The following is a 55,540-nucleotide window of genomic DNA, read 5'->3' as shown; positions in this document are numbered from 1 at the left end:
CGATCGCCGTGTCCGGCACCTCGATGCCGAGATCCTTCTGGGCACGGAGGACGGCCAGCCAGAGCTGCCGCTCCAGCCGTACCTTCTGCTCGGGGGACCACAGCGCGGCCAGCTCCACCGAGGCATAGCGGCCGGCCAGGACATTGGGGATACGGGGCTTCGCCGTCACAGCAGTCACATGGCCAGATTCTACTGGCGGTTCGTGCAGGCCAGCGCCCCGGTCCCCTTGGTGCTTTGCTACGAGAGCCCACCGGCCGCCGCCGTGGGTCCCGGAGGCGTCCGGACGGCGGGCCCGGCCCCGCTAAACCAGGCCGCCCGGCCCCTCCCGCAGATCACCCGGCCGGTGCGCCGGGGACGAGGACGGGAACGGGGACGAGGACGGGGACGCGGACGGGGGCGGGGACGCGGACGGGGGCGGGAGCGGCACCGCGTCGTACGGCAGCAGCTCGGGCCGCTTGGGCACCAGGCCGTCCCCCGAGGAGCGGCCCGTGAGGCGGCGTCCGACCCAGGGGCCCAGATGCCGCCGGGCGAACCACAGGTCACCGGCGCGGCGCGTGGCCCAGCCGGGCACCGCCGCCGGCGGCAGAGCGGCCGTCCAGTCCTCCTGGGCCGGGAAGCCGAGTGTCTGCCAGACGGCCTCCGCGACCCGCCGGTGCCCCTCGGGGGTCAGATGCAGCCGGTCCACGTCCCACAGCCGGGGGTCGCCGAGCACCCCGGAGCCGTACAGATCCACGACCAGCGCGCCGTGCCGGGCGGCCAACGCGTCCACATGGGCGAACAGCTCCTCCATCCGGGGGCGGAACCGGTCCATCACCGGACCGTTCCGCCCCGGGCTGCGCATCAGCACCAGCGTGCGGCAGGACGGGGCCAGCAGCTCCACCGCCCGCGTCAGCCGACCGCGCACCCGGTCCATGTCGCAGCGGGGCCGCAGAGTGTCGTTGAGCCCGCCCACCAGGGTCACCAGGTCGGCCCGCATGGCCGCCGCCGGCTCCGCCTGCTCGTCGGTGATCTGGCCGATGAGCTTGCCCCGGACGGCGAGGTTCGCGTACCGGAATCCGGGGGTACGGGCGGCCAGCCGGGCGGCGAGGAGGTCCGCCCAGCCCCGGTACGAGCCGTCCGGCAGCCGGTCGGACATGCCCTCGGTGAAGGAATCGCCCACCGCGACAAAACTGGTGTAGTCGGCATTCATCTGCATGGCGAGCCGATCGTACCGCGCGGTACGTGCCTCTCCGGGACCACCCGGACCGCCCGGACCACCCGGACCGCCCGGACCGGCACGGCGGCGACCGGGGACCCGGGCCGCCCGGACGCGCGACGGCCCGCTCCCCCTCCCGGCCGTACGACGGTGGTACGTCAGTCGTACGTCGGGGAGGGGCGCGGGCCGCCGGCGGGGGCGCGGGTCAGTCGGTCCGGCCGACCAGCTCCCGCAGCACGTCCTCCATGGAGACCAGGCCCACCGGGGCGCCCTCCTCGTCGACGACCGCCGCCAGATGGGTCCGGCTGCGGCGCATCGCGGTGAGGACGTCGTCCAGGGGCGTCACGGCCCGTACCCGGGCGATCGGCCGCAGCGCCGACACGGGGAAGGGCACATCGCGCGGAGTCGCGTCGAGCGCGTCCTTCACATGCAGGTACCCGACGATGCCGCGCGCGGCGTCCCGCACGGGGAACCGGGAGAACCCGGACTCCGCGGACAGCTGCTCCAGCTGCTCCGGCGTGGTGCCCACCTGCGCGTACACCACCCGCTCGACCGGCACCACGACATCGCGCACCGGGCGTCGGCCCAGCTCCAGCGCGTCGCGCAGCCGCTCCGCCGCGCGGTCGTCCAGCAGCCCCGCGTCACCCGCGTCGGCCACCATCCGGGCCAGCTCGTCGTCCGAGAAGGTCGCGGCGACCTCGTCCTTCGTCTCCACCCGCAGCAGCCTCAGCAGCGTGTTGGCGAAGGCGTTGATCGTGAAGATCACCGGGCGCAGCGCGCGGGCGACCGTCACCAGCGGCGGGCCGAGGACCAGCGCGGTCCGCGTCGGCTCGGCCAGCGCGATGTTCTTCGGCACCATCTCGCCCAGCAGCATGTGCAGATAGGTCGCCAGGGACAGCGCGATCACGAAGGAGATCGGGTGGATGGCGCCCTCGGGCACACCCAGCGAGTGGAACACCGGCTCCAGCAGATGGGCGATGGCGGGCTCGGCGACGATACCGAGCACCAGGGTGCACAGGGTGATCCCGAGCTGGGCCGTCGCCAGCAGCGCCGATACATGTTCCAGACCCCACAGCACACTGCGGGCCCGTCGGTTTCCGGCCTCCGCCTCTGGCTCGATCTGGCTGCGGCGTACCGAGATCATCGCGAATTCGGCGCCCACGAAGAAGGCGTTGACCACCAGGGTCAGCAGACCGATGAGAAGTTGGATCGCGGTCATCGTCCGGCCTCCCCGCCCGGGTCGGTGTCGTCGGCGGGCGCGGCGGCGGGGGCGTGCATCAGCACCCGCGCGGCCCGCCGTCCGGAGGCGTCGACCACGTCGAGCCGCCAGCCCTCCAGGTCGATGTGGTCGCCCTCGGCCGGGATCCGGCCCAGCTCGGTGGCGACCAGCCCGGCCAGGGTCTCGTACGGTCCCTCGGGCACCTTCAGCCCCACCTGCTCCAGCTGGTCGGTCCGGGCGGCGCCGTCCGCCGACCAGAGCGGGCGGCCGTCCGCGTCCTCGCCCGCCGGGGCGAGGTCGGGGGTCTCGTGCGGGTCGTGCTCGTCGCGCACCTCGCCGACGACCTCCTCCACGATGTCCTCCATCGTGACGACGCCGGCCGTGCCGCCGTACTCGTCGATGACCACGGCCATCGTGGAGCGGCCGCCGAGCCGGTCCATCAGCCGGTCCACGGTCAGCGACTCCGGCACCAGCAGCGGTTCGCGCAGCAGCTCGGAGACGCGGGTGCGCGGCCGCCGCTCGGCGGGGACCGCGAGGACGTCCTTGATGTGGGCGACGCCGACGACGGTGTCCAGATTTCCCCGGTAGACGGGGAAGCGGGAGAGACCGGTGGCGCGGGTCGCGTTGGCGACGTCCTCGGCCGTGGCCTGGACGTCCAGGGCGGTGACCTGCACCCGGGGGGTCATCACGTTCTCGGCGGTCAGCTCGGCGAGGCTCAGGGTACGGACGAACAACTCGGCGGTGTCCGCCTCCAGCGCGCCCTCCTTGGCCGAGTGCCGGGCGAGCGCCACCAGCTCCTTGGGGCTGCGGGCGGAGGCCAGCTCCTCGGTCGGCTCCATGCCGAGCCGCCGCAGGATCCGGTTGGCGGTGTTGTTGAGATGGCTGATCAGTGGCTTGAAAGCGGCGGTGAAAAGCCGCTGCGGCGTCGCCACGACCTTCGCGACGGCCAGCGGGGAGGAGATGGCCCAGTTCTTGGGGACCAGCTCGCCGACGACCATCAGGACGACGGTGGAGAGCGCGGTGCCGAGGACCAGGGCCACCGAGGAGGCGGCCGAGGGGGAGAGCCCCAGGTCCTCCATCGGGCCGCGGATCAGCTTGGCGATCGAGGGCTCGGAGAGCATGCCGACGACCAAATTGGTCACGGTGATGCCGAGCTGGGCGCCGGAGAGCTGGAAGGTGAGCCCGCGGACCGCCTTGAGGGCGCTCGCCGCTCCGCGCTCACCGCGCTCGACGGCGCCTTCGAGGTCACTGCGCTCGATGGTGGTGAGGGAGAACTCGGCCGCGACGAAGACGCCACAGGCGAGGGCGAGCAGCAGTGCCACGATCAGGAGGAGCACTTCGGTCATCGGGTCACCTCCGTCCCACGCGCGCAGGGGGGAACGGGGAGGGCTCGATGTCGGCTACTGGGAGGCTCGTCCATGGACGGACGCTCACACCTTTCGTTGGGGTTCGGGCGATCTTCCCCATCGTAAAGGACCGGTAAAGACCTCGTAGGGGAAGGGTCGTACCAGACTATCGGGCCCGCCCTGGACCCCGCCCGGGGTGCGCCGGGAGGGTCCAGGGCGGGCCGGTGCCGACGGGTGCCGATCCGTGCGGGCCGGGGTCCGTCAGTGGCCGGCGGCGGGCTCCGCGTACGGCTTCACCCAGCGCCGCCAGCGCTCCTCGCGCCGGTAGCCGGCGGCCTCCCAGACCCGCTGGGCCAGCTCATTGACCTCCAGCACCATGGCGTCCCCGCGCCGGCCGCCCACGGCGGTGAACCGCTCCTCCGCCGCCGCCAGCAGGGCGGTGGAGATGCCCCGGCGGCGGTGCGACGGCAGGACGGCGAGCCGGTAGAGGGAGCAGCGCCAGCCGTCCCAGCCGGCGATGACCGAGCCCACCAGCTGCCCGCCGGACTCGGCGAGGATGAGGGCCCCGGGGTCGCGCTGGATCAGCCGGGTGACCCCGTCGACATCGTCCGTGATGCTCGTGCCCTCGGCGGCCAGCGCCCAGAAGGCGAGGACGGCTTCGGCCTCGTGGGTCTCCGCGGTACGTATCCGTAGATCGTTCATGAACCGAGCCAAGCATGGGCCGAACGGATCCCACCAGCAGATTTTCCGGTGGGGGCGGGACGGCGCGCGGGAATCATCCGCCGGAGACGAAGCAGAACTCGTTCTCCTCCGGGTCCAGCAGCACCTGGAACCGGCCCTGGGGGTCGGCGACCACCGGACCGGACCGGGTCGCTCCGAGCGCCACCGCCGCGTCCGCCGCCCCTTCGAGCCCGTCGCCGTCGCCGTCCCCGTCCCCGTCGTCCGCGCCCGCGGTCCGCCCGGTGGCCCCGGTGGCCCCGGTGGCCCCGGTGGCCCCGGTGGCCCCGGTGGTCAGGTCCAGATGGATCCGGTTCTTGGCGGACTTCCCCTCCGGCACCCGCTGGAAGGCGATCCGCGCCCCGTCCGGCGGGTCCACGTACGACCACGACGGGTCGCGGTCCACCGGGTCGCCGCCGAGCAGCGCCGCCCAGAAGCGGGCCAGCCGGGCCGGGTCGTGACAGTCGAAAACGATCTCGCTGACCTGTGCGCGCATCCGTCCAGCGTAGATCGCGCAGGGATCCCGACGCCCGCCGGACGCGGCGCCGGGTATCGCCGTAGGCCGTCGGTGGCGGATGTCGGCGGCGGATGTCGGCGTTGGGCGTCGATAGCGGGCGCCGGTGGAGCGCCGCCCCGGCGCGGTCAGTGGAGCGCGGCCGCGAGAGCCTCCGTACCCACTGCACCGCTGTTGTCACCCAGCACGCCCCTGTCGACGTCCAGGGCGGCGGCGAAGGACGCCGCGTCCCAGTACCCGCCCAGCTCCGGAGCGAACCATCCGGCGGCCCGCGACCGGAACTCCGCCGGGGCCAGCCCGCCCGCGCCCTCCGGCACCACCCCGAGCAGCGGCGCCCCGGCCGCCTCCGGGAGGTCCCGCAGATTGCACCGTTCGGCGAGGCCGGGAGCGGTGGGCCAGCTGCCGACCACGACGCCGAGCTGGTCGAGCCCCCGGGCCCGCAGGGCCTCCCCGGTCAGTGCCACCGCGTTCAGGGTGCCGAGCCCGGCGGCCGCCACCACCAGCACCGGGGCCGCCAGCAGCCGGGCCGCGTCCGCGAGGGTCGCGCCCCGCTCGTCGAAGCGCACCAGCAGCCCGCCGGCGCCCTCGACCAGGACCAGGTCGTGCGCCCCGGCCAGCGCGGCGACCCGGTCCGCGATCCGCTCCGCGTCCAGTCCGACCACGCCCGCCCGCCGGGCCGCCGTCGCAGGCGCCAGCGGCTCCGGATAGCGGACCAGTTCGAGGCCGTGCGCCGGGCCGCCGAGCCGCCGCACCTCGGCCAGGTCCCCCGGCTCCCCGGCGGCGACCCCCGTCTGCGCGGGTTTCACCACGGCGACCCGCCGCCCGGCGGCCAGGGCGACGAGCCCCGCCGTGACGACGGTCTTCCCGATCTCGGTCCCGGTTCCCGAGACCACGATGACGGACACGTTCCCGTACTGCCTCTCACTCGTTCCAGTCGATATCGAGCGGTCGCTCGATCGCTCGAACCACCCGACAGGGGTGACTCACCCGGTGCCGGTCACCCGACCGGCACCGCTCAGGCCGCGACCGCGACCGCGGCCGCCCGCATCGCCGCGCACACCCGCGCCAGATCCTCGTCGTCCGTCACATAGGGCGGCATCGTGTAGATCAGGTCCCGGAACGGCCGCAGCCACACCCCCGCACCGACCGCCGCCCGGGTCGCCGCCGCCATGTCCACCGGCCGGTCGAGCTGGATCACGCCGATCCCGCCGAGGACGCGTACGTCCCGCACCCCCGGCAGCTCCCCGGCGCCCGCCAGCCCCTCGCGCAGCCCGGCCTCCAGCCGTTTGACCCCGCCCGCCCAGTCCTGGCCCAGCAGCAGCCCGATCGAGGCGTTCGCGACCGCCGCCGCCAGCGGGTTCGCCATGAACGTGGGCCCGTGCGCCAGCACCGGGACCTCGCCCCGGGAGATGCCCTCGGCCACCGCGCTCGTGCACAGCGTCGCCGCCATGCTGAGATATCCGCCGGTCAGCGCCTTGCCCAGACACATCACATCGGGCGCGACAGCGGCCGCGTCCGCCGCGAAGAGGGTGCCCGTCCGCCCGAAGCCGGTCGCGATCTCGTCGAACACCAGCAGTACGTCATGGGCGTCGCAGGCATCCCGCAGCACCCGCAGATACGCGGGGGAGTGGAACCGCATCCCGCCCGCGCCCTGCACCACGGGCTCCACGATCACCGCCGCCAGCTCGTCGGCGTGGCGCGCGATCAGATCCCGCAGGCGCTGCGCGTACCCCTCGTCGTACTCCGACGGCGGCGCGTCCGCGAAGACCTGCTCGGGGAGCACCCCCTGCCAGAGCCGGTGCATCCCGCCGTCCGGGTCGCAGACCGCCATCGGCTGCCAGGTGTCCCCGTGGTAGCCGCCGCGCCAGGTCAGCAGCCGCCGCTTGGCCGGCCGGCCGGCGGAACGCCAGTACTGGAGGCACATCTTCACCGCGACCTCGACCGAGACCGAGCCGGAGTCGGAGAGGAAGACGTGCCGCAGCGGCTCGGGGGTGATCTCCACCAGCGTGGCCGCCAGCCGGACGGCGGGCTCATGGGTCAGCCCGCCGAACATCACATGGCTCATCCGCGCCAGCTGGCCGTGGGCCGCCTCGTTGAGGACGGGGTGGTTGTAGCCGTGGATCGCCGACCACCACGACGACATGCCGTCGATCAGCTCGCTGTGGCCGTGGACCGGTCCGGCCAGCCGCAGCCGTACCCCGGACGCGGACTCCACCACGAGCGGGTCCTCCCGGCCCGGCATGGGCCCGTACGGGTGCCAGACGTGGGCCCGGTCCAGGGCGAGCAGGTCGGCGGGCGACAGCGGTGCCGTCTCAGGCATTGGGCGCCAGCTCCGTGCCCGCGCCACGGCGGCGCACGGTCACCAGATCGGTGCGCGGGCCGCTGGTAGGGCCGCCGGTCGGGCCACCGGTCGGGCCACCGGTCGGGCCACCGGTCGGAGCGCCGGTCGGAGCGGTCGCCGGTTCGGTGACCTCCGGGACGCCGCTCTTCCCCGCCGTACCGCAGCCGCCGCCCGAGCCGCTCCCGCTTTCGCTTCCGCTTTCGTTCCCGCTCTCGTTCCCGCCCCCGCCCCCGGAGCCGCAGACCGAGCCGCAGCCGCCCGCCGCCCGGTGCTCCGGCAGCGTGGTCTCCCCGGCGCCCTCCACCTCGAAGCCCGCGTCCGCGATCATGTCCAGGTCGGCCTTGCCCGCCTGGCCCTCGCTGGTCAGGTAGTCCCCGAGGAAGATGGAGTTCACCAGGTGCAGCGCCAGCGGCTGGAGCGTGCGCAGATGCACCTCGCGCCCGCCCGCGAGGCGGACCTCGACGTCCGGGCAGACGAACCGGGTCATCGCGAGGATCCGCAGACAGCGCTGCGGCGTCAGATTCCACTCCTTGGCCAGCGGGGTGCCCTCGAACGGGATCAGGAAGTTCACCGGCACCGAGTCCGGGTCCAGTTCGCGCAGCGAGAAGACCACGTCGACCAGGTCCTCGTCGCTCTCGCCCATCCCCGCGATCAGGCCCGAACAGGCCGAGAGGCCCGCCGACTGCGCCTGCCGCACGGTGTCCACCCGGTCCGCGTAGGTGTGGGTGGTGGTGATGGCGCCGTAGGTGGCCTCGGAGGTGTTGAGGTTGTGGTTGTACGCGTCGGCGCCGGCCTCCCGCAGCCGGTCGGCCTGCCCGGCGGAGAGCAGCCCGAGGCAGGCGCAGACCTCGACGTCCTCGTTCTCCTCCTTGATGGCCTCGATGGTCCGCGAGACCCGGTCGACATCGCGGTCGGTCGGACCGCGCCCGCTGGCGACCAGGCAGACCCGCTTGGCGCCGCCCGCCACCCCGGCGGCCGCCGCCTTCGACGCCTCCTCCGGCTTCAGCCAGGTGTACTTGAGGATCTCCGCCTTGGACCCGAGCCGCTGGGAGCAGTAGTTGCAGTCCTCGGGGCAGAGCCCGGACTTGAGATTGACGAGATAGTTGAGTTTCACCCGCCGTCCGAACCACTGGCGGCGCACTCTGCCCGCAGCGGCGACCACGTCGAGCAAGTCGTCATCGGAGGTCGCCAGGACGGCGAGGGCCTCGTCGCGGGTCGGCAGCTCGCGCCGCAACCCCTTCTCCACCAGCGTGTTCAGCAGGTCCATGGCGCCGATCCTGACGCACGGAACGTGTCCGGGGAAAGGCGGAACTCCACAACAGACACCCCGGTGAGGTGTGCGCATGGACACATCCCCCCATGGGCCCGACCCGGTTAGGGTCTGTGGACCATGGACAAAACCGCCGTGCCGGAGGGGTCCGCACACCCGGTGCGGAAGGAGTGACTCCGCCTGCGGTACGGAGACGTACGGCCCGCCCCGCGCCCGACCCGGAAGAGGATCCGACGACCATGAACCAGGACCCCTTCGAGTGGATCGACCACGAGGCCGGCCGCCGGGAGCGGAACGGGCTGGTCCGTGCGGTCCGTCCGCGCCCCGCCGGCCCCGGACCGCTGGACCTCGCGGGGAACGACTACCTCGGCTTCGCCCGGCACCCCGACGTCACCGGGGCGGCGGCGGACGCGGCCCACCGCTGGGGCGCGGGCTCGACCGGCTCCCGGCTGGTCACCGGCAGCACCGGGCTCCACGCCGAACTGGAGGCCGAACTCGCCGCCTTCTGCGGCTTCGAGGCCGCCCTCGTCCTGTCGTCCGGATACGCGGCCAATCTCGCCGCCGTCACCGCGCTCGGCACCGGGGGCTCCCTGATCGTCTCCGACGCGGCCAACCACGCCTCGATCGTGGACGGCTGCCGGCTCGCCCGCGCCCGGACCGCGATCGTCCCCCACGCCGACCCGGCCGCCGTGCGCTCCGCGCTCGGTGACCACCCCGGCGGACCCGCCCTGGTGGTCACCGACGCCGTCTTCTCGGTGGACGGCGACGCGGCCCCACTCGCCGCCCTGGCCGGAATCTGCCGGGCGCGGAGCGGCGCGGCCCTGCTGGTGGACGACGCCCACGGGCTCGGAGTCCTCGGCGACGGCGGCCGGGGCGCCCTCCGCGCGGCCGGTCTCGCCGGGGCGCCGGACGTGGTCGCGACGGTGACGCTGTCCAAGTCCCTGGGGAGCCAGGGAGGCGCGGTGCTCGGCCCCGCGAAGGTCGTCGACCACCTGGTGAACACCGCCAGGACCTTCATCTTCGACACCGGACTCGCCCCGGCGGCCGCCGGGGCCGCGCTCGCCTCCCTGCGGCTGCTGCGCCGGACCCCGGACCTCGCGGCCCGCGTCCGGGGCAACGCCCTGGCCCTGCACCGGGGCCTGACGGAGCAGGGCTTCACCGCCCGCCGCCCCGACGCCGCCGTGGTGTCGGTACGGGCGCCCTCGGCGACGGAGGCCGTGGAGTGGGCCGCGCGCTGCCGCGCCGCCGGGCTCGCCGTGGGCTGCTTCAGGCCCCCGTCCGTCCCGGACGGCGTCTCCCGGCTGCGGCTGACGGCCCGTGCGGACCTGACCGACCGGCAGATCGCGTGGGCGCTGTCCACGGTGGCCGCCACCGCCCCGGCGGCCGCGCGGGAGCCCTCCGTACCCGCCCCGGCCCTCTGACTCCCTCTATGCCCTCTATGCGGCCTGTCGTGACCGCCGGAACGCCGGAAGCCCCCGGCCGGACCTCCTTCGAGGTGTCCGGCCGGGGGCTCCGGCTGTGGTTCTGCGCTACGGCTTCACGCGCCGCGGACGTGCGCTGCGGGCCCACGCGCGACGGGTTTCGGCCATGCGCGCCGCGCGGGTCTCAGACCCGGCCGTAGCGCACGTTCTTGGTCCAGATCTTGTCCAGCTTCACCCATGACCCCCTCTTGGGCGAGTGCCAGAGCTTCCCCTTACCCGCGTAGATCCCCACGTGATAGACGTACCCCCGGGAGTGGAAGAAGACGAGGTCCCCCGCCTTGCGCTTGGACGCGGAGATCTTGCGCGTCTTGTTGTACTGCTGCTGTGCGGTGCGCGGGAGCTTCTTGCCCGCCTTCTTGTACGAGTAGAGCGTCAGCCCGGAGCAGTCGAAGCGCTTGGGGCCGACGGCGCCGTACCGGTACGGTGCGCCCTTCTTCGAGGCCGCCACCTTCAGTGCCTTGGTCGCGTGCCCGGTCGCGGCGTGCGCCTCCGAGGTGCCTCCCGGCACCAGGAGCGAGCCACCGACCGCCGCGATGGTGAGGGCCGACACGGCCCCCGCCCGGCTCATCAGGAACGGGACGTTTTTCTGCGCACTCATGCGCAACCCTTCGTCAGCCGCCTGTGAAGGATGACCTGTCGGGTTCGGGTGGACGAAGTTTCCCGGCCGCTGAACGGCTTCACCCCGAGGAACATCCGGACGAGGTTCCGTCCGTCTGTCCCGTACTGCTCGGGTCCTCCACTCCTGCCGAAGCACTCCTGTCGACCAAAGTCCGCAGCGGCGGCAGGACTCGGCGTCCGCCCGGACCGCCCCGCCGAGGTGACGGGGGCTTGTCGTCCCAGGGATCTTGACCCACAACCCGATCAAATTCCGAGCGGAAACGGCTATATGTGAGGTTTGCCACCATTGGTCTGTTCAGGTGGACAGCGGCTCCGGGCGTTCCCGATCTCGACAGGGAACCATGCCCGTACCAGCGGCGGAATATTATATTCCGGATGCTCGGTCGACATTCGCGCAACTCGACCGTAGTCCCACCCCTGGGAACACGTACATCATTCGGACTACCACGACTGGTACTCGAATGGCGGTCGGACCCCTGCGGACGGATGGTCAGGAAGCTTGTGGGGGTGGTAGGGAGACGCGCCGCGCTCTGCGCTCCCCGTCGAGCGCCCTGAGCGCCCGCGCGAGGGTCGCGGCGTGCACCTCGTGTTCGCCCCGGTGGTGCATCAGCGTCAGCGCGTCCCGCAGCGCGCCCGCGTGGGCGACCAGCGCCTGAGCCGCCCGCAGCGCGCCGTACGTCTGCGTGGCGCGCGCCGGGTTGAGCCGCCCCAGCTGGTCCACGGCATCGAGGTACGCGTCGACGAACGCGCCCTCCGCCCGCGTCAGCGCCGGCAGGGGTGGCCCGAACGGCCCGAACGGCCCGGGCGGCTCGGACGACGAGTGTCCGGAGTATGGCATTTCGTCCCCCGTCTACTGTGCCTGGCCGGCGCCACGGCGGCCGACGACCTCGTCGACGACCCCGTACTCCCGGGCCTCGGCGGCCGTCAGAAAGAGCGTCCGTTCCAGGTCGGCCGCGATCCGCCGCTCCTCCTGGCCGGTGTGGAGGGCGAGCAGCGCGGAGAGCTGGGCGCGCTGCCGCAGCAACTCGGCCGCGTGGATCGCGAGGTCGCCCGGGCTGCCCTCGGCCGGCTCCTCCAGGGCCGGTTCCCGCAGGGCGATCCGCGCCCCGGGCAGGGCCAGCCGCCGCCCCCGGGTGCCGGCGGCGATCAGCAGCGCGGTGGCGCCTCCCGCCTGTCCGATGCAGGCCGTCTCCACCGGGCAGTGGATCGCCCGGAGGGTGTCGTGGACGGCCAGCACGGCGGCGGTCGAGCCGCCGGGTGAGTTGACGTACAGGGCGACGGCCCGATCCGGGTCCGTGTACTCCAGGCAGAGCAGCTGCGCGATCACATCGCCGGCGGCGGCGTCGTCCACGGCGGTGCCCAGCAGGACGATCCGCTCGTCCATCAGCCTGGACCGGGGGTCGAACGTCCGGGTGCCGTACGGGGTCCGCTCGGTGAACTCCGGCGGCGGCCGGTGCGCGGCCGGCGGGCGGGGTCGGGCGGTGCCGGGACGGGTCATGGCGGGACCTCCTCGTGGGCAGCGGTGTCCCGGCCCCGGGGGCCCGGACGTGCTTCTGTAAAAAATGTACAGGACGTACAGGGCGTTATGATGGCGGTATGGCGTATGAGATTCCCGTGACCCAGGCCCGTGCCGAACTGGCCGAGCTGATCAACCGCGTCGTCTACGGCGGGGAACGGGTGGTGGTCACCCGGCACGGCAAGCCGCTCGCCGCCCTGGTGTCCGCCGCCGACCTCGCCCGCCTGGAGGAGCTGGACCGGCGTGAAGGGGGCCGGGAGGCCGCCGGCGAGCAGGTGATCAGCTCCGTCTCCACGCTGGGCGGCCCGACCGGGGACGCCGCCGGGCGGGGGCGCTTCGGGCTCACCGCCGAACACCGCCGCCCCGGCCCCGGCCCCGGCACCCGCGGCTGACCGCGCCCCGTCATCCCGCCACCCCGCCACCCCGCCGACGGGGGGCTGGGCCGTGCTCCCTCCGGCCCGCCGTCGCGCCCCGGCCGAACACCCGCGCCAGGAAGGGACGTTCGACCCTGGCGGCGGCCCCGCGCCCCATGCGCCGCTCAGCGGGACAACCAGTACCGGTTATTGGTTCGGTAAAGAAACGTCCGTACGGCCTGTTGCTGACGCCCGCTCAGCGGTGAGGATCGTCCCGCAAGCCGACCACGGAAGAGGGAGTTTCAGGTGAGACGCACAGCTGCGCTGGGCTCGGCAGGCGCTCTGATAGCGGGCACGCTCCTCGCGGGCACGATCGCGGCCCCGGCCGCCACCGCGGAGACCCGCCACAGCGGCTGGTCCGAGGCGCGCGGCGCCCGGATCGCCGCCGAACGCGCGGCGGCGAAGGGCATCGACTGGGCCGCCTGTCCCGCCGACTGGGGTCTGCCGGCCCCCATCCAGTGCGGCACGGTCACCGTGCCGCTCGACTACGCCCGCCCCCACGGCCGGCAGATCACGCTCACCGTCGACCGGATCGGCCACACCGGCACCAAGGAGGAGCGCCAGGGCGCGCTGCTCTACAACCCCGGCGGCCCCGGCGGCTCCGGTCTGCGCTTCCCCACCCGGGTCACCAACAAGAACCCGATCTGGGCGAACACCGCCAAGGCGTACGACTTCGTGGGCTTCGACCCGCGCGGCGTCGGCCGCTCCACCCCGATCTCCTGCGTCGACCCGCAGGAGTTCGTCAAGGGCCCCAAGGCCGACCCCGTCCCCGACAGCGAGGCCGACAAGCGCGCGCAGCGCAAGCTGGCCCGTGAGTACGCGGAGGGCTGCGGCGAGCGCAGCGGCTGGATGCTGCCGCACATGACCACGCCCAACACCGCCCGCGACATGGACGTGATCCGCGCCGCGCTCGGCGAGCGGAAGCTCAACTTCCTGGGTGTGTCCTACGGCACCTACCTCGGCGCCGTGTACGCGACCCTCTTCCCCGGCACGGTCCGCCGGATGGTCGTCGACAGCGTCGTGAACCCCTCGCGCGAGAAGATCTGGTACGAGGCCAACCTCGACCAGAACGTCGCCTTCGAGATGCGCTGGAACGACTGGAAGCAGTGGGTCGCCGACCACCACGCCACCTACGGCATCGGTGACACCCCCGCGAAGGTCGAGGCCCAGTGGGTCAAGCTGCGCGCCGAGGCGAAGAAGGCCCCGCTCGGCGGTGTCGTCGGCCCGGCCGAGCTGACCGGCTTCTTCCAGAGCGCCCCGTACTACGACTCCTCCTGGGCGCCGGCCGCCCGCACCTGGAGCAAGTACCTCAAGGGTGACACCCAGCCGCTGATCGACGCGGCCGCCCCCGACCTCACCGACATCGCGGGCAACATCCGTTCCGAGAACAGCAACGCCGTCTACAGCGCCGTCGAGTGCGCCGACGCCAAGTGGCCCACGAGCTGGCGCAAGTGGGACCGGGACAACACCCGGCTCCACCGCGACTACCCCTTCCTGACCTGGTCCAACGCCTGGATGAACCTGCCCTGCGCCACCTGGCCGACCAAGCAGCACACCCCGGTCGACGTCCGGTCCGGCAAGGATCTGCCGGGCGTGCTCATCGTCCAGGCCGAGCGGGACGCCGCGACCCCCGTCGGCGGTGCCCACGAACTCCAGAAGCGGCTCAAGGGCTCGCGGCTCATCCTGGAGAAGAACGCCGGTTCGCACGGCGTCACCGGGATCGCCAACGCCTGTGTCAACCAGCGCGTGGACGCGTATCTGCTCCGCGGTGAGCTGGACAGCCGCAATGTGATCTGCGACCCGCACGCGCTGCCGAAGCCGTAACCGGGCGACAGCACACGGGAGGGGCGGCCGTCCGTACGGCCGCCCCTCCCCGCTGTCCACGACCGCCGTCCACCCCTGCGCGCCGGACCGGCGGTGTCAGGGGGCCGTCGTGCCCGCCCCGCCCCGGTTCCGGCCGCCCCGCTCCTTGCGCGCCTGCTCCTTGCGGGCCTGTTCCTCCTCCGCCTTGACCTCCGCCGCGTACCGGTCCACGTACTCCTGCCCGGACAGCTTCAGGATCGCCGTCATGATCTCGTCGGTGACGGCGCGGACCACCGCCCGCTCGTCCTCCAGACCGGCGAAACGGGAGAACTCCAGCGGCGTGCCCAGCCGCACGGTCACCCGCCGGATCTTCGGCAGCACCTGCCCCGGCGGCTGGATCTCGAACGTGCCCACCATGGCGCAGGGAATGACCGGAACCCCCGCCCGCAGGGCCATCACCGCCACCCCGACCTTGCCCTTGTAGAGCCGTCCGTCGTGGGAGCGGGTGCCCTCGGGGTAGATGCCCAGCAGCTCGCCCCGGCCCAGTACGCCGAGCCCTTCCCGGATCGCCGCCTGCCCCGCGTCCTTCCCCGAGCGGTCCACCGGGATCTGCCCCGCGCTGCGGAAGAACGCGGCGGTCAGCCGGCCCTTCACCCCCGGGCCCGTGAAGTACTCCGCCTTCGCCAGGAAGGTGATCCGGCGCTTGAGGATCGCGGGCAGCAGGAAATGGTCCGAGAACGACAGATGGTTTCCGGCGATGATGGCCGCTCCGTGCTCCGGGATGTGCTCCAGACCCTCGATCCGGGGCCGGAACAGCAGCCGCAGCAGCGGACCGAGGAAGACGTACTTGAGCAGGTGGTAGAACACGGTTCGCTCCCTGCCCCGGCGGGAGCGCCGGAGATGAGTCCCACGGGTGACGGTGCGCGGGGAGGCCAGTGTAGGGGCGGGCCGGTCCCACCGGCTGCGTCCGTGGCGCGATGCCTCCTCCGACGGCCGCGCGGGGCGCCCCGGCGCCGTGTCGTCGGGGTCCCGCCCGCCCGGCGCTCCTGCCGGGCCCGGCGACCCGGGTGGCGCCCCCGGGCCGTGCGGTCATCGGTGGCCGATGGCCCCCCGGCCCGTGTCGTGTGGATCGTGCCGGGCTCGCGAGCCCCGGCACCCCTCCTCCGGGGCCCGGCGGCCCGGGCGGCGGTGCCACCGGCGGATCCCGGGGGAGCGGCCCGTCCTCCGGGCGTGCGATCCGTCCCCTCGGTACTGGTGGGCCCCGGGGAGGCCCCACTTCCTGCCCGCCGGGGTCCCGGGTGAGGGCCCACTGCTCGTCTGCCGGGGTCCCGGGGGACAGCCCCCACCGCTCGGCCTCCGGCGGTCCTGGGGGCTCGGGCAGACCCCACCCCTCGCCCGGCGGCGGGCCCAGGGAGGCCCCACGCACCGGACCCCGCTCCTCCTCCAGGCTGATCCACCAGGCACGGACCTGGTCCCCGGCGGGCCCGCGACGACCCCACGGCACCGGAGCCCGCCATGCCCGCCCGGCGTACTCGGCTTCCGGGCGGGCGCCGCTCTCTCGGCGGCGCTTCCTTGCCGCCGCCCCCGGCCGGGCGTGCCCCCGGTGGTGGGCCGCCGCCCGGGGTGCTCCCGTGTCGCGAGCGGCGGCGTGGCGTTGTACCGGGCGGGGCCCGGCCCCGGTCCGGCGCCGCGGCCGGGCCTTCCCACCCGCCCCCAGGGAGAGAGCGCCATGACCACGGACACGACCCGGGACCAGGCCACGCCCCCCGTCCCCGGGGCCGCCGCACCGGCCGGACCACCGCCCGCCCCCAACTACGTGGACCTCCTCTTCCACCGGATGCACGCCGTCGCCCCGCACCCCGACAGCGGATTCACCATCGGCGTGGCGCTCCACCTCCAGGGACCCGCCCCTGAGCCGGAACGGATCCGGGACCGCGTGGCCGCGCTGCTGCCCGCCCTGCCCGCGCTCACCCACCTGCTGCGACAGCGGCCGCCCGCCTGGGTCCCCGCCGCCCCCGACCTCGAACGGCACATCACCGTACGGCCGCTGCCCACCGGCCCCGGCCCGGTCGCCGCCGCACTGGAGGAGCTGCTGCGGGAGCCGCTGCCCACCGACGCACCGCCGTGGCGGATGGTGCTGCTCCGCCCGGAAAGCTCAGACAGCTCAGACAGCACCGCAGGCACCGACGGCACCGCCGAATCGATCCTCGTCTACCTCACCCACCATGGACTTCAGGACGGCGGTAGCCTGATCTCCGTCCTGGAGACGCTGTTCGGGCCCCCGCTGCGGCCCTCCCAGCTCTCCGTCACCGCCCGGCTGCCCCGGCTGCGGCGGGGCGACACCCGGCGCGGCATTCCGACCCTCCTCGACGGCGGGAGGGCGCACCGGGTGTGGGACGCCCCCGGCCGGCCCCTGTCCACCGGCCGCCGGCTGCTGTGGGCCGAGGTGCCGCTGCGGCGGCTGCGGGAGGCCGCCCGGGCCGGCGGCTGCGGCGCCAACGACATCCACCTCGCCGCGCTGGGCCACGCGGTGGCGGGCTGGGCGGCGGAGCGGTGGCCCCCGGCCGACGGCGTTCCGCTGCCGGTGTTCGTCCCGGTGAGCCTGCGCACCCCCGAGGAGGCCGTGCTGCCCGGCAACCGCTGCGTCCCGGTCCGGGTCGACCTGCCCGGCGGACCCCGCACCGCCGCGCTGCGCCTCGCGGGCACCGTCTTCGCCACCGCGCCCCTGCGGTCCGTCGCGCACCGGGCCTTTCTGCACCGCTTCGTCACCGCCCTCCCCACCTGGCTGCATCTGTGGCTCGTCCGCTGGGGCACCGGGCCCGGCCGGGCGTCGATCGGGAGTTCCTTCCTGCTGATGCGGCACCGGCTCACCGTGGGCGACGCCCGGACGGTGCGCGTGGTGCCGCTGATGTTCTGCCCGGACGCCACCCCCATGACGGTCAGTCTGATCGCCTACGCCGGAATCGCGTCCGTGTGCTTCCGGATCGACCGGGCGCTGCCGGGCGCCGAGACCCTGCCCGACCGCTGGGTCCGCGCCGTCGAGGAGCTGGCCGCCGCGGGGGAGCCCGGATGACCGGTGTCGCCGCCGGGCGTGATCTGCGGCTCGCGGGCCGGATCAGCGCCTGGTGCGAGCCCCGGAACTGGATGCTGGCGGCGGCTCCCCTGGTCGGCTGGCGTGCCGACGGGGCCCCCGGCGCCGCCTGGGGAGTGCTGGCCGCCGTGGTCACGGGCGTCGTACCGTCGCTGTTCATCACGGCCGGCGGCCGGCTGCGGCGCTGGGGCAGCGGGCTGCCGGAGCGGCGGGACCGGCTCGCGGCGGCCCCCTGGATCGTGTTCCCGGTGGCGGCCGGGGCGGTGGCGCTCCATCACCTCGGCGCTCCCAGCGCGGTGACCGCCCTGGTGGTGGCGATGACCGCCGTCCTGTGCGCGCTCGCCGCCATCACCACCGCGTGGAAGGTGTCGGCGCACTCGGCGGTCGCGGCGGGGACGAGCGCCGTCCTCATCCTGGCGTACGGCTCGTGGATGCTGCCGCTGGCGGCCGTGGCCACGGCGACGGCCTGGTCCCGTCTCCGGCTGGGGCGGCACACCGCCGCCCAGGTGGTCGTGGGCGTCACCGTGGGGGCCGCCGCCGCGGGCACCGTCTTCGCGCTGCTGCGCTGACTGCCGCCGTTCGCCCCGGGGCCCGCCGCCCGGCCCCGACCGGATTCGTCCGGGCGCGTCCGCGTGAACCGCCGCCGCACCGGCGGGGGTTCACGCCTCCCGTTCGACGCTCCACAGGGGCAGCGCCTCGAAGAAGGAGACGGCGTCCTCCCGCCACCGGGGCCGCCACCGGGCCGCCTCCTCCGACGCGCCCCGGGCGTAGTGCCGCATCCGGTCCCGCAGCCGGGCGTCGACACCGCGCCGCCGGGCGATCTCCCGGATCTCCGCGACCGTCTCGGCGTCGCACCCGGGAGCGCCGAGAGCGGAGGTCACCAGCGTCCGTTCCGCCCCCTCGACCGCGTCGAGGAGCGCGTTCACCGCATAGGTGCGCCGTCCGTCGCGCAGATCGGTGCCGACCGGCTTCCCGGTGACCTCCGCGTCCCCGAAGAGGTCCAGGTAGTCGTCGCGCATCTGCTCGTAGATCCCGACGAGCACCGCGTACCGGCGCAGCTCGTCCGCGTACCGCTCCGGGTCCTCGCCCGCCGCCAGCAGCCCCATCCGCAGCGGCGCCAGGATCGAGTAGCGGGCGGACTTGAACTCCGTCACGGTGTGCAGGAACTCCTCGTCGGGCACCGGCGGGAAGTCCCGTTCCAGATCGAGGAACTGACCGAGCACGGTGTCGGCCGCCGCCCGTGACTGCACCGCGGCCATCGCCCGCGCCAGCTCCGCCGGGACCGGCGCCTCCAGCAGCACCCGTACGGAGAGGAAGGCCGCCAGGTCGCCCGCGAGCACCGCGAGCCCCAGCGCGGTCCGCTCCCGCCCCGGGAAGTCGGCCCGGTACGCGTAGTACGTCGACGGGGCACCGCGCCGCAGCGGTGCGTCGTCCACGATGTCGTCGTGCACCAGACCGTGCGTGTGCAGCAGCTCGATGCTCAGTGCCGCCGCGTCGAGACCCGGCACCTCCTCGTCGGTCACCAGCCGGGCCGCCTCGTGCAGCAGCGCCACCCGCAGCCGTTTGCCGCCCCGCAGCGACTGGTCCCGCAGCAGTTCCACACAGCGTGGCGCGAACCTGCCGGTCGCCAGCGGCCCCAGCTCGTCCCGTAGCCCGTCGAAGTACGCCGCGAACCGGACATCGAAATCGCGCCGGTACCCGGCGATCCGCCGCATCGCGTCGACGGCGTCCGGCGCGGTCCGCGGTGCGGCGATCCCGGGCGCGGTGCCCTGCGGCGTGACAGTCTGCGGCGTCGCGGTCTGCGGTGTGGCGGCCTGGGGCGTGCCGGTCTGCGGTGTGGCGATCTCGGGCACGGCGGGCCTCTCTGCGGGTCGGGCGGCAGCCGCCGGAGCGGGTCTCACGCCGTGTACTGGGTGGCGGTGACGGCCAGTTTCCGCAGCGCCGCCGAGGCCCGCTCCGGCAGGCCGGCCTCCGCCAGGACCTTGAGGCACCGATCGTAACGGGCGGAGATCATCCGCTCGACGCCGTCGCGCGCGCCGGTGGCCTCCACGATCGCGCGGATCTCCGCCGCCCCGTCCTCGTCGAGGGCGGCCCGCCCCACCAGCGACCGCAGCCGCACCCGCTGCCCGGGGCCCGCGCCCGCCATCGCGAGCGCGAGCAGCACGGTGTGCTTGCCCTCCCGCAGATCGTTCAGGCCGGGCGCGCTGCGGCCGTCGGGCGAGCCGAAGACGTCCAGCAGATCGTCGCGGAGCTGGAACGCCTCGCCCAGCGGAACCCCGAACTCCGTACAGAAGCCGAGCACTTCCCCGTCCCCGCCGGCGGCCGCCACGCCGAGCTGGAGCGGCCGTTGGATGGTGCCCGCCGCCGTCTTGTACCGGATGATGCCGAGCGCCGCCTCGATGTCGTCGTCGAGGCGTTCGGTCCCGAGCAGGTCCCGGTACTGCCCGAACATGACCTCCGCCAGCATCGCGTCGTTGACCCGGTGCACCGCCGCCTGCCGCGCCTCGTCGAGACCCGCCGTGTGCAGCAGCTCCTGCGACCAGATCAGCGCCAGATTCCCCGCGAGCAGCGCCTCGCCCGCGCCGAGGCGGGCCGCGCTGTCGTGCCCGACATGGCGGGCGGCCAGCGCCCGGTGCACCGCCGGGCGGCCCCGGCGCTGCGCCGAGTCGTCGATGATGTCGTCGTGGATCAGGACGAAGGTCTGGTACAGCTCCAGCGAGGCCGCCACCCGCAGGACGGCCGACGGGTCCGGGCCGCCCCCGGCCGCGTGCCAGCCCACCACGCACAGCATCGGCCGCAGCCGCTTGCCCCCGGAGGCCAGGAAGTCCCGCAGGATCCGGACCACCTCCGGGGGATGGCCGAGACCGGCGGCCGCGGCGGCCTCGGCGGCGAGGAAATCCTCCACCAGCCGCTCGACCTGATCGCGCACGACGATCAGATCGATCGGTTCGGCGGTGTGGACGGCAGAGGTCATGGCGATCACCCTTCCAGTGCGGGACCCGGCGCGCGGCGGCTCCGACCGCCGTCGGGAACCGGGTCGTGGGACGCCCCGGGCCCGGCCCGGTGACCGGCTGGGTTGCGGCCCAGCCTCCGGAACGCCCACGTCCGGTGAACGACGCCCACCGCTCGGAGGACACGACCGGGTACGGCCCGGAATCCGGCGCCCCGGGGCATATGCCTCCGCGGTGGGGGGAGCTGTCACCCACCCGGCCGCCGCCGTCCGGGCGGCCCCGGCCGACCCGGGCTAGGCTGGTCGGTGACCCAGGAGCGACCGATGGTGACTCTCCGTATTTGAGGGCCAGGGGCCGAGGGCCCGGAGCGGTCGCGGTGAGGAGCCACCGTCATGCACACGCAGGCCGTCCGCCGGTACACCATGGAGGTACGGGCGACCACCGAGAACATCCCCCGCATCCGCCGCATCCTCGCGGCGCATCTGCGGTACTGGAAGCTGGACGGGCAGGTCGGGCCCGTCTGCCGGGCCGTGGACGAGCTGGTCGGCAATGTGGTCCGGCACGCCGAGGGCGACAAGGCCGCGTCGGTGGAGCTGCGCTGGAACGGCCGCCGCCTGATCGTGTCCGTCGCCGACGGGGATCCCCGGCTGCCCCGGCTCACCAGCGCGGGCCCGGCCCGGGGCGGTCTGGCCGCCGTCGCGCTGCTCAGCGACAGCTGGGGCACCTGCGCCACGGCGGACGGCAAGGTGATCTGGTTCAGCCGCCGGGTCAGCCGCGCCGGGGCCGCCCCGCTGACCGGGCGCGTCCCGCTGTCGACGGCGGGGGAGGGCCGGCCGCTGCCCGCCGCCCTGTGACGTACGGGAAACGAGTCGCTGTACGGGACCGGGCCGCTGTACGGGAACGAGTCGCGGTACGGGACCGGGCCGCCGTACCGGTACGGGCACCCCGCACCACGCCGGCGCCCGTACCGCTCAGGTGCCCCGTGCGGCGATCACCCCGATGGTCACCATGCCGAGCACCACCCAGCCGAACCACAGCCAGCCGTTGCTTCCGATCGTCGCGGAGTACGCGGTCACGACCACCAGGGTCGCCACCGTGAGCACCCCCATCGCCTTCGTGGATCCCGACATCCGTCCTCCTAGGACGACCACCGCCACCGAAGGTCATCGTCACCCGCGTGACCCGGTTCGCGCTACCGCCCAAAAGCCGCCGGGGCACCCCCCGGCGGGGTGCCCCGGCGGCTTCTGGGCGGATCTCAGCGCTGCTGGCGGGCGTGGAGCGAGGCGAGGTACGCGTTGTACGCCTCCAGCTCCTTGTCGCCGTCCCGGTCCGCCGCCCGGTCCATCCGCCGGGCCTGCCGCTCGTCGGAGCGGTACCACTGGAAGACCAGCGCGATCAGCACCAGCACCGAGGGGATCTCGCTGAACGCCCAGGCGATCCCGCCCGCCGCGTTCTGGTCGGCGAGCGCGTCGATGCCCAGCGAGAGCGGGGGAGCGGCGTACGCGTCGACCATCGGCTCGCTCGCCATCATCAGCGCGATGCCGAAGAAGGCGTGGAAGGGCATGCCCGCGAACAGCTCCAGCATCCGCATCACGTACCCCGGCCGGTGCGGACCCGGGTCCACGCCCATGATCGGCCAGAAGAAGACCAGACCGGTGGCGAGGAAGTGGACCATCATCGCGATGTGCCCGGTCTTCGACTCCATCAGATAGTCGAAGAGCGGCGTGAAGTAGAGCCCGTAGAGACTCGCGATGAACAGCGGGATGGTGAACGCGGGGTGCGTGACCACCTTCATATAGCGGCTGTGCAGCACGGCGAGCAGCAGCTCGCGCGGGCCCTTGCGGCCCCGGCCCGCCACCGGCAGCGCCCGCAGCGCCAGCGTCACCGGGGCGCCGAGCAGCAGCAGGATCGGCGAGACCATGCTGATGATCATGTGCTGCACCATGTGCACGCTGAACATGACCATGCCGTACTCGTTCAGCCGGGTGCACATGGCGACCAGGACGGTCAGCACCCCGGCGACGAAGAACAGGGTCCGCCCCACCTGCCAGGAGTCGCCGCGCCGGCGCAGCCGCAGCACCCCCCAGCCGTACAGGGCCAGCGCCAGCAGACAGCCGGTCAGGAAGAACGTGTCGGGGGCGAACTCCAGCCCCCGCCCCAGCGTGAACGGCGGCAGCTCCATCGATGTGCCGTGGCCGCTGTGATCCATCCGCCGGCTCCTGATTCGTACGGGATTGTGCGCTTGCCGGGGACCAGCGTAGGGGTGCCCCCGGTCGCGGTCGCGACCGGGGGCACCCCTACGGCCCAGCCCTGCCCGTACGGCTCAGCTCAGAGCACGCACTGGGCTTCGGCGTAGCGCTCGGCGGGAACGGTCTTCAGCGACTCCACCGCCCGCCCCAGCGGCACCGTCGTGATGTCCGTGCCGCGCAGCGAGGTGATCATGCCGAACTCGCCCCGGTGCGCCGCCTCCACCGCGTGCCAGCCGAACCGGGTGGCCAGGACCCGGTCGTACGCGGTGGGGGTGCCGCCGCGCTGCACATGCCCGAGGATCACGGGCCGGGCCTCCTTGCCGAGGCGGTGCTCCAACTCGGTGGAGAGCTGCCGGGCGACCCCGGCGAAGCGCTCGTGCCCGTAGACGTCCTTGCCGCCCTCGTCCCAGCGCATCGAGCCGGGCACGGGCTTGGCGCCCTCGGCCACCACCACGATCGCGAACCGCTTGCCGGCCTTGAAGCGCTCGCCGACCACCCGGGTCAGCTCCCCGATGTCGAAGGGGCGCTCGGGCACCACGATGGCGTGGGCCCCGGCCGCCATGCCGGAGTGCAGGGCGATCCAGCCGGTGTGGCGGCCCATGACCTCGACGATCAGCACCCGCTGATGGGACTCGGCGGTGGTCTTCAGCCGGTCCAGGGCCTCCGTCGCCACGCCCACGGCGGTGTCGAAGCCGAAGGTGACGTCGGTGCACGCGATGTCGTTGTCGATGGTCTTCGGCACGCCGACGATCGGCAGCCCGGCCTCGGAGAGGAGGTGGGCGGCCTTGAGGGTGCCCTCGCCGCCGATCGGGATGATCGCGTCGAGACCCAGGTCGGCGACGTGCCCCTTGGCGCGCTCGACGCCGTCGCGCAGATGCTCCGGGCGGACCCGGGAGGAGCCGAGGATGGTGCCGCCCCGGGCCAGGATCCCGCCCACGGAATCCAGGTCCAGCTTGCGGTAGTCGCACTCCAGAAGGCCCTTCCACCCGTCGTGGAAGCCGATGACCTCGTCGCCGTGGTCGACGACGGCACGGTGGACGACGGAGCGGATGACGGCGTTCAGACCGGGGCAGTCGCCCCCGGAGGTGAGCACACCAATACGCATTGCCCAGATACCTTTGCAACGTGGGCCGACACCCGGACCACGTCGTCCGGTTGGATCCCGGCCACCCTACCGGCGTGCGGCGGGTGGCACCGAATGGGGCGTCCCACCAGGTGGGACGCCCCTGCTGAGGCGCGGTCCGGGCCGGGCGGCCGACCGCGCCCGCGGTGCCTGTGGCGCCTGCGGTCAGGCCGGCTGCTGCTGGGTGGCCGTGGCGATGCGCTCGTCGCGCAGCGCCTCGTACCAGCGGTCGTCGGTCGGCGGCAGCGCGTTCACGTCGAGCGCCAGCTTCAGCAGCAGATCGGCGAACTGCGGATTGCGGGCCATGACCGGTCCGTGCAGGTAGGTGCCGAAGACCGTGTCGTGGTACGCGCCCTCGGTGCCGTCGCCGGTGCCGTTGCCCCGGCCGACCACGGTGGTGGCCAGCGGCCGGGCCGTGGGGCCGAGGTGGGTGATGCCCTGGTGGTTCTCGAAGCCGCTGAGCTGCGGCAGCCCCAGCCTCGGGTCGCACTCGGCCAGCACGTCGCCGACGCAGCGCTCGCCCTCGCCCCGGGTGGAGACCACGTCGATCAGGCCGAGGCCCTGCTCGCGCTCCCCGAGGTCGTTGATGAACTCGTGGCCCAGGATCTGGTACCCGGCGCAGACCGAGAAGATGATCGCACCGTTCTCGGCGGCCCGGTTCAGCCCGCCGTCCCGGCGCAGCCGCTCCGCGGCGAGCCGCTGCGGCCGGTCCTCACCGCCGCCGATGAGGTAGATGTCGCCCGAGGTGGGGATCGCCTGGTCGCTGCGGACGTCGATCCGCATGACGTCGAGGCCGCGCTGACGGGCCCGCCGCTCCACGACGAGGGCGTTGCCCTGGTCGCCGTAGGTGCTGAGCAGGTCCGGGTAGACCCAGACCAGACGCAGGCTGCTGTCACTCATTCTGGTTCGTCCTTCGCGTCTCATGGCGGCTCAGTTCCCTACCCGCCGGCGTACGTCCTGGAAGGCCGTGTAATTGGCGATCAGTTCGATCCGTCCCGGTGGAGCCATGGCCACGGCCTCGTCCACGGTGTCGCAGACCCGGAAGTCCAGCCCGGCGACCTCCAGACGGACGGCCAGGTCGAGCCGGCGGTCGCCGATCACGACGATCGGGTGACCCGCGAGCCGGGTGTAGTCGACGTCCCAGAGCCAGGAGGTGTCGGTGCCGTCGGCGCCGCGCGCGTTGACGGACAGGATCACCGGGGTGGGCGGCGGATCGATCAGCGAGAAGGTCTCCAGCCAGCCGGCCGGATTCTTGGCCAGCAGCAGCCGCAGCTCGCGATTCTCGAACGTGACCACGTCATAGCGGCCGGCGACGGCCTGGACGGAGTACATCCGCTCCAGCGCGACCTGCGGGGGGACCCCGAAGCAGGCGGCGACGGCTGCGGACGTGGCGGCGTTGGCCTTGTTGGCGCGGCCCGGCAGCTGGAGCCGGATCGGCCAGGCCTGGCCGTGCGGGTCGAGGACGTAGTCGCCGTTGAGGACCCAGCTGGGGGTGGGGCGGCGGAAGCCGCACTCACCGCAGAACCAGTCGTCGCCGGGGCGCTGCATCACACCGCCGCAGGCGGGGCAGGACCAGGCGTCGTCCTTCCACTCCTGGCCGGCCGCCACCCACACCACCTGGGGGGAGGAGGAGGCGGCCCAGACGATCAGCGGGTCGTCCGCGTTGGCGATCACGATCGCCTTGGAGCCCGCGAGACCCTCGCGCCACTTCTCCGCGAGCATGCGGGTCTCCGCGGCGCGGTCGAGCTGGTCGCGGGAGAGGTTGAGCAGCGCGATCGCCTTGGGCTCGACGTCGCGGGCCACACCCGCGAGGTACTTCTCGTCGACCTCGATCACCCCGAAGCGGGATTCCGAGCCGCCCGCCAGCGCCGAGGTGATCCCGGCGGGCATGTTGGCGCCGAGCGCGTTGGAGACCACCGGGCCCGCGGCGCGCAGGGCCTCCGCGATCAGCCGGGTGGTGGTGGTCTTGCCGTTGGTGGCGGACACGAGGACGACGTCCAGGTGCTGCGCCAGCCGCCCGAGCAGGTCCGGGTCGAGCTTGAGCGCGACCCGGCCGCCGATCACCGAGCCACTGCCGCGTCCGGCCGCGCGGGATACCGCCGCCGCGGCTCTGCCTGCCGTCACGGCGAGCTTGGCGCGCGGCGACAGCTCCGAGTTGCCTGACATCGTCCTTGATCCTCCTTGCATCGGTCGGCCCCAGCCTATCCAGGTCCGGGGCGAGGCCCGAACCTCGGCACCCGGCGGGAGCGGGCACACCCCCGCCGAACGTAGGCTTGACGCCATGCGAAACCGGCTGATCCCCGGCAGTTCCGGACTCGTGCGGCCCCTGGGCCCGCTCGGGGACGCGGTGCTGCACACGCCCTGTGAGAGTGTCACGGACTTCGGTCCGGCGCTCGGGAAACTCATCGAGGACATGTTCGCGACGATGTACGCGGCGAACGGAGTGGGCCTCGCGGCGAACCAGGTGGGCGTGGGGCTGCGGGTGTTCGTCTACGACTGCCCCGACGACGAGGACGTGCGCCACGTCGGACACATCGTCAACCCCCGGCTGGTGGCGGCCGACGGGGTGGAGCTGAGCGGGCCCGAGGGCTGTCTGTCGCTGCCCGGTCTGGAGGCGCCGGTGGAGCGGTACGACCGCGCGGTCGTCGAGGGCGTCCGCGCCGACGGCACGCCGGTCACCGTCGAGGGGACGGGCTTCTTCGCCCGCTGTCTCCAGCACGAGTGCGACCACCTCGACGGGACGGTCTACCGGGACCGGGTCCAGGGGTGGCGCAGGGCCCGGCTGGAGCGGGCGATCCGCCGCGCCCCCTGGTCCTCCTGAGCCCCCTGGCTCCTCCTGAGAGCCCGGGTCCTCCTGAGCCCCCTGGCTCCACCTGGGCGCCCGGCTCCTCCTGGGCTCTCCCGGCCCGCCTGAGTCCCCCCGCCCTCCCGGACATCCCCGGCCCTTCTGAGCCCCGGCCCCGGGAGGGCCCGACGCATGCTCAGAACCCCGGGCCGCCCGCGCGGTCCGGGACGGCGGCGATCCGCCCCCAGAGCAGATCGGTGAGGCTGTGCACCAGTTCGGCGCGGGTGCAGGGGCGCTCGCCGAGCCACCAGTCCCCGGCGGCGTGCATCATGCCGACGATCCCGTGGCCCCAGACACGGGCCAGCCGCTCGCCCTCCGGCCCCAGGTCCACCCGCTCGTGGATCACCTGCGCCAGCTCCTCGCCGAGCCGCCGCAGCAGCGGGGCCGAGTGCCGGCCCACGTCGAAACCGGCCTCCGGGCCGCCGGACTCGGCCGGCGCGGCCGGGGTCTCCGCCGGGTGCATCAGAAAGCGGTACACCTGGGGCCGGGTCTCGATGGCCGCGAGGTAGGTGTCGAGCGTGGCCGCCACCCGCTCCCGGCGCTCCGCGGGCGCGTCCAGCGCCGCCCGCAGGGAGTCCAGCAGGGCGTCGGTGTGCCGCTTCGCCAGCGCCCGGTACAGCCCGCCCTTGTCGCCGAAGTGCCGGTACAGGATCGGCTTGGTGATGCCGGCCTCGGCCGCGATGGCGTTCATCGACGCCTTCGGGCCGTCCCGGAGGACCACCCGGTCCGCCGCTTCCAGCAGTTCCCGCCGCCGTTGATCGGCCGGCCGGTCCTGATCGGAGGACCGCTGTGTGGTCGCCATAGGTGCTTCTCCCCGCCCGAGCGATTGCGTCACGCCTGCGCAAACTAACACCCCGTCCGCCCGCTCCGGGCATCGACCGGGACCGGTTGACATGCGCTACCGCCCGGTAGTGGAACTCCCCGCCCTCAAGCGTTACCGCTGGTAACGTAGGCGCCCGGCGACGCGTGCGCGGCCGACGACGGCTGGAGGGGACATGTCCGGTTTCACGCTGGAACTCAACGACGACCAGAAGCAGCTGCGCGAGTGGCTGCACGGCTTCGCCGACCGGGTGATCCGCCCGGCGGCGGCCGAGTGGGACGAGCGCGAGGAGACCCCCTGGCCCGTGATCCAGGAGGCGGCCAGGGCCGGCATCTACTCCCTCGACTTCTACGCCCGGCAGTTCTTCGATCCCACCGGCCTCGGCATCCCCCTGGCGATGGAGGAGCTGTTCTGGGGCGACGCGGGGATCGCCCTCTCCATCGTCGGCACCGGCCTCGCCGCCGTCGGCGTCCTCGCCAACGGCACCGACGAGCAGATCGGCACCTGGATCCCCCAGATGTACGGGGACGCGGACGACGTACGGGTCGCGGCCTTCTGCTCCTCCGAACCGGACGCCGGCTCCGACGTCGGCGCCATGCGCACCCGGGCGCGGTACGAGGCGGCCACCGACGAGTGGGTCATCGACGGCACCAAGACCTGGGCCACCAACGGCGGCATCGCCCAGGTCCATGTCGTCGTCGCCGTCGTCGACCCCGGCCTCGGGGTCAAGGGCCACGCCTCCTTCATCGTGCCGCCCGGCACCCCGGGGCTCAGCCAGGGCCAGAAGTTCCGCAAGCACGGCATCCGCGCCTCCCACACCGCCGAGGTCGTCCTCGACGGGGTCCGCGTCCCCGGCCACTGCCTCCTCGGCGGCAAGGAGAAGCTGGACGAACGCCTCGCCCGCGCCCGCGAGGCCCGCCGCGCCGAGCCCGGCCCCGGCGCCGCACGGGTCAGGAATGCCGCCATGGCCACCTTCGAGGCATCCCGCCCCGCCGTCGGCGCGATGGCCGTCGGCACCGCCCGCGCCGCCTACGAGACCGCGCTCGACTACGCCCGCACCCGCACCCAGTTCGGCCGCCCGATCATCGACAACCAGGGCATCGCCTTCCAACTCGCCGACATGCGCACCCGCATCGACGCGGCCCGCCTCCTGGTCTGGCGCGCGTCCTGGATGGCCGCCACCGGCAAGCCCTTCACCTCCGCCGAGGGCTCGATGTCCAAGCTGTACGCCAGCGAGACGGCCAAGGAGGTCACCGCCGGGGCCATCCAGATCCTGGGCGGCAACGGCTACACCCGGGAGTATCCGGTCGAACGCATGCACAGGGACGCCGCGATCTACACCATCTTCGAGGGGACCAGCGAGATCCAGCGCCTCGTCATCGCCCGCACGCTGGCGGGGGTCCCGATCCGCTGACGGGCCGCCGACGGGTCGCCGACGGTGGCGGGCGCCCGCCACCGTCGACAGGCCGTCACAGGGCAGCCCGCTCGGGGCAGGGGCCTCGACCCAGCGGCCTCAGAGCAGCGCCTCGATCGCCGCGACCACTTCGGGAGCCTGCGGATCCGTCCCCGGACGGATCCGCGCCACCACCGCGCCGTCCGCGTCGATCAGGAACTTCTCGAAGTTCCACTGCACGTCCCCGGCCTCGCCCGAGGCATCCGCGACCGCCGTCAGCTCCGCGTACAGGGGATGCCGGCCCGCCCCGTTCACCTCGGCCTTCTCCAGCAGCGGGAACGTCACCCCGTACGTCGCCGAACAGAACGCCGCGATCTCCTCCGCGCTCCCCGGCTCCTGCCCGGCGAACTGGTTGCACGGGACGCCGACGACCGTGAGACCGCGCCCCCCGTACGTCTGCTGAAGCCCTTCCAGACCCGTGTACTGGGGGGTCAGACCGCACTGGGAGGCCACGTTCACCACCAGGACGGCCCGGCCCCGCCAGGCGCCCAGCGTGGTCGGCTCACCCGTCAGGGTGCGCAGCGGGATGTCGTACAGGGTCGCCATGCGCATGCTCCTCGTTCAAAGCGATGTTCACACCGATGTCCGCACCGATGTCCGCACCGATGGGGTCAGGAGGACGGACCCGCCGCGCCCAGCGGACGGAACAGGCCCTCCTGGACCACCGATACCAGCAGGGATCCTGCCCGGTCGTAGATCCGGCCACGCGCCAGTCCCCGTCCCCCGTGCGAGATCGGCGACTCCTGGTCGTACAGGAACCACTCGTCCGCACGGAACGGCCGGTGGAACCACATCGCGTGGTCCAGCGACGCCATGTCGAACCCCCGCCGTCCCCACAGGGGTTCGACCGGGATCCGGACCGCGTCCAGCAGCGTCATGTCGCTCGCGTACGTCAGCGCGCACGTGTGCACCAGCGGATCGTCGCCCAGCGGACCCACCGCCCGCATCCACACCGCGCTGCGCGGATCGGACTCCTTCTCCTTGATCTCCCCCGGCGTCCAGCGCAGCCGCTCCGTGTAACGGATGTCGAAGGGCTGCCGCCGGGCCATCCGCTCCAGCGCCTCCGGGAGCGCGCCCAGCCGCTCCCGGATCTCCTCCGCCACCGTCGGCAGCGTCTCCGGGTCCGGGAAATCCAGCCGGGGCGGCAGCTGGTGCTCGATGCTGCCCTCCTCCGGCCGGTGGAACGACGCCGTCAGATTGAAGATCGTCCGGCCCTCCTGGACCGCCGTCACCCGGCGGGTCGTGAACGAACGGCCGTCCCGGACCCGCTCCACCTGGTAGACGATCGGCACCCCCGGCCGGCCCGGCCGCAGGAAGTACGCGTGCAGGGAGTGCACCGGGCGCTCCCCGTCCGTGGTGCGCCCGGCCGCGACCAGCGCCTGGCCCGCGACCTGCCCGCCGAAGACCCGTTGCAGGGACTCGTCCGGGCTGAGCCCCCGGAAGATGTTGACCTCGATCCGCTCCAGATCGAGCAGATCCACCAGACGCTCGGCCGGATTCGTCATGTCGGACGTGTCTCCTCGTGGTCCTCGTGCTGCGCGGTTTCCGCTGACGGTACGGGTGTCAGAGCTGCCCGACGGAGGTCACCCGGACCACCGCCCGGCCCTCCTCGTCGGACGCCGCGAGATCCACCTCGGCGCTGATGCCCCAGTCGTGGTCGCCGTTCGGGTCGGCGAAGATCTGCCGGACCCGCCACAGGCCGTGCGGCTCGTCCTCCTCGATCAGGAGCAGCTTCGGGCCGCGCGCGTCGGGGCCCGTGCCCAGGTCCTCGTACGCGTCCCAGTACGCGTCCATGGCGTCGCCCCACGCGTCCGCGTCCCAGCCGGACTCCGCGTCCAGCTCGCCCAGGTCGCCCACCTTGTCCAGGGCCGCCAGCTCCACCCGGCGGAACATGGCGTTGCGGACCAGCACCCGGAAGGCGCGCGCGTTGGCCGTGACCGGCTTGACCTGGTCGGCCTTCTCCTGGGCCTCCTCGGCGGACTCCACCTCCGGATTGGCCAGCTGCTCCCACTCGTCCAGCAGGCTGGAGTCCACCTGGCGCACCATCTCGCCCAGCCAGGCGATCAGATCCTGGAGGTCCTCCGACTTCAGATCATCCGGAATTGTGTGCTCCAGGGCCTTGTACGCGCCCGCCAGATAGCGCAGCACGATCCCCTCGGTCCGGGCCAGCTCGTAGAACGAGGTGAACTCCGTGAACGACAGCGCCCGCTCGTACATGTCCCGGATGACGGACTTCGGCGACACCGGATGGTCCCCGACCCACGGGTGGCTCGTGCGGTACACCTCGTACGCGTGCCACAACACCTCCTCCAGCGGCTTCGGGTACGTCACCTCCTGGAGCCGCTCCATCCGCTCCTCGTACTCGACGCCGTCCGCCTTCATCAGCGCGACGGCCTCGCCCCGCGCCTTGTTCTGCTGCGCGGCCAGGATCTGGCGCGGGTCGTCGAGCGTGGACTCCACCACCGAGACCATGTCCAGCGCGTACGAGGGGGACTCCGGGTCCAGCAGCTCGAACGAGGCCAGCGCGAACGTCGACAGCGGCTGGTTCAGCGCGAAGTCCTGCTGGAGATCGACGGTGAGCCGGGCGATCCGGCCCTGCGCGTCCGGCTCGGGCAGCTGCTCCACCACCCCGCCGGCCAGCAGCGAGCGGTAGATCGCGATCGCCCGGCGGATGTGCCGCAGCTGCGCCTTGCGCGGCTCGTGGTTGTCCTCAAGGAGCCGGCGCATCGCGTCGAAGGCGTTGCCCGGCCGGGCGATCACCGACAGCAGCATCGCGTGGGTCACCTTGAACCGGGACGTCAGCGGCTCCGGATCGGACCCGATCAGCTTCTCGAAGGTCGTGTCCGACCAGGCGACGAAGCCCTCCGGGGCCTTCTTGCGGACGACCTTGCGCCGCTTCTTGGGGTCGTCACCGGCCTTCGAGAGCGCCTTCTCGTTCTCGATCACATGCTCGGGCGCCTGGGCCACCACCAGACCGGCGGTGTCGAAGCCGGCCCGGCCCGCGCGACCGGCGATCTGGTGGAACTCCCGGGCCCGCAGCGTCCGCACCCGGCTCCCGTCGTACTTCGTGAGCGCGGTGAAGAGCACCGTACGGATCGGCACGTTCACCCCCACGCCGAGCGTGTCCGTCCCGCAGATCACCTTCAGCAGCCCGGCCTGGGCCAGCTTCTCCACCAGCCGCCGGTACTTGGGGAGCATGCCCGCGTGGTGGACGCCGATGCCGTGCCGGACATAGCGGGAGAGGTTCCGGCCGAACTTGGTGGTGAAGCGGAAGTTGCCGATCATCTCGGCGATCTGGTCCTTCTCCTCCCGCGAGCACATGTTGATGCTCATCAGCGACTGCGCCCGCTCCACGGCAGCCGCCTGCGTGAAGTGCACGATGTAGACGGGCGCCTGCCGGGTCTCCAGCAGCTCGGTCAGCGTCTCCGTGATCGGGGTGCGCCGGTACTCGTACGACAGCGGCACCGGGCGGGTCGCCGAGCGGACGACGGCGGTGGGCCGGCCGGTGCGCCGGGCGAGGTCCTCCTCGAACCGGGACACGTCGCCGAGGGTCGCCGACATCAGCACGAACTGCGCCTGGGGCAGCTCCAGCAGCGGGATCTGCCAGGCCCAGCCCCGGTCCGGCTCCGCGTAGAAGTGGAACTCGTCCATCACGACCTGGCCGATGTCGGCGTCCCGGCCGTCGCGCAGCGCGATGGAGGCCAGCACCTCCGCCGTGCAGCAGATCACCGGCGCGTCCGCGTTCACGGAGGCGTCGCCCGTCAGCATGCCGACGTTCTCCGTGCCGAAGATCTTGCACAGCTCGAAGAACTTCTCCGACACCAGCGCCTTGATCGGCGCGGTGTAGAACGTCACCTGGTCATGCGCGAGCGCGGTGAAGTGCGCACCCGCCGCCACCAGGCTCTTTCCCGAGCCGGTGGGGGTGGAGAGGATCACATTGGCCCCGGAGACCACCTCGATCAGCGCCTCCTCCTGAGCCGGATACAGCGAGATCCCCCGGCCCTCGGTCCAGGAGGAGAAGGCCTCGAAGAGGGAGTCGGGGGTTACGTCCGGCGGAAGCTGATCAATGAGGGTCACACCCCCCATCTTGCCTGGCTTCGGACCCGGGGCGGGAACCGGAGGGCCCCAGGGAAGATCACGAACGGTACGCTGGCCCGTCGGCCCGGGGCACGACCGGGCCGGTGGACACGGCCGCCGGGCGGCGGCCGGTGGCCGTGACGATCGGGTGGGGGCAGAAGACGATGATGGGACCGGCGCACTCGCTGTCCGGAGCGGCCGCCTGGCTGGGGGTGGGCGCGGCGACGGCGGCGGCGGGCCGTCCGATGCCCTGGCCCGTCCTCCTCGCCGGCGCCCTGATCTGCGCGGGCGCGGCCCTCGCCCCCGACCTGGACCACAAGGCGGCGACGATATCGCGGGCCTTCGGGCCCGTCTCCCGGCTGCTGTGCGAGATCGTCGACAAGCTCTCGTACGCCGTCTACCAGGCCACGAAAAAGCCCGGCGACAAACGCAGGACCGGCGGCCACCGCACCCTCACCCACACCTGGGTATGGGCGGTGCTGATCGGCGGCGGGACCTCCGCGCTCGCCGTCACCGGCGGACGCTGGGCGGTGCTCGCCATCCTCTTCGTCCATCTCGTCCTCGCGGTCGAGGGGCTGCTGTGGCGCGCGGCCCGGGTCTCCAGCGACATCCTGGTCTGGCTGCTGGGCGCCACCAGCGCCTGGATCCTCGCCGGGATACTGGACGGGCCGGGCGGCGGGGCCGACTGGCTCTTCACCGAACCCGGCCAGGAGTACCTGTGGCTGGGGCTGCCGATCGTGCTGGGCGCCCTCGTCCACGACATCGGGGACTCGCTGACCGTCTCCGGCTGCCCGGTGCTCTGGCCGATCCCCATCGCGGGCAAGCGCTGGTACGCACTGGGCCCGCCGAAGGCGATCCGGTTCCGGGCGGGCAGCTGGGTGGAGCTGAAGGTGCTGATGCCGGCGTTCACGGTACTCGGGGGAGTGGGCGGGGCGGCCGCCCTGGAAGTGTTCTGACCTGGGACGGGGCTGTTCTGGCGGACGGGTAGCTTCCGGTCGAGCGGCGGACCTAGCATCCGAGCACCGCCTTCGGCGGATGCCGTCGCGGCGGTGGTCCGCCCCTTTTGCTCAGGGAGTACGCCATGACCCTTCGCCGCCGTCTCACCACCGCCCTCGCCGTCCTGGCCGCGAGCGGCTTCCTGATCGGCGCGGCCGGCCAGCTCGCCAAGATGGTCGTCCCGGACTCCGCCGCGCAGAACCAGGCCCGGCTCAGCGATGTCGCGCCCATCCTCATCGGCGGCTTTCTGATCGGTGCCGCCGCGCAGTCCGCCGAGGAGGCCCCGGAGCAGTCCTCGGGCCGGGTCGTCCTGTCATGAACAAGGCCGAACTGGTCGGCTGAGCCACCCGGAGACGAACGGGCCCGGGCACACTCCGTGCCCGGGCCCGTTCGTACGCTCCGGCCGTCCGGTCAGTCGCCGTGCCAGGACCGCCACAGGGCCGCGTACGTCCCGTCCTCCGCGACCAGCTCGTCATGGCTGCCCAGCTCGCTGATCCGGCCCCGCTCCACCACCGCGATCAGATCGGCGTCGTGCGCCGTGTGCAGCCGGTGCGCGATCGAGACCACCGTACGGCCGTCCAGCACCCGCGAGAGCGACCGCTCCAGATCACGGGCGGCCGTGGGATCGATGAGCGAGGTCGCCTCGTCCAGTACCAGGGTGTGCGGGTCCGCGAGCACCAGCCGGGCCAGCGCCAGCTGCTGCGCCTGCGCCGGGGTCAGGGCCAGACCGCCCGAGCCGACCTCGGTGTCCAGACCGTCCGGGAACGTCCGCGCCCAGTCCTCCGCCTCGACCGCCGCCAGCGCGTCCCACAGCTCCCCGTCGCCGGCCCCGGCCCGCGCGAGCAGCAGATTGTCGCGCAGCGTCCCCACGAACACATGGTGTTCCTGGTTGACCAGCGCCACATGCTCCCGGACCCGTTCCGCCGTCATCCGGGACAGCTCCGCGTCGCCGAGCGCCACCCGGCCCGTCCGGGGCGCGTAGATGCCCGCGAGCAGCCGGCCGAGGGTCGACTTCCCCGCGCCGGAGGGGCCCACCAGGGCGACCCGGGACCCCGGGGGCACGTCCAGCGACACCTGGTGGAGCACGTCCACGCCCTCGCGGTAGCCGAAGCGGACGTCCTCCACCCGCATCCGCCGGCCGTCGGGGCGGACGGTGGTGTCGCCCGTGGCCGGTTCGATCTCCCGCACCCCGACCAGCCGGGCCAGCGCCACCTGGGCGATCTGGAGTTCGTCGTACCAGCGGAGCACGATCGCCACGGGGTCCACCAGCATCTGCGCCAGCAGCGCGCCGGTCGTCAGCTCGCCGACGGTGAGCCGGCCCGCCAGCACCAGCCAGCCGCCGATCAGCAGCACGCCGATCAGCACGGTGACATGGGTGAGGGTGATCACCGGGAAGAGCACCGAGCGGAGGAAGAGGGTGTAGCGCTCCCAGCCGGCCCAGCGGCGCAGCCGCCCGTCGGAGAGGGCGACCCGCTGCGGGCCGAGGCGGTGGGACTCCACGGTCCGCCCGGCGTCGACGGTCTCGGCGAGGGCGCCGACCACCGTCCCGTACGCCGCCGCCTGCGCCCGGTAGGCGGCCGGGGCCCGGCGGAAGTACCAGCGGCCGGTGACGATCAGCAGCGGCGCGGCGACCACCACGGCCAGCGCCAGCGGCGGCGAGGTCACCGCGAGCCCGCCGATGAGCAGCCCGGCCCAGATGACGCCGATGGCGAGCTGGGGCACCGCCTCGCGCATCGAGTTGGCGAGCCGTTCCATGTCGGTGGTCACCCGGGAGAGCAGATCGCCGGTCCCGGCCCGCTCCACCACGCCCGGCGGCAGCGCGACCGCGCGGACGAGGAAGTCCTCCCGCAGATCCGCCAGCATCTGTTCGCCCAGCATCGCCGCGCGCAGCTGCATCACGCCGGTGAAGACGGCCTGGACCACGAGCGCGGCCGCGAACAGGGTCAGCGTCCGGTCCAGTTGGAGATCGCGCGAGCCGTCGCTGAGGCGCTGCACCACGGTGCCGAGGAGCTGCGGGCCCACCATCGAGGCGATGACGGCGACGGCGTTCGCCGCCGTCAGGGCCGCGAACGAGCCCCGGTGGCGGCGGAACATCTCGCGGGCGTAGCCGCGGACGGTCGCGCGCCGCGCCACCGGCAGCGTCGGGGCGGGCTCCGTCCCCTCCGGGTCGTGCGACGGCGGCACCACACCGAAGCGGGTCGGCGGGATGGTCGTGGTCTCCGTCATCGGCATTCCTCGGTCGTGGCGAGCGCGGCGGAACGGGCCGGGCCGTCCTGGTCACCCGCGCCGTCGGTGTCGCCGCGGGTGACGAGGGCCCGGTAGCGCGCGTCGTCCCGCAGGAGTTCACGGTGGGTCCCGGCGGCGGTGACGGTGCCCCCGTGGATCAGGAGCACGCGGTCCGCGGTGTCCAGCAGCAGGGGAGAGGCGGTGAGGACCACGGTGGTCCGGCCCGTGCGCAGCTCCTTGAGGCCGGCGGCGATGCGGGACTCGGTGTGCGCGTCGACGGCGGACGTGGGCTCGTCCAGCACCAGCACCTCGGGATCGGTCACCAGGGAGCGGGCGAGCGCGAGGCGCTGGCGCTGACCGCCGGAGAGGGAACGCCCCCGCTCGGTGATCACCCCCGCCATCGGGTCGTCCCCGCCGCCCTCCGAGCGCCCGAGGGCGTCCAGGACGTCGTCGCAGTACGCGGCCCGCAGCGCCGCCCCGGCGGCCACCCGCCCGGACGCGGGGACGCCGAGGAGTTCGCCCAGGGTGCCGGAGAGCAGCACCGGCTCCTTGTCCTGGACGAGGACGGTGGCGCGGGCCCGCTCCAGCGGGAGTTCGTCCAGGGGCACGCCGCCGACGAGCACGGAGGCGTGGTCCGGGGCCGGGTCGACGGGGTGGCCGCCGAGGCGTTCGGCGAGCGCGCCCGCCGTGTCGGGGTCGCCGCTGACCACGGCGGTCAGCTCGCCTTGTGCGGCGCGCACGCCGCTCACCGGGTCGTACAGGTCACCGGTCGGGTTCCCCTCCGGCCGGCCGATCCGGGGCGCGGGCCCCTCCTCGGTCCGGCGCAGCGCCAGCACCCGCGCGGTGCGCCGGGCGGAGGGCTTGGAGTACGAGTAGGCCAGGGCCAGTTCGGAGAAGTTGCGCAGCGGGTGCTGGGTGAGGAGCACGGCGCTGTAGACGGTGACCAGCTCTCCGACGGCGATCCTGCCGTCCTGGGCGAGGGAGGCGCCGTGGACGACGACGGCCAGCAGCAGCAGTCCGGGCAGGATCACGTTGACCATGCCGACCAGCGCCCAGGTCCGGGCGGAGCGGACGGCGGCGCCCCGCACCTCCTGGGAGGCGGCGCGGTAGCGGGCGAGGAACAGCTCCTCGCCGCCGATGCCGCGCAGGACCCGCAGTCCCGCGACCGTGTCGGAGGCGAGTTCGGTGGCGTACCCGGCCCGTTCCCGCTGGCGGTCGGCGCGCCGGGAGGCGGCGGGCAGCAGCGGCAGGGAGGCCAGGGCGATCACGGGGATCCCGAGGGCGACGACGATCCCCAGGTCGGGCTGGTAGAGGACCAGACCGGTGCAGATGGCGACCAGCGCGGTGGCGGCCGCGGTGAAGCGGGAGAGGACCTCGACGAACCAGCCGACCTTCTCGACGTCGGCGGCGGAGACGGCCATCACCTCGCCGGCGGCGACCCGGCGGGTGAGCACCGCGCCGAGTTCGGCGGTCCTGCGGGAGAGCAGTTGCTGGATACGGGTGGCGGCGGTGGTCCAGTTGGTGGTGGTGGCCCGGTGCACCATGCCCTCGCCGAGGGCGATGGCGGCACCGAGCAGCAGTATCAGGGCGGTGGCCCATGCGAGCCGGGAGCCGGAGCCGTCCGCGACGGCCTGGACGGCGAGTCCGACACCCAACGGCAGTGCCGCGACGGAGAGTTGGTTCACCAGGCCCCACGACAGGGCCTTCAGCTGGCCGCCGAGCTGCCGCCGGCCCAGCCAGATCATGAAGCGGGTACCTGAGCGGACGTCCGGGTCACCTGGATCGGAATACGGAAGGTCGCGAATGTGCATGACGTCCCAGTGCGGATCGAGGGAGGCGCAAGAAACGTCAAGGCTCGCGGCTGGAGGGAGGTTTAGGCAATTCCCTTACGGGGAAAGCCAATAGATCACGCCAGGCGGCGGGAGAGATTCCGCCAGCTCCGGTGGCCCGGAGCGGGCCCGGGACCCGGGCCCGCAAGGGTTTTCCTACGCCGAAGGTTTGTCCGAATCCATACCTGTGCGGGCCTTCCGCCACTCGCCCCGGGTGAAGTCGGGCACCGCCAGCGGCATCCCCTTCGCCCTGATCGAGGCATGGCTGAGCGGGACGGGCGCGGTCCACGTCGCCGCGTCGTACACGTCGAAGTCCGGGACGAGCCCGAGCCTCATGCACTGCATCAGCCGGAAGACCATCAGATAGTCCATGCCGCCGTGGCCGCCCGGCGGATTGGCGTGCTCCTTCCACAGCCAGTGGTCCCACTCGGCGTAGCGGGCGAAGTCGCCCCACCGGTGGTCGGTGTGGTCGGGCTCGACATAGATCCGCGCGGGATAGTCCTCGAACACGCCCCGGGTGCCGCCGAGGCTGTTGATCCGGCTGTACGGGTGGGGCGTGGACACGTCGTGTTCGAGCCGGATGATCCGTCCCTGGGCGGTCCGCAGCATGCTGATCGTGCGGTCGGCCCCGATGTAGCTCTCCTTCCAGCTGGGGTCGCTCGGCGGCATATGGGCCTTCCGGTACTCGGCCAGGCCGAGCGCCGGGGTGCCGAAGCTGGCGATCGAGACGACCCGGTCGCCCCGGTTGACGTCCAGGTAGTTGGCGACCGGGCCGAAGCCGTGATTGGGGTAGAGGTCGCCGCGGAGCCGGGTGTGCCACAGCCGCCGCCAGGGGCCCTCGTAGTAGTCCGGGGAGAACATCAGCTCCCGCAGATCGTGGTTGTACGCGCCCGCGCCGTGCAGCAGCTCGCCGAAGAGCCCGGCGTGCGCCATCCGCAGCACCCGCATCTCGTTCCGGCCGTAGCAGCAGTTCTCCAGCTGCATGCAGTGGCGCCGGGTCCGCTCCGAGAGGTCGACCAGCGCCCACAGCTCGTCCAGCCGCATGGCGACCGGACACTCCACGCCGACATGCTTGCCGTTCAGCATCGCCGACTTCGCCATCGCGAAGTGGGTCTCCCAGGGGGTGGCGACATAGACGAAGTCGAGGTCGCCCCGGGCGCAGAGCTGTGCGTAGTCGTCCTCGTCGCGGGTGTAGAGCGCGGGCGCCGGCTGCCCGGCCGCCGTCACCCGGGCGGCGGCGCTCTCGGCCTTGGTCCGGACGGGGTCGCAGAGGGCGACGACCCGCACCCCGGGCTGGGCGAGAAACAGATCGATCATGCTGGCGCCCCGGTTGCCCAGGCCGATGATGCCGACCCGGACGGTGGACCGCCGCTCGAAGGGCACACCCGCCATGGTCCGGCCCTGGCGCGGCGGGGCGGCTGGCTCCGCACCGGCGGCGCCGGCGGCGGCCGCCTGCCCGGCCCCCAGGGCGCCGAACGCGATCCCGGCGCCGGCCACGCCCGCCGTGGTCCGCAGCACGGAACGGCGGCTCGGCGGGGTGCCGTCGGGGGCGGTGTCGAGGAGAGGGGCGTCCGGGGTGTCCGGGGTGCCGGGGGAGTCGGAAGAATCGCGTCCGGGTGTCGCTGCGTCGTTCATCGGGCCTCCACGAGAGCTGATGGCGCTACCGGTTGTCATGTCCTCGCGGAGAACGACCTTGGTCGCTGAAACGACCGATGCGCAAGAGCCCTGTTTGGACTCTCGCGCATCAGCTTGTGGACTTATTTTTCGAGGGTTCCGAAGGTACGGGGGTCGGAGGGTACGCGGATCACAGCGCCGCGGGCGTCTTCTCCCGGTCCGGATCCGGCGTCGCCGACGGGCCCGCCGCCACCGGATCCGGGTCCTCCTTGCGCTCCGGGAAGACCGCCCGGTGCAGCGTGCGCAGCGGCTTCGGCGCCCACCAGTTGGCCGCTCCCAGCAGCGCCATCAGCGACGGCACCAGCAGGGCCCGGACGATGGTCGCGTCGATCAGTACGGCGAACGCCGCGCCCAGGCCCAGCTCCTGGATGAAGACCAGCCGGGACGCCGCCAGCGCGCCCACCGGCACGCAGAACAGCACCGCCGCCGACGTCACGATGGAACCGGTCCGGGAGAGCCCCTGCGCCACCGCGTCCCGCTCGCTGAGCCCCTGGGCCCGCGCCTCCTTGATCCGGCTGAGCAGGAACACGTTGTAGTCGGTGGAGAGACCGAAGGCCAGCGCGAACACCAGCAGCGGGGTGGTCGCCTCCAGCCCGTTCTGCGCGGTGAAGCCCAGGTTCCCGTCCTGGAAGACCCAGACCAGGAAGCCGAACGCGGCACCCGTGGACAGGGTGTTCATCACCAGCGCCATCAGCGGCAGCACGATCGCGCCGGAGAAGGCGAACAGCAGCAGCAGCGTCACACCGGCGAGGATCGCGGCCGCCAGCGGCAGCTTGTCCCCGATGCTCTCCTCCTGCGCCAGATAGTCCGCCGTCGCACCCGTGAAGTTCGCGGAGTACGGCGCCGTCAGCCCCTGCACATCCTCGACGGCGTCCTTCGCGGAGTCGTCCATCGGGTTGCCCGCCAGCACGGCGTCGATCTCCCAGTGCTTCCCGTCCAGTTCGAACGGCGGGACGACGGACTCGACACCCGGAACATCCTTGATCTTCTGCACATAGTCGTCCAGCCGGGCCGCGTCCGGCCTGCCGTCGGTGGTGAGCACGATCTGGAGCGGGGAGGTCCCCGGGTCCTCGAAGTCCTTCGCCAGGTCGGAGGCGACCCGGCCCGCGCTGGTCTCCTGCGGCAGCAGCGACGGGTCGACGCCGGTGAAGCGCACGCCCGCCAGCGGCGAGGCGATGAGGAGCAGCACCGCCGTCGCGATCAGCGCGAAGATACCGGGACGCCGCATGACGCCCGAGGCCATCCGGTGCCAGCGGGACTCCGCCGCCGCCGAGGTGCCCGCGGAGCGCTGCCAGCGGCGCGGCGCCAGCGCGTTGATCCTGTTGCCGAGCACGCCCAGCAGCGCGGGCAGCCCCACCAGGGCGAAGAGCGCGGCGGACAGGACGGTGATCACACCGGCGATGCCCATGGACCGCAGATACGGGTGCGGGAACGCCGTCAGCGCCGCCAGCGCGGCCGCGACCGTGAGCGCGCTGAACAGCACCGTACGGCCGGCCGTCGCCACTGTCCGGCGCACCGCCTCCGCCCGGTCCCGGCCCGCGGCGACCTCCTCGCGGAAGCGGGAGACGATCAGCAGCCCGAAGTCGATGGAGAGCCCCAGGCCCAGCGCGAACGCCAGGCTCATCGCCCCGGCGGAGACCGTCATGAAGTCGGCCGTGAGCCGCAGCCCCGCCATCGTCAGCAGCAGCGACACGATGCCGCCGAGCAGCGGCACGAAGGCGGCCACCAGCCCCCGGAACACCAGGAAGAGCACCACCAGCACGATCGGGAACGCGATCATCTCCGCGTTGGTGACGTCCTCGTCCGAGATCTTGCCGACCTGCACATGGCCCGGTGTCGCACCGCCGAGGGACGTGCTCTCCTTCAGCAGCGGATTCGCCTCGATCGCCTTCTGCAACGCCGCCTCGGCGTCCACGGCGACCTTGTCGGAGATGCTGCGCACGGCGCCGACCACGATGGTGCTGCGGCCGTCGCGGGAGATCAGCGCGGCGCCGGCGGCGGCGGACGCGTCCACGACCTCCTTGACCTCGGGCCGGGTGCGCAGCAGATCACCGGCGGCCTTGACCTCCGCCGGGACCGGTTCACCGGCCTTGACCCGCTCATCGGTGCGGACCAGCAGCACATAGCCCTGCTGGGAGTCGATTCCGGTGGCGCGCACGATCGTCTCGCGGGCGGCGACGTTGCCACCGCTCGGGTCGTCGTAGTCGGACAGTCCGTTGGTCAGTTTCTCCGACACGCTTCCGCCGTAGGCCGTGGCCAGCACGGTGACCACGAGCGCCAATAACAGGACGGCGATTCGTCGGCGGTGGAGGGCCGAGCCCAGAGCGGAGAACATGGCTTCCTTCCTTCCCCCCGGCCCGCCGCGGAGCGCGCACGGAAGGAGGGTGGGGGCGACAGGGCGCTGGACGGCTCGCACCGCCACCTGGTCAGGGGCGGCGGGCACACGGGCCGTACAGCGTTCATGGTCCGGCAAGCCGCTGAATTCCCGCTGGAGCGAGCGTCCGTGACCGAGGGTCGTGCGCTGGGCCAAAGCGCCGCTTGAGCGGGACGAGCCGGTCGGTGACCGCGCCGCCGGGCCGCCGGTAGCGTCGGTCCGGGCCCGCCCGGCGCCGCCCCGTGGCCCCCGTGCCTGCATTCCCGATTCCCGCCCGCACCCGTACCCGTACCTGCGCCTGCACCCGTACCTGCACCTGCGCGCCTGCACCCGTACCCGTACCCGTACTCCCGGATCCGAGGAGAGCACCCATGCGACGGATCTCGTCCACCGTCCACATCGACGCTTCACCCCACGAGGTCTGGGCCCACCTCACCGCCTTCGACCGCTTCCACGAGTGGAACCCGCTCCTGATCCGGGCCGGAGGCAGCGCCGAGGCCGGCGCCCTGCTGCGGCTGCGGCTGCGGGCCCCCGGCAGCGGCCGCGAGACCTCCTTCCGCGCCCGTGTCCTGCGCAGCGAGCCCGGCCGGCTGCTGCGCTGGCGCGGCCGGTTCGTCCTGCCGGGGCTCTTCGACGGAGTGCACTCCTTCGAACTGCATCCCGTCGAAGAAGGGGACGGGGGCGGCACCCGGGTGCTCCAGTACGAGACCCTCACCGGCCTGCTGGTCCCCTTCACCGGCACGATGCACGAGGCGCTCCCGGCCGGCTTCGCCGCGCTCACCGACGCCCTCAAGGCCCGGGTGGAGTCCGCGCGTACCCCCGGCTGAAGGCCGCACCGCCCCCCCCGTGCCACACCCGCCGCCTGCAAGGGCAGCTTTAGGACGGCGCCGGACGATCGAGTGACCATGACTCCGCTGGAGAGGCAGCAAACACAATGACAGCAGAGCTGACCGCACAGGTGTGCGTGGTCGGAGGAGGTCCTGCCGGGCTGACGCTCGCCCTGGAACTGGCCAAACGCTCCGTGTCGGTGGTGGTCCTGGAGCAGAGCGGGCACTTCAACAGGTCCTTCCGCGGCGAGTCGGTCTCCCCCGACTCGGTGTGGCTGCTCGACCGGCTCGGACTGCTCGACCGGCTGGAGGGCGAGTACGCCCAGATGCACCGCATGGAGATCATCGACGGCGGCAGCACGGTGATGCGGACCGACTTCTCCGACTTCGACTATCCGCAGCCGTATCCGGTGGAGCTGCCGCAGCCGGCCCTGCTCTCCGCGCTCGCCGCCACCGCCGGGGAGTACCCCGGCTTCACCCTGCGCCAGGGCGCGACCGCCGTCGCACTGCTCCGCGAGGACGGCGGCACCGGCCCGGTGACAGGGGTGCGCGCCCGGACCCCGGAGGGCGAGCTGACCGTGCACGCCGATGTCACCATCGCGGCCGACGGACGCTTCAGCAAGGTCCGCGAGATGTCGAAACTCCCGTACGAGAAGCTGCCCCTGGACCGGGACGTCATCTGGCTGCGGCTGCCCTTCCCCGCCGAATGGGACTTCAACACCTACCGCATCCGCATCCGGGGCGGCGAACACGGCCTCTTCATCCCCACCCACCCCGACAGCGTGCGGGTCGGCCTCAACATCCCCAAGGGCGGCCTGCGGGACCTGCGCGCCCAGGGCCTGACCGCCCTGCACGAACGGCTCGACCGGCTCGCCCCCGAACTCTCCGGCCCCGTGCGCTCCGTGGTGACCAGCTGGTCCGAGACGTCCATGCTGGACATCTTCACCACCCTGGTGCCCCGGTGGTCGCTGCCGGGCCTCGTCCTCATCGGCGACGCCGCCCACACCCTCACCCCGATCCTCGGCCAGGGCGTCAACCACGCCATCATCGACGCGGTCACCCTCGCCCCCCTCCTCGACTCCGCGCTGAGCGCGGGCGGCGGCCCCGGCCGGCTGCTCGCCGCCGGCCAGGAATTCCAGCGCGTCCGCGAGGAAGCCGTGCGCCTCTCCCGGGGCCTCCAGCTGCGCCAGGAGAAGCTGTTCGCCCTCGACGGCGCCGCCGGCGGGGTCTTCCGCCGCACGCTGTACCGGACCGTCTCCAGCAGCCACGCCCTCCAGCGGCGGGTCCTGGCCCGCGCCTACTTCCAGGTCCAGAAGCCCGGCCCGATCGAGGCGAAGAAGGTCCTCGCGCGGCCCGTCTCCCGCGCCTGAACCCCGTACACCGGTAAACGGACCACTGCCCGGATCCCTCTCCAGGAGTCCGGGCAGTGGTCCGTTTCTCGGTGTACGGGGACGCGCTCACCAGGTGACGGGCAGCCCCTGGAGCGCGTGCACCATCATGCCGCTGGTCATCGACAGATTGCCGACGTCCTCCGCGAGCGCCAGGTTCGGGAAGCGGCGGAACAGCGTGCCCAGGGCGATCTGGAGTTCCGCACGGGCGAGCGCCGCCCCCAGGCAGAAGTGCGCGCCGTGACCGAACGCGAGATGCGCCGAGGCCGTCGGCCGGGACGGCTCGAAGGCGCCCGTGGCGTCGCCGAAGCGGCCCGGGTCCTGGTTGGCGGAGCAGACCGAGGCGATCACCCCGCTGCCCTTCGGGATGACCGTGTCCGCGACCGTCACATCCTCCAGCGTGATCCGGAACGGGCCGCCGTCACCGATGGGGTTGAGCCGCAGCAGCTCCTCCACCACCCGGTCGATCGACTCCGGGTCCGCCCGCAGCGCCGCCAGGTGCTCCGGGTGCCGCAGCAGGGTCAGCGCACACGTACCGATCATGCTGACGGTCGTCTCGTGCCCCGCCACCAGCAGGGTGATGCCCATGGTGATCAGCTCGATCTCGCTGAGCCGCTCCCCGTCCTCGTCATGGACCTGGACCAGCGCGCCCATCAGGTCGTCCGTGGGCTCCTCGCGCTTGCGCTGCACCAGCTCACCGAGGTACTGCACCATCGACATCCGCTGCTCCATCACCTCCTCGGCGGTGTGCGAGGTGAGCGAGACGAAGGCGTCGGACCAGCCCCGGAAGCGGTCCCGGTCCTCGAAGGGGACACCCAGCAGCTCGCAGATGACCATGACGGGCAGCGGGAAGGCGAAGGTCGGGTTGAGGTCGACCGGCGGGGACAGCTTCTCCATCCCGTCCAGCAGCTCGTCCGTCATCTCCTGGATACGGGGGCGCAGATTCTGCACCCGGCGCGCGGTGAACTCGCGCGAGACCAGCTTGCGCAGCCGGGTGTGCTCAGGCGGGTCCATGGTGAAGAGACTGCCGCCCATCGGCGGGGCCGCCGTCAGCCGGGGCGCCCCCTCCGCGAGCATCGCGGCCCGGCTGAACCGCAGGTCGGAGAGCACGGTCCGTACGTCGTCGTACCGGCTGACCACGTATCCGTCGTCACCGCTGGGCAGCTTCACCTTGGCCACGGGGCACTCGCCGCGCAGCTTCTCGTAGACCGGCGGCACCTGCACCGCTGAGGGACGCGGGAACGGATAGTGGAGTTCGGTGCCGGCGGGTGCGCCGGTCTCGGCCGCGGGCTGCGGTGAGGCGGTGTCCATCGTGTGGCCTCCAGGTACGGGGAATCCGGTGATCCGGTGGGACATGGCACTGTCCGCCGAGCGTCCCAGGGGCGGCTTGCGCACCGTTGAAGCACCGATGGAGCCCCCCACACACGCGCGTCGCGGGCCCGCCGCCCCTCGGGACGGCGGGCCCGCGACCATGCCGGGTGTACGGGAGACTCAGCGCTGCCAGCCCTCGCGGGTGCACAGGCCGAAGCCGGCGGCCCGCCCCAGGGCGATGGCGGTCAGCCAGGACATCCCGAAGGTGAAGGGGGCCGCGATGTCCTCCGGCCGGTCCCCGAGGAACGAGAAGACGACCATGACGGCGAACGGGATCGGGGCGCGGTTCAGCAGATTGTGCGCCGGCACCAGACCCGCCGGCAGTCTGCCGGGGCGGCCCGCCCGGCCCAGGCCCGCCAGCCGGGGCAGCAGCGGCAGCGCCGCGCCGACGAGGGCCGCCGGGATCACCCATCCCTGGTGTTTCGCCACTTCGAAGATGTCCCACGCCAGGAGGAACGCCCCCAGCGTGCCCCAGGCGACGCGTACGCCCCCGGACGTCGAACTCCGGGTCGCCCCGGCCGGTTCGGTCATCACCATGTATCTCTTCCCCTCGAAGTCGAGGTGTCGCGGCCGGGGGACCGGGAGGACCCTGGCCCACGCGGTCCGGCCGGCGCATCGTGCGGTCGAACAGTGGAGTATCCGGTACCGCTCTGAAGTCCCACTGGAGCCGCGCCCGCCCTGGCGGTGACGGGGCCGGCCCGTCCCCCGTGTGGGGCCGGGGGACGGGCACGGGCCCTCTCCTGCGGATCCCGGACGTGCCCGGGGTGTGGGGAGCCCCGTGCACCGCCCCGGTCCGGCCGGGTGGCATCGCCGATGCCCGGCCCGTCAGTCGGCCGTGCCGGAGGTCTCCCACTCCGGTACGGCCAGCACCTCCACCACGGCGCAGGTGCAGCTGAACCCGGAGCCGCCGCCGACCAGCAGGATCCGGGCCCCCGGCCGCACCTCGCCCCGCTCCAGCAGCCAGTTCAGCCCGGCGAGCTGGTCACCCGCGCCCAAGTGGCCGACCCTGCGGGCGAACTCCCACGTGGACCGCTCCACCGGGATGCCCAACAGCTGCGGAAGCTGCCACTCCAGCCGGCTGCGCCCGCTCGCCAGGGCCACCACCCGGTCGATTCCGGCCAGGTCCGTGCCCGCGTCGGCGAGGGCCGTGTCCACCACGGACGTCACCACGGCGGCGACCCTCTCGGTGGCCTCCCGGACACTGCCCCGCGAGCGGATGTAGTGCCCGACCCGGCCCAGCAGGTCCAGCGGCTCCGTCGTGGGCAGCGGCTTCAGCCCCGGGCCGCGCACCACGGCCTCCAGGGAGTTGTCCGCGCCGTCCGCCGTCGACAGCAGCCGGGCGACACCGCCCCGCCCCGACAGCAGCAGCGCGGTGCCGCCGTCGCCGTAGACGAAGCCGGGCTCGCTCGACCAGCGCCGCACCAGCGGGGCGCCGAACCGGTCGGCGGTGGTCACCATCGCCGCCGCCGCGCCGCCCGCGACCTGCCGGGCGGCGACCGCCAGCGCGCCGAGGCCGCCGTTGCACTCCTGTTCCAGACCGAAGGCGACCGTGCCCCGGCCCAGGGCGTGGCCCGCCACATAGGACGCCGCCGGCCACATCGGCACCCCCTGGAACCAGATGGCGCTGTGGATCAGCAGCTCCACATCGGCCGCGTCCAGGCCCGAGCGTTTGAGCGCGGTGGTGGCCGCGTGGACGGCCATGTCCGGCGGGGCCATGGTCTCCTCGGCGACCGACACCGACTCGATGGCGTCCGCCGTGTGCTGCTCCGGGTCGTACGCCCCGGAGGCCACGGCCGACGCGGCGGTCTCGGGTTCGCCCAGCCAGACGCCGGTACCCGCGATGTACACGCCTTCCCAGCGCATGAGGTCTCCTCTCTCTCCCTGTGGAACCGGACCTGTCGAACCGGACCTGCGGAACCGGACCTGTGGGACCCGACCCGGAGGACCGGTCGTCCGGCGGGTCCGGTCGGGCGGGTCGGGTCAGGCGGGTCCGACGGCCTGTTCCCGCAGCGCCGACACCACGCGCCACAGCGAGGCGGGCGTGGCGAAGGTGGCCGCCACCAGGTCGGAGTCGGGGATGGCGATCCCGTACGCCGACTCCACCCGCACCAGCACCTCGACCATGGCGAGCGAGTCGAGCCCCGCCGCCTTGAGGCTGGTCCCGTCGGTCAGCGGCCCCTTGGCCCGCAGCCGCGGCAGCACCTCGTACAGCAGTTCCTCGTACTCCTCGTCCCAGGGCGCGGTGTCCCCGGCGGTGGCGGTCGCCTCGGTGACGGTCGCCCCGGTGGTGGTGTCGGTCATGACGGTGGTGTCCTCCGTGCGCGGTTCCGATGCGGGCTGGATGTGCTGGCGCCGCAGCGCCAGCCGGGTCGCGGAGACGGTCTCGCCGCCGTCCACCAGGACTTCGGCGGGCGCGGGGTGCCCCAGGAAACCCAGCAGGCTCGCCGAGAGGCCGTACGCCCCCACGTTGGGGAAGACGAGCAGGTCGCCGGGGCTCACCCCGGGCAGCTCGGCCGCGCGGGCCAGGATGTCGGCGGGGGTGCACAGCGGCCCGGCCAGCGTCACCGACACCGGCCCGGAGCCCGCTTCGGAGGCCCCTTCGGTCCCGTCCCCGCCGTCCCCGCCGCTCGCGCCGTCCCCGGATCCGGGCTCCAGCGGCTGCGCGGAGAGCGGCAGCAGCCGGCCGAGGCCGGAGAGCCCGCCGAGGTGGTTGATGCCGGAGTCCAGGACCGCGTAGTCGCTGCCCCGGCTGTGCTTGACGTCGGTGACCGTGACCACCAGCCGGCCGCTGTCACCGACCAGATAGCGGCCGGACTCGAACGCGACCACGGGCTCGCCGTCCCGCCAGCCCGGCAGATACTCGTCCAGGACGGTGCTCAGCGCCGTGCGCAGCCCCCCGTAGACGGGCCGCTCGCCCGGGGTCGCGTACGGGGCGGCGAAGCCCCCGCCCAGGTCCAGCAGGTGCAGCGGGATGCCCAGCTCGTCGCGGAGCTGCGCGGCCGTGCGCACGCTCTGCGCCAGCTCGGCCCGCAGACCCTCCTCGTCGCGGGCGTTGGTCAGCGGGAAGAAGTGCATCCCGACGATCCGGGTGCCCTTCGCCAGCAGCCGCGCCCGCTCGGTCATCAGCCCGTCGAGGTCGAAACCGAACTGCGAGGGGCCGCCCGTCATCCGCAGACCCGCCTGGCCGGGCGCGCCCGCCGCGTTGATCCGCAGGACGCAGTCGGCGGTGACGCCCTGCGCCGCCGCGGCCTCGCCGATCCGTTCCAGATCGCCGAAGGACTCCGTCGAGAACGTGCGCATGCCGGCCGCGACGGCCTCGTCCAGCTCCGCCCGGACCTTCCCCGGTCCTGAGTACATCAGTTCGGCGGCCGGGTGCCCCGCCTCCAGGGCGGCCGCCAGCTCCCCGCGTGAGGTGACCTCGGCGCGGGCGCCGCCCCGGCGCAGCTCGGCGACGAGCCCCGGGTGCGGATTGGCCTTGAGCGAGTAGTAGATCCGGCTGGGCTGCGGCAGGGCCGCCCGCAGATCCTCCAGCGATGCCCGTACCCGGGCGAGGTCGTAGATGTAGAGCGGGCTGCCGTACCGTTCCACGAGCCGGCGCTCGGTCCGGCTCCTCTCAGTCGTCATCGGTTCCCTCCACCAGCCGCCTGCGCAGCTCCTTGCGGTCCGTCTTGCCGTTGGGGGTGAGCGGTAGGGCGGTGAGGACCCGGCAGTCGTCGGGCACCTTGGCCGGCTCCAGCCGGTCGCCGAGCCGTGCCAGTACCTGTTCGCCGGTGAGGTCGCCGGTGACGAAGAGGACCATGTCCCTCTCCTCCTCCGGCACCAGCAGCGCCGCCTCCCGCACCCCGTCGATGTCCAGCGTCGCCGCCTCGATCTCCACCGAACTCATCCGGGAGCCGCGCCGCTTGAACAGATCGTCCCTGCGGCCCTGGAAGTGGACGTGTCCGTCCTCGTCCAGCCAGCCGTAGTCCCCGGTGTGCAGGGTGACGACACCGGTGTCGGGGTCGTGCCGGAACCGCAGCGCGGTGGGCTCCGGCGCCTGCCAGTAACCGGCCATCACATGCGGTCCCCGGACGCAGAGTTCGCCGATCTCGCGCGGCGGCAGCGCGGTGCCGTCGTCGTCCAGCGCCAGCACCTCGGTGCCGTCCAGCGCCGTGCCGCACGAGCCGGGCCGGGCCAGGTCGCCGTCCGGTTCCAGGATGGTGATCCGCTTGCACTCGGTGGTCCCGTACATGGGGGCCACGGCCGCGCCGGGGAAGGTCTCCCGCAGCGAGGCGATCAGCGGGGCGTTGAGCGCGGCCCCGGTGTTGGTGAAGAGCCGGATCCGGGTGGCCCTGGGGTCCCGGCCGCCGAGGCGGACCAGCAGCTCGCCCAGCGAGGGCACCAGCGGCACCACCGTGGCGCCGTGGTCGCGGGCGAAGCCCAGCAGCCGGGCGTGGTCGGCGGGGCCCGACAACAGCAGCTCCGAACCGGCCAGCGCGGACAGCAGGATCTGGTAGAGGCCGTAGTCGAAGGAGAGCGGCACCGCGGTGAGCACCACGTCGTCCGGGGTGTAGTTCAGCCGGGCGGCGATGGCCCGCGCGGCGAACGCGACGGGGCCGTGCGGACAGGCGACGCCCTTCGGGGCCGCGGTGCTGCCCGAGGTGTAGATCAGCAGCGCGAGACGGTCGGCCGGGACGTCCCGCTCGGGCCGCTCGTCGGGGGCGTCGGCGGCCCCGGTCAGGTCCAGGTCGCCGACGGTGGCCACGGGCACCCCGGCGGGCCAGGCGAGACCGTCCGCCTCCGTCCGCTCCCCGTCCTCGGCGACGATCAGCGAGGGACCGGAGTCCGCGAGGACCGCCCCCAGGTGGTACGCCTTCATCCCGGGGTTGATCGGCACCAGCACCGCGCCGCGCCGCCAGGTCCCGTACAGCACCGCGAGGAACTCCCGCACGCTGCCGACCCGGGCCAGCACCCGGTCGCCGGGCCGGATGCCGTGGCCGTCGAGGAACCGGCCGAACGCGTCGGCGGCGGCGTCGAGTTCCGCGTACGTCCAGACGCCGTAGCGGTCGCGCACGGCCGGGGCGTCCGGGCCCTTGGCGACGGCCGCGGTGAGGAAGACCTCGGCCGCGTTCTCCACCCGGAGCGCGCCGGGGGTGCCGACGGCGTTGTCGATCACCGCCGTGGCGGGCCAGGAGCCGTGGGTGGGGGCGGTCATGACGCTACCTCCGCGCTCTGCGTGCCCGCCCAGCCGGGCGTGGCGGTGATCTCCAGGACGGCGCAGCTGGCGGCGCCGGGACCGGCGGAGAGCAGCAGCACCCGGTCGCCCGGTGCCAGCACGCCCCGCTCGGTGAGGTCGTTGAGGGCGGCGAACTGGTCGCCCGCGCCCAGATGTCCCGCATGGCTGCCGAACTCCCACGTGGTGCGCTCGCCCGGGACCCCCAGCAGCTGTTCGGCCTGGCGTTCCATCTTGTTGCGGCCGCCGGTGGGCAGCACGGCCCACGCCAGGTCGGGACCCTCGACGCCGGCCTCGGCGAGCGCCTCGTCGACGACGCCCTTGACCATGGCGACGAGCCGGTCGGTGGCCTCGCGGATGTTCCCGGCGCCGGAGCGCAGATAGTGGGCGAAGCGGGCGCCGTGGTCGTACGGCTCGTCGGTGGGCAGCGGGGTCGGTCCGGCGCCCCGGGCCAGGGCCTCCATCCGGTTGTCGGCGCGGGTGGCGGTCGACAGCACCCGGGCGAAGCCGCCCCGGTTGGACAGGACCAGCGCGGTGCCCCCGTCCCCGTACACCAGACCGGCCTCCGCCGACCAGCGGTCGATCAGGGGCTCCGCGAAGCGGTCGGCGGTGGTGAGCACCGCGGCGGCGGCGCCGGACTCACAGCGCAGATGGCGGGCGGCCAGCTCCAGCGAGGCGACGGCCGCGTTGCACTCCTGCTTGACCTCGAAGGCCGGCACGGACCAGTGGACGGCGTGGTCGGCGACGTACGACGCCACCGGCCACATCGTCTGCCCCTGGAACCAGACGTAGTTGTGCAGCAGCAGCCGCACATCCCCGGGGTCCACCCCGGACCGCTTGAGCGCGGTCGTCGCCGCGTGCACGGCCATGTCGGGCGGCGCGACCCCGTCCCCGGCCACCCGGACGGACACCAGGCCGTCGGCCTCCCACTGCTCGGGGTCGTACGCACCCGCCTCCACGGCGGCGCGGGCGGGATACGGTTCGGGGAGCCACGCACCCGTTCCCGCCACGTAAACGCTTTCCCAGCGCATGGTTCTCCCATCGTCGGTGGGCGGGCCCTTGGGTGCCGCCGCACACCGGGGCGTGCGGCGGCTCCCCGGGATCCGCCCTCGCGTGGATCGTCCGCCCACGTGCTTTGGCCCGGCTAAAAGACGAGGCCCGGCAGGGGAGGGGCAGCACGCCGACGGCCCCGCCCCTGGTGAACTCCAGGGGTCCGGGGCCGTGGTGGCGCCGCTGTCGGGCCGGGGTCCGGCCGGCGCCTCAGCCGGTGGCGGCAGGGGCCGCCGGGCGTACGTCGTCGTCGGCGCCCGCCCCGGCCGCTCTTCCGTCGGGGCCCGTGCCGACCCGGCGGGCGGCCACCAGCACTGTCAGCACCAGCACCAGCGGCACGGCCATCGCCACCCGGTAGGAGATCCCCGCGCCGACCGCCCCGATCAGCGGCGGACCGAGCAGGAACCCCACGTAGTTGAAGAGGTTCACCCGGGCGATCGCCGTGTCCTGCGCCCCCGGCAGCGTCCGCGCGCCCAGCGAGAAGAGCTGCGGGATCATCACGGAGAGACCCGCCCCGAGGACCCCGAAGCCCAGCACGCCCACCCAGGGGCCCGGCGCGAGGGCGACCACGGCGAACCCGGCCGCCGCCAGCAGCGCGCCCGTACGGATCACCGCCGCGGCGCCCCAGCGGCGTACCCACAGGTCCCCGAAGCCGCGCCCGGCCAGCGTCGCCACCATGTAGAGCGCGTACGGGACGGTCGCCATCGCCTCCGAGCTGTGCAGCGTGTCCTCAAGGAACTTGGCGCTCCAGTTGGTCGCCGTGGAGTCGGCGATCACCGCGATGCTCATGATCAGGCAGAGCGGCAGCAGCGGCTTCCAGGGCACGCCCCCGCCCTTCGCGCCCCGGCCCTTCGCCTGCCGTGCGGGCGGCGGACCGGACGGCTGCCCCGCGACCCGGCCGAGCCGGGGACCGACACCGACGGCCACCGGCAGCAGCACCGCCACCGACACCGCGTAGAGCACCCCCAGGGAGATGTCCCAGTGCGCCCCGGCCCACGCGAGCCCGGCCCCGATGATGCCGCCGAGGCTGGCGGAGCCGTGGAAACGCAGCATGACGCTGTGGCCGAAACGGTTCTCGATGGCCACCCCCGACATGTTCAGCGTCGCCTCCATCGCCCCCGTCAACAGCCCGAACACCGCCATCGCGAGTGCCAGATGCCACAGGGCGTCCCCCGCGCCCGCGCCGATCAGCGTCAGACACAGCACCGGCTGAACCGTCCGTACGACGGTGGCGGCGGGCACCCGGCGCACCACCCGCACGGCCGTGAGACTGCCGACCCCGGCGAGCAGCGGAACAGCGGCGAGAAACAGCGGCAGCACGGCGTCACTGACGCCGTAACGATCCTGGATCGCCGGAATCCGGGTCACCAGCAGCGCGAAGACCGCCCCGTGGACGAGAAAGACCAGCAGCAGCGCCGAGCGCGCCTGGCGCAGCCGTGCCGGGACCTCCATGGCACACCCCCTTCGGTCAGCCGCCTCGGCCGAGCACGGCCCCGGCACCGTAAGGAGCGGCCCTGAAGCATGACTAGAGCCCGTCGGCCGGAGCATGCGGGGCCCGCCGCCGCGCAAGGCTTCCTTCAGTGCCCTGCGGAAGGCTGGAGCGGCCCAGCCTGTCCCGGAACGACGGAGGACCGAGACCATGCATCCACCCGGTACGGACGGACCGGCGGCCGGGGATCCGCGCCGCTGGTGGATCCTCGGCGTGCTCTCCATCGCCCTGTTCTCGATCGTGCTCAACAACGGTCTGCTCAATGTGGCGATCCCCCAGATGATGCGGAGCCTCGACGCCGACATCGGCGACCTCCAGTTCATCGTGGACAGCTACGCCCTCGTGCTCGCGGGGGCCCTGCTCACCGCCGGAACCCTCTCCGACCGGTACGGGCACAAACGCGCCACCCTGCTGGGCGCCGCCGTCTTCGGCGCCGGCTCCCTCGTGGGCGTGGTCGCCGACAGCACCGGACAACTGGTCGCGGCCCGCGCCCTGATGGGCCTGGGCGCCGCCTTCATCATGCCCGGCACCCTCGCCGTGCTCGTGCACGTCTTCCCGCCCGGGGAGCGGGCGCGGGCCATCGGGCTGTGGAGCGGGGCGTCCGCGCTGGGCGTCGCCGCCGGGCCCGTCGTCGGCGGCACCCTCGTCGGCCACTTCTGGTGGGGCTCGATCTTCGTCGTGAACCTGGTGCCGGTGGCGGTCGTGCTGATCGCCGGAGCCCTGCTGCTGCCCGAGTCCGCCGCCGCCGAACCCCGCAGACCCGACCCCGTCGGCGCGCTCCTCGGCACCGTCGCCATGGTCGCCCTGGTCTTCGCCATCATCCATGTCTCCCAGGACGGCTGGACCGACGCCGGGCCGCTGACCGGCTTCGCCGTCGCCGCCGTCGCCGGGGTCGCCTTCGTCCTGTGGGAACGCGCCCACCCCAGCCCGATGATCGACTTCGATCTGCTGCGCCGCGCCCCCTTCATCGGGGCGAGCGTCAGCATCCTGCTGCTGATGTTCGGGCTCGCGGGCACCCTGTTCGTTCTCACCCAGCGGCTCCAGTTCGTCCTCGGGTACGGGGCGCTGAAGGCCGGGCTCGCCGTGATGCCGGTGGCGTTCGCGGTGCTCGTCGGCACCCTGATCTGCCCCGCGCTGGTGCGCCGGCTCGGCCCCGGCGGCAGTGTGGCCGCCGGTCTGGGCGTCGGGGCCGCCGGGATCCTCGTCGTCGCGCACGCCGGCGGCGGCTACCCGGGCGTGCTGGGCGGGCTGCTGCTCGCGGGCGCCGGGATGGGGCTGGCCATCGGGCCCACGACCGATGTGGTGATGTCCCTGGTGCCGCCCGAGCGCTCCGGGGCCACCGGCTCCCTCGACATGACGATGCAGGAACTGGGCAACGCGCTGGGCGTCGCCGTGGTGGGCAGCGTGCTCGCGCACAGCTACACCGGTGAGGCGGCCGGGTCCCGCCTGCCCGAGGCCGCCGGCACCACACTGGACACGGCGCTGCGGTACGCCGAGAGCACCGGCGGCACCGCGGGCGCGGCGGTCGCGGACGCCGCCCGCGACGCCTTCGACAGCGCCGCCGCCGCCGGACTGACGGTGGGCGCCGCGGGGGCCGCCCTCGGGGTCCTCGTGGCCGGCCTGCTGATGCCGGGGCGGTCCTGGAAACCCGTACCGCACGAAGGAACGGACCCCGGGCCCGGCGACACCGTCCGCGACACGGACGCGGGGGAGCGCGCACCCGCCGGCAGCTCCGTGGGGTGAACCGGCACGACAGCACAGGGCCGCCCCTTCCCCGCGACGGGAAGGGGCGGCGGTCCGCGCACTGCCGTGGACAGCACCGGCTCGGGCAGGTCAGTCCGCGGGTGCCCCCACGAGGTCCAGGTCCAGCGGCTGGAAGCCCGAGACGTCCTCGTACCTCCGCAGCACGCCCGTCAGATGCTCCAGGAAGACGGCCTCCTGCTCCCGGATGAAGAAGTGGCCGCCCGGCAGCACCCGGTTCTCGCTCTCCCGGGTCGTGTACGCCGACCACTCACGGATCTCCCGCACCGTGACCAGCCGGTCGTCGACGCCCGCGAACGTG

The 55,540-nt window shown here is 73.4% G+C and carries 49 protein-coding genes and 1 riboswitch (2 of these 50 running past the window's edge); of the genes, 13 read left to right on the top strand and 36 right to left on the bottom strand.

The window, feature by feature from the left end:
- The 9 genes from purB to bioB all read right to left on the bottom strand — a co-directional run.
- Positions 1-178, bottom strand: the beginning of a protein-coding gene (purB, locus tag SYYSPA8_RS15395; protein ID WP_323447720.1) for an adenylosuccinate lyase. The gene continues 1,265 nt to the left of window position 1, outside the view; only the first 178 of its 1,443 coding nucleotides appear in the window; the start codon lies at positions 176-178; its stop codon lies off the left edge, out of view.
- Between the two features lie 123 nt (positions 179-301).
- Complete coding sequence (locus tag SYYSPA8_RS15390) at positions 302-1,195, bottom strand: SGNH/GDSL hydrolase family protein (RefSeq protein ID WP_323447719.1); 894 nt, start codon at positions 1,193-1,195, stop codon at positions 302-304.
- Between the two features lie 205 nt (positions 1,196-1,400).
- A complete protein-coding gene (locus tag SYYSPA8_RS15385; protein WP_323447718.1) occupies positions 1,401-2,414 on the bottom strand; it encodes a hemolysin family protein in 1,014 nt (337 codons plus the stop codon).
- Entirely contained in the window at positions 2,411-3,760 is a 1,350-nt protein-coding gene (locus SYYSPA8_RS15380; RefSeq protein ID WP_323447717.1) for a hemolysin family protein, read from the bottom strand. The genes SYYSPA8_RS15385 and SYYSPA8_RS15380 overlap by 4 nt, the downstream gene beginning before the upstream one ends.
- Before the next feature lie 261 nt (positions 3,761-4,021).
- The gene (locus tag SYYSPA8_RS15375; RefSeq protein ID WP_323447716.1) at positions 4,022-4,462 is read right to left on the bottom strand and encodes a GNAT family N-acetyltransferase; all 441 of its coding nucleotides are present in this window, start codon (positions 4,460-4,462) and stop codon (positions 4,022-4,024) included.
- Between the two features lie 73 nt (positions 4,463-4,535).
- Complete coding sequence (locus SYYSPA8_RS15370) at positions 4,536-4,973, bottom strand: VOC family protein (RefSeq protein ID WP_323447715.1); 438 nt, start codon at positions 4,971-4,973, stop codon at positions 4,536-4,538.
- Positions 4,974-5,119: 146 nt separating this feature from the next.
- The gene (gene bioD, locus SYYSPA8_RS15365) at positions 5,120-5,896 is read right to left on the bottom strand and encodes a dethiobiotin synthase (protein ID WP_323447714.1); all 777 of its coding nucleotides are present in this window, start codon (positions 5,894-5,896) and stop codon (positions 5,120-5,122) included.
- A 110-nt stretch (positions 5,897-6,006) separates the two neighbouring features.
- Complete coding sequence (locus tag SYYSPA8_RS15360; protein WP_323447713.1) at positions 6,007-7,311, bottom strand: adenosylmethionine--8-amino-7-oxononanoate transaminase; 1,305 nt, start codon at positions 7,309-7,311, stop codon at positions 6,007-6,009.
- Positions 7,304-8,599, bottom strand: coding sequence for a biotin synthase BioB (bioB, locus tag SYYSPA8_RS15355; protein ID WP_323447712.1), 1,296 nt, complete (start codon positions 8,597-8,599; stop codon positions 7,304-7,306). The genes SYYSPA8_RS15360 and bioB overlap by 8 nt, the downstream gene beginning before the upstream one ends.
- 242 nt (positions 8,600-8,841) lie before the next feature.
- Here bioB and SYYSPA8_RS15350 point away from each other — a divergent pair, with 242 nt between their 5' ends.
- The gene (locus tag SYYSPA8_RS15350) at positions 8,842-10,023 is read left to right on the top strand and encodes an 8-amino-7-oxononanoate synthase (protein ID WP_323447711.1); all 1,182 of its coding nucleotides are present in this window, start codon (positions 8,842-8,844) and stop codon (positions 10,021-10,023) included.
- Positions 10,024-10,207: 184 nt separating this feature from the next.
- Here SYYSPA8_RS15350 and SYYSPA8_RS15345 read toward each other — a convergent pair whose 3' ends face one another.
- From SYYSPA8_RS15345 to SYYSPA8_RS15335, 3 genes are all read right to left on the bottom strand, one after another.
- Positions 10,208-10,681, bottom strand: coding sequence for a C40 family peptidase (locus tag SYYSPA8_RS15345; RefSeq protein WP_323447710.1), 474 nt, complete (start codon positions 10,679-10,681; stop codon positions 10,208-10,210).
- A 3-nt stretch (positions 10,682-10,684) separates the two neighbouring features.
- Positions 10,685-10,846, bottom strand: a riboswitch (cyclic di-AMP (ydaO/yuaA leader).
- A 345-nt stretch (positions 10,847-11,191) separates the two neighbouring features.
- Complete coding sequence (locus SYYSPA8_RS15340; protein ID WP_323447709.1) at positions 11,192-11,539, bottom strand: hypothetical protein; 348 nt, start codon at positions 11,537-11,539, stop codon at positions 11,192-11,194.
- A gap of 12 nt (positions 11,540-11,551) precedes the next feature.
- Positions 11,552-12,199 (bottom strand): ATP-dependent Clp protease proteolytic subunit, encoded by a 648-nt coding sequence (locus tag SYYSPA8_RS15335; protein WP_323447708.1) that lies wholly within the window; start codon positions 12,197-12,199, stop codon positions 11,552-11,554.
- Between the two features lie 98 nt (positions 12,200-12,297).
- Between SYYSPA8_RS15335 and SYYSPA8_RS15330 the strand changes: the two genes are divergently transcribed.
- Both SYYSPA8_RS15330 and SYYSPA8_RS15325 read left to right on the top strand, forming a co-directional pair.
- On the top strand, positions 12,298-12,609 hold the full coding sequence (locus SYYSPA8_RS15330; protein WP_323447707.1) for a type II toxin-antitoxin system Phd/YefM family antitoxin: 312 nt from the start codon (positions 12,298-12,300) through the stop codon (positions 12,607-12,609).
- A gap of 267 nt (positions 12,610-12,876) precedes the next feature.
- Positions 12,877-14,454 (top strand): alpha/beta hydrolase, encoded by a 1,578-nt coding sequence (locus SYYSPA8_RS15325; protein ID WP_323447706.1) that lies wholly within the window; start codon positions 12,877-12,879, stop codon positions 14,452-14,454.
- A 96-nt stretch (positions 14,455-14,550) separates the two neighbouring features.
- Here SYYSPA8_RS15325 and SYYSPA8_RS15320 read toward each other — a convergent pair whose 3' ends face one another.
- Complete coding sequence (locus SYYSPA8_RS15320; RefSeq protein ID WP_323447705.1) at positions 14,551-15,300, bottom strand: lysophospholipid acyltransferase family protein; 750 nt, start codon at positions 15,298-15,300, stop codon at positions 14,551-14,553.
- 862 nt (positions 15,301-16,162) lie between these two features.
- Between SYYSPA8_RS15320 and SYYSPA8_RS15315 the strand changes: the two genes are divergently transcribed.
- Entirely contained in the window at positions 16,163-17,506 is a 1,344-nt protein-coding gene (locus tag SYYSPA8_RS15315) for a hypothetical protein (protein WP_323447704.1), read from the top strand.
- The gene (locus tag SYYSPA8_RS15310) at positions 17,503-18,093 is read left to right on the top strand and encodes a hypothetical protein (RefSeq protein WP_323447703.1); all 591 of its coding nucleotides are present in this window, start codon (positions 17,503-17,505) and stop codon (positions 18,091-18,093) included. The genes SYYSPA8_RS15315 and SYYSPA8_RS15310 overlap by 4 nt, the downstream gene beginning before the upstream one ends.
- A gap of 90 nt (positions 18,094-18,183) precedes the next feature.
- On the opposite strand, the gene SYYSPA8_RS15305 is transcribed toward SYYSPA8_RS15310, so the two are convergent.
- Both SYYSPA8_RS15305 and SYYSPA8_RS15300 read right to left on the bottom strand, forming a co-directional pair.
- Positions 18,184-19,239: a polyprenyl synthetase family protein gene (locus SYYSPA8_RS15305; protein ID WP_323447812.1), complete on the bottom strand. Its 1,056-nt coding sequence runs from the start codon at positions 19,237-19,239 to the stop codon at positions 18,184-18,186.
- 182 nt (positions 19,240-19,421) lie between these two features.
- A complete protein-coding gene (locus SYYSPA8_RS15300; protein WP_323447702.1) occupies positions 19,422-20,498 on the bottom strand; it encodes a polyprenyl synthetase family protein in 1,077 nt (358 codons plus the stop codon).
- A gap of 369 nt (positions 20,499-20,867) precedes the next feature.
- On the opposite strand from SYYSPA8_RS15300, the gene SYYSPA8_RS15295 reads away from it, so the two are divergent.
- Entirely contained in the window at positions 20,868-21,329 is a 462-nt protein-coding gene (locus SYYSPA8_RS15295) for an ATP-binding protein (protein WP_407706008.1), read from the top strand.
- A 117-nt stretch (positions 21,330-21,446) separates the two neighbouring features.
- On the opposite strand, the gene SYYSPA8_RS15290 is transcribed toward SYYSPA8_RS15295, so the two are convergent.
- The 5 genes from SYYSPA8_RS15290 to SYYSPA8_RS15270 form a co-directional block, all read right to left on the bottom strand.
- Entirely contained in the window at positions 21,447-21,605 is a 159-nt protein-coding gene (locus SYYSPA8_RS15290; RefSeq protein WP_323447701.1) for a hypothetical protein, read from the bottom strand.
- A gap of 125 nt (positions 21,606-21,730) precedes the next feature.
- The gene (locus SYYSPA8_RS15285; RefSeq protein WP_323447700.1) at positions 21,731-22,684 is read right to left on the bottom strand and encodes a cytochrome c oxidase assembly protein; all 954 of its coding nucleotides are present in this window, start codon (positions 22,682-22,684) and stop codon (positions 21,731-21,733) included.
- 119 nt (positions 22,685-22,803) lie between these two features.
- Positions 22,804-23,829, bottom strand: coding sequence for a 6-phosphofructokinase (locus SYYSPA8_RS15280; RefSeq protein ID WP_323447699.1), 1,026 nt, complete (start codon positions 23,827-23,829; stop codon positions 22,804-22,806).
- A gap of 183 nt (positions 23,830-24,012) precedes the next feature.
- The gene (locus tag SYYSPA8_RS15275) at positions 24,013-24,747 is read right to left on the bottom strand and encodes a type 1 glutamine amidotransferase (RefSeq protein ID WP_323447698.1); all 735 of its coding nucleotides are present in this window, start codon (positions 24,745-24,747) and stop codon (positions 24,013-24,015) included.
- 30 nt (positions 24,748-24,777) lie between these two features.
- The gene (locus SYYSPA8_RS15270; protein ID WP_323447697.1) at positions 24,778-26,013 is read right to left on the bottom strand and encodes a Mur ligase family protein; all 1,236 of its coding nucleotides are present in this window, start codon (positions 26,011-26,013) and stop codon (positions 24,778-24,780) included.
- A 115-nt stretch (positions 26,014-26,128) separates the two neighbouring features.
- Here SYYSPA8_RS15270 and def point away from each other — a divergent pair, with 115 nt between their 5' ends.
- Entirely contained in the window at positions 26,129-26,668 is a 540-nt protein-coding gene (def, locus tag SYYSPA8_RS15265) for a peptide deformylase (RefSeq protein ID WP_323447696.1), read from the top strand.
- Positions 26,669-26,828: 160 nt separating this feature from the next.
- Here def and SYYSPA8_RS15260 read toward each other — a convergent pair whose 3' ends face one another.
- Complete coding sequence (locus tag SYYSPA8_RS15260; RefSeq protein ID WP_323447695.1) at positions 26,829-27,494, bottom strand: TetR family transcriptional regulator; 666 nt, start codon at positions 27,492-27,494, stop codon at positions 26,829-26,831.
- A gap of 193 nt (positions 27,495-27,687) precedes the next feature.
- Here SYYSPA8_RS15260 and SYYSPA8_RS15255 point away from each other — a divergent pair, with 193 nt between their 5' ends.
- On the top strand, positions 27,688-28,926 hold the full coding sequence (locus SYYSPA8_RS15255) for an acyl-CoA dehydrogenase family protein (protein ID WP_323447694.1): 1,239 nt from the start codon (positions 27,688-27,690) through the stop codon (positions 28,924-28,926).
- 99 nt (positions 28,927-29,025) lie between these two features.
- On the opposite strand, the gene SYYSPA8_RS15250 is transcribed toward SYYSPA8_RS15255, so the two are convergent.
- From SYYSPA8_RS15250 to SYYSPA8_RS15240, 3 genes are all read right to left on the bottom strand, one after another.
- Positions 29,026-29,511: a glutathione peroxidase gene (locus SYYSPA8_RS15250; RefSeq protein WP_323447693.1), complete on the bottom strand. Its 486-nt coding sequence runs from the start codon at positions 29,509-29,511 to the stop codon at positions 29,026-29,028.
- Between the two features lie 65 nt (positions 29,512-29,576).
- Positions 29,577-30,470, bottom strand: coding sequence for an acyl-CoA thioesterase (locus tag SYYSPA8_RS15245; RefSeq protein ID WP_323447692.1), 894 nt, complete (start codon positions 30,468-30,470; stop codon positions 29,577-29,579).
- Positions 30,471-30,528: 58 nt separating this feature from the next.
- Positions 30,529-33,051, bottom strand: a complete 2,523-nt coding sequence (locus SYYSPA8_RS15240; protein WP_323447691.1) for a DEAD/DEAH box helicase — start codon at positions 33,049-33,051, stop codon at positions 30,529-30,531.
- A 155-nt stretch (positions 33,052-33,206) separates the two neighbouring features.
- Here SYYSPA8_RS15240 and SYYSPA8_RS15235 point away from each other — a divergent pair, with 155 nt between their 5' ends.
- Positions 33,207-33,998, top strand: a complete 792-nt coding sequence (locus tag SYYSPA8_RS15235) for a metal-dependent hydrolase (protein ID WP_323447810.1) — start codon at positions 33,207-33,209, stop codon at positions 33,996-33,998.
- Positions 33,999-34,123: 125 nt separating this feature from the next.
- Positions 34,124-34,357 (top strand): hypothetical protein, encoded by a 234-nt coding sequence (locus SYYSPA8_RS15230; protein WP_323447690.1) that lies wholly within the window; start codon positions 34,124-34,126, stop codon positions 34,355-34,357.
- Positions 34,358-34,449: 92 nt separating this feature from the next.
- Here the strand turns inward: SYYSPA8_RS15230 and SYYSPA8_RS15225 are convergent, their stop codons facing one another.
- The 4 genes from SYYSPA8_RS15225 to SYYSPA8_RS15210 form a co-directional block, all read right to left on the bottom strand.
- Positions 34,450-36,264 carry an ABC transporter ATP-binding protein gene (locus SYYSPA8_RS15225; protein WP_323447689.1) on the bottom strand — a complete coding sequence of 605 codons (1,815 nt, stop codon included), beginning with the start codon at positions 36,262-36,264 and terminating at the stop codon, positions 34,450-34,452.
- Positions 36,261-38,075, bottom strand: coding sequence for an ABC transporter ATP-binding protein (locus tag SYYSPA8_RS15220; RefSeq protein ID WP_323447688.1), 1,815 nt, complete (start codon positions 38,073-38,075; stop codon positions 36,261-36,263). Before SYYSPA8_RS15220 ends, SYYSPA8_RS15225 begins: the two co-directional genes overlap by 4 nt.
- Before the next feature lie 174 nt (positions 38,076-38,249).
- Positions 38,250-39,728 (bottom strand): Gfo/Idh/MocA family protein, encoded by a 1,479-nt coding sequence (locus tag SYYSPA8_RS15215; RefSeq protein WP_323447687.1) that lies wholly within the window; start codon positions 39,726-39,728, stop codon positions 38,250-38,252.
- Between the two features lie 169 nt (positions 39,729-39,897).
- Positions 39,898-42,102: an MMPL family transporter gene (locus SYYSPA8_RS15210; protein ID WP_323447686.1), complete on the bottom strand. Its 2,205-nt coding sequence runs from the start codon at positions 42,100-42,102 to the stop codon at positions 39,898-39,900.
- 410 nt (positions 42,103-42,512) lie between these two features.
- Between SYYSPA8_RS15210 and SYYSPA8_RS15205 the strand changes: the two genes are divergently transcribed.
- The gene (locus tag SYYSPA8_RS15205) at positions 42,513-42,968 is read left to right on the top strand and encodes an SRPBCC domain-containing protein (protein WP_323447685.1); all 456 of its coding nucleotides are present in this window, start codon (positions 42,513-42,515) and stop codon (positions 42,966-42,968) included.
- A 107-nt stretch (positions 42,969-43,075) separates the two neighbouring features.
- Positions 43,076-44,338, top strand: coding sequence for an FAD-dependent oxidoreductase (locus tag SYYSPA8_RS15200; protein ID WP_323447684.1), 1,263 nt, complete (start codon positions 43,076-43,078; stop codon positions 44,336-44,338).
- A gap of 87 nt (positions 44,339-44,425) precedes the next feature.
- Here SYYSPA8_RS15200 and SYYSPA8_RS15195 read toward each other — a convergent pair whose 3' ends face one another.
- The 7 genes from SYYSPA8_RS15195 to SYYSPA8_RS15165 form a co-directional block, all read right to left on the bottom strand.
- Positions 44,426-45,667, bottom strand: coding sequence for a cytochrome P450 (locus tag SYYSPA8_RS15195; protein ID WP_323447683.1), 1,242 nt, complete (start codon positions 45,665-45,667; stop codon positions 44,426-44,428).
- A 180-nt stretch (positions 45,668-45,847) separates the two neighbouring features.
- The gene (locus tag SYYSPA8_RS15190; protein WP_323447682.1) at positions 45,848-46,264 is read right to left on the bottom strand and encodes a hypothetical protein; all 417 of its coding nucleotides are present in this window, start codon (positions 46,262-46,264) and stop codon (positions 45,848-45,850) included.
- A gap of 288 nt (positions 46,265-46,552) precedes the next feature.
- Complete coding sequence (locus tag SYYSPA8_RS15185) at positions 46,553-47,590, bottom strand: ketoacyl-ACP synthase III family protein (protein WP_323447681.1); 1,038 nt, start codon at positions 47,588-47,590, stop codon at positions 46,553-46,555.
- Positions 47,591-47,707: 117 nt separating this feature from the next.
- A complete protein-coding gene (locus SYYSPA8_RS15180; RefSeq protein WP_323447680.1) occupies positions 47,708-49,351 on the bottom strand; it encodes a phosphopantetheine-binding protein in 1,644 nt (547 codons plus the stop codon).
- A complete protein-coding gene (locus SYYSPA8_RS15175) occupies positions 49,341-50,921 on the bottom strand; it encodes a class I adenylate-forming enzyme family protein (RefSeq protein ID WP_323447679.1) in 1,581 nt (526 codons plus the stop codon). The genes SYYSPA8_RS15180 and SYYSPA8_RS15175 overlap by 11 nt, the downstream gene beginning before the upstream one ends.
- Positions 50,918-51,970, bottom strand: coding sequence for a ketoacyl-ACP synthase III family protein (locus SYYSPA8_RS15170; RefSeq protein WP_323447678.1), 1,053 nt, complete (start codon positions 51,968-51,970; stop codon positions 50,918-50,920). The genes SYYSPA8_RS15175 and SYYSPA8_RS15170 overlap by 4 nt, the downstream gene beginning before the upstream one ends.
- A 229-nt stretch (positions 51,971-52,199) precedes the next feature.
- Positions 52,200-53,441, bottom strand: coding sequence for an MFS transporter (locus SYYSPA8_RS15165; protein WP_323447677.1), 1,242 nt, complete (start codon positions 53,439-53,441; stop codon positions 52,200-52,202).
- A 187-nt stretch (positions 53,442-53,628) separates the two neighbouring features.
- Between SYYSPA8_RS15165 and SYYSPA8_RS15160 the strand changes: the two genes are divergently transcribed.
- Positions 53,629-55,221 carry an MFS transporter gene (locus SYYSPA8_RS15160; RefSeq protein ID WP_323447676.1) on the top strand — a complete coding sequence of 531 codons (1,593 nt, stop codon included), beginning with the start codon at positions 53,629-53,631 and terminating at the stop codon, positions 55,219-55,221.
- 90 nt (positions 55,222-55,311) lie between these two features.
- Here the strand turns inward: SYYSPA8_RS15160 and SYYSPA8_RS15155 are convergent, their stop codons facing one another.
- Positions 55,312-55,540: the end of a thioesterase II family protein gene (locus tag SYYSPA8_RS15155; RefSeq protein ID WP_323447675.1), read on the bottom strand. The gene runs 572 nt beyond the window's last position; only the last 229 of its 801 coding nucleotides appear in the window; the start codon falls outside the window, past its right edge; the stop codon is at positions 55,312-55,314.

Source organism: Streptomyces yaizuensis (genome assembly GCF_034961445.1).
Taxonomy (GTDB): domain Bacteria; phylum Actinomycetota; class Actinomycetes; order Streptomycetales; family Streptomycetaceae; genus Streptomyces; species Streptomyces yaizuensis.
Note: the sequence above shows the minus strand (reverse complement) of the source record. Positions and strands in the feature narration are given on the sequence as shown.

Excerpts from the sequence above, each read along its gene's own strand:
- SYYSPA8_RS15165 (WP_323447677.1), bottom strand. The coding sequence starts at position 53,441 with ATGGAGGTCCCGGCACGGCTGCGCCAGGCGCGCTCGGCGCTGCTGCTG.
- SYYSPA8_RS15200 (WP_323447684.1), top strand. The coding sequence starts at position 43,076 with ATGACAGCAGAGCTGACCGCACAGGTGTGCGTGGTCGGAGGAGGTCCT.
- SYYSPA8_RS15215 (WP_323447687.1), bottom strand. The coding sequence starts at position 39,728 with ATGAACGACGCAGCGACACCCGGACGCGATTCTTCCGACTCCCCCGGC.
- SYYSPA8_RS15260 (WP_323447695.1), bottom strand. The coding sequence starts at position 27,494 with ATGGCGACCACACAGCGGTCCTCCGATCAGGACCGGCCGGCCGATCAA.
- SYYSPA8_RS15220 (WP_323447688.1), bottom strand. The coding sequence starts at position 38,075 with ATGCACATTCGCGACCTTCCGTATTCCGATCCAGGTGACCCGGACGTC.
- SYYSPA8_RS15190 (WP_323447682.1), bottom strand. The coding sequence starts at position 46,264 with ATGGTGATGACCGAACCGGCCGGGGCGACCCGGAGTTCGACGTCCGGG.
- SYYSPA8_RS15230 (WP_323447690.1), top strand. The coding sequence starts at position 34,124 with ATGACCCTTCGCCGCCGTCTCACCACCGCCCTCGCCGTCCTGGCCGCG.
- SYYSPA8_RS15360 (WP_323447713.1), bottom strand. The coding sequence starts at position 7,311 with ATGCCTGAGACGGCACCGCTGTCGCCCGCCGACCTGCTCGCCCTGGAC.
- SYYSPA8_RS15280 (WP_323447699.1), bottom strand. The coding sequence starts at position 23,829 with ATGCGTATTGGTGTGCTCACCTCCGGGGGCGACTGCCCCGGTCTGAAC.
- SYYSPA8_RS15240 (WP_323447691.1), bottom strand. The coding sequence starts at position 33,051 with ATGGGGGGTGTGACCCTCATTGATCAGCTTCCGCCGGACGTAACCCCC.
- SYYSPA8_RS15315 (WP_323447704.1), top strand. The coding sequence starts at position 16,163 with ATGACCACGGACACGACCCGGGACCAGGCCACGCCCCCCGTCCCCGGG.
- SYYSPA8_RS15285 (WP_323447700.1), bottom strand. The coding sequence starts at position 22,684 with ATGGATCACAGCGGCCACGGCACATCGATGGAGCTGCCGCCGTTCACG.
- SYYSPA8_RS15380 (WP_323447717.1), bottom strand. The coding sequence starts at position 3,760 with ATGACCGAAGTGCTCCTCCTGATCGTGGCACTGCTGCTCGCCCTCGCC.
- SYYSPA8_RS15305 (WP_323447812.1), bottom strand. The coding sequence starts at position 19,239 with ATGCGGCGGATCGCCGGGTACCGGCGCGATTTCGATGTCCGGTTCGCG.
- SYYSPA8_RS15375 (WP_323447716.1), bottom strand. The coding sequence starts at position 4,462 with ATGAACGATCTACGGATACGTACCGCGGAGACCCACGAGGCCGAAGCC.
- SYYSPA8_RS15160 (WP_323447676.1), top strand. The coding sequence starts at position 53,629 with ATGCATCCACCCGGTACGGACGGACCGGCGGCCGGGGATCCGCGCCGC.
- SYYSPA8_RS15170 (WP_323447678.1), bottom strand. The coding sequence starts at position 51,970 with ATGCGCTGGGAAAGCGTTTACGTGGCGGGAACGGGTGCGTGGCTCCCC.
- bioB (WP_323447712.1), bottom strand. The coding sequence starts at position 8,599 with ATGGACCTGCTGAACACGCTGGTGGAGAAGGGGTTGCGGCGCGAGCTG.
- SYYSPA8_RS15195 (WP_323447683.1), bottom strand. The coding sequence starts at position 45,667 with ATGGACACCGCCTCACCGCAGCCCGCGGCCGAGACCGGCGCACCCGCC.
- SYYSPA8_RS15310 (WP_323447703.1), top strand. The coding sequence starts at position 17,503 with ATGACCGGTGTCGCCGCCGGGCGTGATCTGCGGCTCGCGGGCCGGATC.
- SYYSPA8_RS15340 (WP_323447709.1), bottom strand. The coding sequence starts at position 11,539 with ATGCCATACTCCGGACACTCGTCGTCCGAGCCGCCCGGGCCGTTCGGG.
- SYYSPA8_RS15345 (WP_323447710.1), bottom strand. The coding sequence starts at position 10,681 with ATGAGTGCGCAGAAAAACGTCCCGTTCCTGATGAGCCGGGCGGGGGCC.
- SYYSPA8_RS15350 (WP_323447711.1), top strand. The coding sequence starts at position 8,842 with ATGAACCAGGACCCCTTCGAGTGGATCGACCACGAGGCCGGCCGCCGG.
- SYYSPA8_RS15300 (WP_323447702.1), bottom strand. The coding sequence starts at position 20,498 with ATGACCTCTGCCGTCCACACCGCCGAACCGATCGATCTGATCGTCGTG.
- SYYSPA8_RS15385 (WP_323447718.1), bottom strand. The coding sequence starts at position 2,414 with ATGACCGCGATCCAACTTCTCATCGGTCTGCTGACCCTGGTGGTCAAC.
- SYYSPA8_RS15330 (WP_323447707.1), top strand. The coding sequence starts at position 12,298 with ATGGCGTATGAGATTCCCGTGACCCAGGCCCGTGCCGAACTGGCCGAG.
- SYYSPA8_RS15210 (WP_323447686.1), bottom strand. The coding sequence starts at position 42,102 with ATGTTCTCCGCTCTGGGCTCGGCCCTCCACCGCCGACGAATCGCCGTC.
- SYYSPA8_RS15275 (WP_323447698.1), bottom strand. The coding sequence starts at position 24,747 with ATGAGTGACAGCAGCCTGCGTCTGGTCTGGGTCTACCCGGACCTGCTC.
- SYYSPA8_RS15370 (WP_323447715.1), bottom strand. The coding sequence starts at position 4,973 with ATGCGCGCACAGGTCAGCGAGATCGTTTTCGACTGTCACGACCCGGCC.
- SYYSPA8_RS15245 (WP_323447692.1), bottom strand. The coding sequence starts at position 30,470 with ATGACGAATCCGGCCGAGCGTCTGGTGGATCTGCTCGATCTGGAGCGG.
- def (WP_323447696.1), top strand. The coding sequence starts at position 26,129 with ATGCGAAACCGGCTGATCCCCGGCAGTTCCGGACTCGTGCGGCCCCTG.
- SYYSPA8_RS15235 (WP_323447810.1), top strand. The coding sequence starts at position 33,207 with ATGATGGGACCGGCGCACTCGCTGTCCGGAGCGGCCGCCTGGCTGGGG.
- SYYSPA8_RS15335 (WP_323447708.1), bottom strand. The coding sequence starts at position 12,199 with ATGACCCGTCCCGGCACCGCCCGACCCCGCCCGCCGGCCGCGCACCGG.
- SYYSPA8_RS15250 (WP_323447693.1), bottom strand. The coding sequence starts at position 29,511 with ATGGCGACCCTGTACGACATCCCGCTGCGCACCCTGACGGGTGAGCCG.
- SYYSPA8_RS15205 (WP_323447685.1), top strand. The coding sequence starts at position 42,513 with ATGCGACGGATCTCGTCCACCGTCCACATCGACGCTTCACCCCACGAG.
- SYYSPA8_RS15175 (WP_323447679.1), bottom strand. The coding sequence starts at position 50,921 with ATGACCGCCCCCACCCACGGCTCCTGGCCCGCCACGGCGGTGATCGAC.
- SYYSPA8_RS15290 (WP_323447701.1), bottom strand. The coding sequence starts at position 21,605 with ATGTCGGGATCCACGAAGGCGATGGGGGTGCTCACGGTGGCGACCCTG.
- SYYSPA8_RS15295 (WP_407706008.1), top strand. The coding sequence starts at position 20,868 with ATGCACACGCAGGCCGTCCGCCGGTACACCATGGAGGTACGGGCGACC.
- SYYSPA8_RS15180 (WP_323447680.1), bottom strand. The coding sequence starts at position 49,351 with ATGACGACTGAGAGGAGCCGGACCGAGCGCCGGCTCGTGGAACGGTAC.
- SYYSPA8_RS15390 (WP_323447719.1), bottom strand. The coding sequence starts at position 1,195 with ATGCAGATGAATGCCGACTACACCAGTTTTGTCGCGGTGGGCGATTCC.
- SYYSPA8_RS15225 (WP_323447689.1), bottom strand. The coding sequence starts at position 36,264 with ATGACGGAGACCACGACCATCCCGCCGACCCGCTTCGGTGTGGTGCCG.
- SYYSPA8_RS15185 (WP_323447681.1), bottom strand. The coding sequence starts at position 47,590 with ATGCGCTGGGAAGGCGTGTACATCGCGGGTACCGGCGTCTGGCTGGGC.
- SYYSPA8_RS15255 (WP_323447694.1), top strand. The coding sequence starts at position 27,688 with ATGTCCGGTTTCACGCTGGAACTCAACGACGACCAGAAGCAGCTGCGC.
- SYYSPA8_RS15270 (WP_323447697.1), bottom strand. The coding sequence starts at position 26,013 with ATGTCAGGCAACTCGGAGCTGTCGCCGCGCGCCAAGCTCGCCGTGACG.